Annotated in this window: 58 protein-coding genes, 1 other RNA gene and 1 pseudogene (1 of these 60 running past the window's edge); 57 read left to right on the top strand and 3 right to left on the bottom strand. The window is 37.3% G+C overall.

Going from position 1 to position 57,671, the window contains the following annotated elements:
- From FNL60_RS09095 to FNL60_RS08985, 20 genes are all read left to right on the top strand, one after another.
- Window positions 1-308, top strand: the final stretch of a protein-coding gene (locus tag FNL60_RS09095) for an L-ribulose-5-phosphate 4-epimerase (protein ID WP_002267005.1). It extends 403 nt beyond the left edge of the window; the window shows 308 of its 711 coding nt (coding positions 404-711); its start codon lies beyond the left edge, outside the window; its stop codon occupies window positions 306-308.
- A 386-nt stretch (window positions 309-694) separates the two neighbouring features.
- Window positions 695-970 carry a hypothetical protein gene (locus tag FNL60_RS09085; protein ID WP_025983783.1) on the top strand — a complete coding sequence of 92 codons (276 nt, stop codon included), beginning with the start codon at window positions 695-697 and terminating at the stop codon, window positions 968-970.
- Window positions 971-1,183: 213 nt separating this feature from the next.
- On the top strand, window positions 1,184-1,345 hold the full coding sequence (locus FNL60_RS09075; protein WP_162470319.1) for a hypothetical protein: 162 nt from the start codon (window positions 1,184-1,186) through the stop codon (window positions 1,343-1,345).
- A 484-nt stretch (window positions 1,346-1,829) separates the two neighbouring features.
- Entirely contained in the window at window positions 1,830-2,039 is a 210-nt protein-coding gene (locus tag FNL60_RS09070) for a hypothetical protein (protein WP_002263944.1), read from the top strand.
- Window positions 2,040-2,276: 237 nt separating this feature from the next.
- Window positions 2,277-2,555: a hypothetical protein gene (locus tag FNL60_RS09065; RefSeq protein ID WP_002264456.1), complete on the top strand. Its 279-nt coding sequence runs from the start codon at window positions 2,277-2,279 to the stop codon at window positions 2,553-2,555.
- A gap of 1,079 nt (window positions 2,556-3,634) precedes the next feature.
- A complete protein-coding gene (locus tag FNL60_RS09055) occupies window positions 3,635-3,853 on the top strand; it encodes a Blp family class II bacteriocin (RefSeq protein WP_002278706.1) in 219 nt (72 codons plus the stop codon).
- Between the two features lie 24 nt (window positions 3,854-3,877).
- Window positions 3,878-4,285: a hypothetical protein gene (locus tag FNL60_RS09050; RefSeq protein WP_002280431.1), complete on the top strand. Its 408-nt coding sequence runs from the start codon at window positions 3,878-3,880 to the stop codon at window positions 4,283-4,285.
- Between the two features lie 49 nt (window positions 4,286-4,334).
- Window positions 4,335-4,511, top strand: a complete 177-nt coding sequence (locus tag FNL60_RS09045) for a hypothetical protein (RefSeq protein WP_002309972.1) — start codon at window positions 4,335-4,337, stop codon at window positions 4,509-4,511.
- 428 nt (window positions 4,512-4,939) lie between these two features.
- Window positions 4,940-7,222 carry a peptide cleavage/export ABC transporter gene (locus FNL60_RS09040; protein ID WP_002263523.1) on the top strand — a complete coding sequence of 761 codons (2,283 nt, stop codon included), beginning with the start codon at window positions 4,940-4,942 and terminating at the stop codon, window positions 7,220-7,222.
- Between the two features lie 13 nt (window positions 7,223-7,235).
- Complete coding sequence (locus FNL60_RS09035) at window positions 7,236-8,138, top strand: HlyD family efflux transporter periplasmic adaptor subunit (RefSeq protein ID WP_002263524.1); 903 nt, start codon at window positions 7,236-7,238, stop codon at window positions 8,136-8,138.
- A 356-nt stretch (window positions 8,139-8,494) separates the two neighbouring features.
- A complete protein-coding gene (locus tag FNL60_RS09030) occupies window positions 8,495-10,162 on the top strand; it encodes a BglG family transcription antiterminator (protein ID WP_002280277.1) in 1,668 nt (555 codons plus the stop codon).
- 579 nt (window positions 10,163-10,741) lie between these two features.
- Window positions 10,742-11,833, top strand: a complete 1,092-nt coding sequence (ulaG, locus tag FNL60_RS09025; RefSeq protein WP_002263526.1) for an L-ascorbate 6-phosphate lactonase — start codon at window positions 10,742-10,744, stop codon at window positions 11,831-11,833.
- Window positions 11,834-12,206: 373 nt separating this feature from the next.
- The gene (gene tkt / locus FNL60_RS09020; protein ID WP_002280276.1) at window positions 12,207-14,183 is read left to right on the top strand and encodes a transketolase; all 1,977 of its coding nucleotides are present in this window, start codon (window positions 12,207-12,209) and stop codon (window positions 14,181-14,183) included.
- A 564-nt stretch (window positions 14,184-14,747) separates the two neighbouring features.
- Window positions 14,748-15,716 carry a helix-turn-helix domain-containing protein gene (locus FNL60_RS09015; protein ID WP_002269117.1) on the top strand — a complete coding sequence of 323 codons (969 nt, stop codon included), beginning with the start codon at window positions 14,748-14,750 and terminating at the stop codon, window positions 15,714-15,716.
- Window positions 15,717-15,962: 246 nt separating this feature from the next.
- Window positions 15,963-16,475, top strand: a complete 513-nt coding sequence (locus FNL60_RS09010) for an HXXEE domain-containing protein (protein WP_002278379.1) — start codon at window positions 15,963-15,965, stop codon at window positions 16,473-16,475.
- 74 nt (window positions 16,476-16,549) lie between these two features.
- Window positions 16,550-17,002 carry a LytTR family DNA-binding domain-containing protein gene (locus tag FNL60_RS09005; protein WP_002266702.1) on the top strand — a complete coding sequence of 151 codons (453 nt, stop codon included), beginning with the start codon at window positions 16,550-16,552 and terminating at the stop codon, window positions 17,000-17,002.
- Entirely contained in the window at window positions 17,002-17,385 is a 384-nt protein-coding gene (locus FNL60_RS09000) for a hypothetical protein (RefSeq protein WP_002263531.1), read from the top strand. The genes FNL60_RS09005 and FNL60_RS09000 overlap by 1 nt, the downstream gene beginning before the upstream one ends.
- Before the next feature lie 17 nt (window positions 17,386-17,402).
- Window positions 17,403-18,377 carry a ketopantoate reductase family protein gene (locus tag FNL60_RS08995; protein WP_002264770.1) on the top strand — a complete coding sequence of 325 codons (975 nt, stop codon included), beginning with the start codon at window positions 17,403-17,405 and terminating at the stop codon, window positions 18,375-18,377.
- A 158-nt stretch (window positions 18,378-18,535) separates the two neighbouring features.
- Window positions 18,536-21,172, top strand: a complete 2,637-nt coding sequence (gene polA, locus FNL60_RS08990; protein WP_002280423.1) for a DNA polymerase I — start codon at window positions 18,536-18,538, stop codon at window positions 21,170-21,172.
- Between the two features lie 92 nt (window positions 21,173-21,264).
- Window positions 21,265-21,693, top strand: a complete 429-nt coding sequence (locus FNL60_RS08985; RefSeq protein ID WP_002263534.1) for a CoA-binding protein — start codon at window positions 21,265-21,267, stop codon at window positions 21,691-21,693.
- 192 nt (window positions 21,694-21,885) lie between these two features.
- Here the strand turns inward: FNL60_RS08985 and FNL60_RS08980 are convergent, their stop codons facing one another.
- On the bottom strand, window positions 21,886-22,104 hold the full coding sequence (locus FNL60_RS08980) for a garvicin Q family class II bacteriocin (RefSeq protein ID WP_002267385.1): 219 nt from the start codon (window positions 22,102-22,104) through the stop codon (window positions 21,886-21,888).
- A gap of 410 nt (window positions 22,105-22,514) precedes the next feature.
- Between FNL60_RS08980 and tgt the strand changes: the two genes are divergently transcribed.
- The 20 genes and pseudogenes from tgt (at window position 22,515) to FNL60_RS08875 (ending at window position 39,668) form a co-directional block, all read left to right on the top strand.
- Complete coding sequence (gene tgt / locus FNL60_RS08975; RefSeq protein ID WP_002266496.1) at window positions 22,515-23,657, top strand: tRNA guanosine(34) transglycosylase Tgt; 1,143 nt, start codon at window positions 22,515-22,517, stop codon at window positions 23,655-23,657.
- Entirely contained in the window at window positions 23,657-24,220 is a 564-nt protein-coding gene (locus FNL60_RS08970; protein ID WP_002280036.1) for a nucleotidyltransferase family protein, read from the top strand. Before tgt ends, FNL60_RS08970 begins: the two co-directional genes overlap by 1 nt.
- 426 nt (window positions 24,221-24,646) lie before the next feature.
- Window positions 24,647-25,660, top strand: a complete 1,014-nt coding sequence (locus FNL60_RS08965; protein ID WP_002262915.1) for a YdcF family protein — start codon at window positions 24,647-24,649, stop codon at window positions 25,658-25,660.
- A 76-nt stretch (window positions 25,661-25,736) separates the two neighbouring features.
- On the top strand, window positions 25,737-26,513 hold the full coding sequence (locus FNL60_RS08960; RefSeq protein ID WP_002266499.1) for an MBL fold metallo-hydrolase: 777 nt from the start codon (window positions 25,737-25,739) through the stop codon (window positions 26,511-26,513).
- Window positions 26,513-26,983, top strand: a complete 471-nt coding sequence (tadA, locus tag FNL60_RS08955) for a tRNA adenosine(34) deaminase TadA (protein WP_002268227.1) — start codon at window positions 26,513-26,515, stop codon at window positions 26,981-26,983. The genes FNL60_RS08960 and tadA overlap by 1 nt, the downstream gene beginning before the upstream one ends.
- Window positions 26,980-27,543 carry a hypothetical protein gene (locus tag FNL60_RS08950; protein WP_002262912.1) on the top strand — a complete coding sequence of 188 codons (564 nt, stop codon included), beginning with the start codon at window positions 26,980-26,982 and terminating at the stop codon, window positions 27,541-27,543. The genes tadA and FNL60_RS08950 overlap by 4 nt, the downstream gene beginning before the upstream one ends.
- Window positions 27,544-27,570: 27 nt before the next feature.
- Window positions 27,571-27,668, top strand: an RNA gene (gene ffs / locus FNL60_RS08945) — signal recognition particle sRNA small type.
- Window positions 27,669-27,750: 82 nt separating this feature from the next.
- Window positions 27,751-27,902: pseudogene (locus tag FNL60_RS10520) on the top strand (SDR family oxidoreductase); the annotation flags it as partial.
- Between the two features lie 198 nt (window positions 27,903-28,100).
- The gene (locus FNL60_RS08930) at window positions 28,101-29,450 is read left to right on the top strand and encodes a glucose-6-phosphate isomerase (RefSeq protein ID WP_002266501.1); all 1,350 of its coding nucleotides are present in this window, start codon (window positions 28,101-28,103) and stop codon (window positions 29,448-29,450) included.
- A gap of 165 nt (window positions 29,451-29,615) precedes the next feature.
- Complete coding sequence (locus FNL60_RS08925) at window positions 29,616-30,416, top strand: SDR family oxidoreductase (RefSeq protein WP_002265311.1); 801 nt, start codon at window positions 29,616-29,618, stop codon at window positions 30,414-30,416.
- A 21-nt stretch (window positions 30,417-30,437) separates the two neighbouring features.
- Complete coding sequence (locus FNL60_RS08920; protein WP_002280035.1) at window positions 30,438-32,303, top strand: BglG family transcription antiterminator; 1,866 nt, start codon at window positions 30,438-30,440, stop codon at window positions 32,301-32,303.
- Window positions 32,303-32,791: a transcriptional regulator GutM gene (locus tag FNL60_RS08915; protein WP_002267379.1), complete on the top strand. Its 489-nt coding sequence runs from the start codon at window positions 32,303-32,305 to the stop codon at window positions 32,789-32,791. Before FNL60_RS08920 ends, FNL60_RS08915 begins: the two co-directional genes overlap by 1 nt.
- Window positions 32,792-32,870: 79 nt before the next feature.
- Window positions 32,871-33,413, top strand: a complete 543-nt coding sequence (gene srlA / locus FNL60_RS08910) for a PTS glucitol/sorbitol transporter subunit IIC (protein ID WP_002262907.1) — start codon at window positions 32,871-32,873, stop codon at window positions 33,411-33,413.
- Between the two features lie 90 nt (window positions 33,414-33,503).
- A complete protein-coding gene (srlE, locus tag FNL60_RS08905) occupies window positions 33,504-34,514 on the top strand; it encodes a PTS glucitol/sorbitol transporter subunit IIB (protein ID WP_002280034.1) in 1,011 nt (336 codons plus the stop codon).
- 41 nt (window positions 34,515-34,555) lie between these two features.
- Window positions 34,556-34,921 carry a PTS glucitol/sorbitol transporter subunit IIA gene (locus tag FNL60_RS08900; protein WP_002273476.1) on the top strand — a complete coding sequence of 122 codons (366 nt, stop codon included), beginning with the start codon at window positions 34,556-34,558 and terminating at the stop codon, window positions 34,919-34,921.
- Between the two features lie 208 nt (window positions 34,922-35,129).
- Complete coding sequence (locus FNL60_RS08895; protein WP_002273477.1) at window positions 35,130-35,333, top strand: beta/alpha barrel domain-containing protein; 204 nt, start codon at window positions 35,130-35,132, stop codon at window positions 35,331-35,333.
- A gap of 222 nt (window positions 35,334-35,555) precedes the next feature.
- Entirely contained in the window at window positions 35,556-36,254 is a 699-nt protein-coding gene (gene dapD, locus FNL60_RS08890) for a 2,3,4,5-tetrahydropyridine-2,6-dicarboxylate N-acetyltransferase (RefSeq protein WP_002265316.1), read from the top strand.
- 755 nt (window positions 36,255-37,009) lie between these two features.
- Window positions 37,010-38,140: an N-acetyldiaminopimelate deacetylase gene (locus FNL60_RS08885; RefSeq protein WP_002265015.1), complete on the top strand. Its 1,131-nt coding sequence runs from the start codon at window positions 37,010-37,012 to the stop codon at window positions 38,138-38,140.
- Between the two features lie 333 nt (window positions 38,141-38,473).
- Window positions 38,474-39,010, top strand: coding sequence for a 5-formyltetrahydrofolate cyclo-ligase (locus FNL60_RS08880; protein WP_002277594.1), 537 nt, complete (start codon window positions 38,474-38,476; stop codon window positions 39,008-39,010).
- Complete coding sequence (locus FNL60_RS08875) at window positions 38,997-39,668, top strand: rhomboid family intramembrane serine protease (RefSeq protein ID WP_002265013.1); 672 nt, start codon at window positions 38,997-38,999, stop codon at window positions 39,666-39,668. Before FNL60_RS08880 ends, FNL60_RS08875 begins: the two co-directional genes overlap by 14 nt.
- A 21-nt stretch (window positions 39,669-39,689) precedes the next feature.
- Here FNL60_RS08875 and galU read toward each other — a convergent pair whose 3' ends face one another.
- Together galU and FNL60_RS08865 are read right to left on the bottom strand one after the other, a co-directional pair.
- A complete protein-coding gene (gene galU, locus FNL60_RS08870; protein WP_002262524.1) occupies window positions 39,690-40,610 on the bottom strand; it encodes a UTP--glucose-1-phosphate uridylyltransferase GalU in 921 nt (306 codons plus the stop codon).
- A gap of 1 nt (window position 40,611) precedes the next feature.
- Window positions 40,612-41,631, bottom strand: coding sequence for an NAD(P)H-dependent glycerol-3-phosphate dehydrogenase (locus FNL60_RS08865; protein WP_002262523.1), 1,020 nt, complete (start codon window positions 41,629-41,631; stop codon window positions 40,612-40,614).
- Between the two features lie 323 nt (window positions 41,632-41,954).
- Here FNL60_RS08865 and FNL60_RS08860 point away from each other — a divergent pair, with 323 nt between their 5' ends.
- From FNL60_RS08860 to FNL60_RS08780, 17 genes are all read left to right on the top strand, one after another.
- Window positions 41,955-42,398 (top strand): dUTP diphosphatase, encoded by a 444-nt coding sequence (locus FNL60_RS08860; protein WP_002265011.1) that lies wholly within the window; start codon window positions 41,955-41,957, stop codon window positions 42,396-42,398.
- A 9-nt stretch (window positions 42,399-42,407) separates the two neighbouring features.
- Window positions 42,408-42,878, top strand: a complete 471-nt coding sequence (locus FNL60_RS08855; RefSeq protein ID WP_002268864.1) for a cysteine hydrolase family protein — start codon at window positions 42,408-42,410, stop codon at window positions 42,876-42,878.
- Window positions 42,836-44,236, top strand: a complete 1,401-nt coding sequence (gene radA / locus FNL60_RS08850; protein ID WP_018110178.1) for a DNA repair protein RadA — start codon at window positions 42,836-42,838, stop codon at window positions 44,234-44,236. The genes FNL60_RS08855 and radA overlap by 43 nt, the downstream gene beginning before the upstream one ends.
- 89 nt (window positions 44,237-44,325) lie before the next feature.
- A complete protein-coding gene (locus FNL60_RS08845; protein WP_002280285.1) occupies window positions 44,326-44,820 on the top strand; it encodes a beta-class carbonic anhydrase in 495 nt (164 codons plus the stop codon).
- A gap of 188 nt (window positions 44,821-45,008) precedes the next feature.
- On the top strand, window positions 45,009-45,722 hold the full coding sequence (locus FNL60_RS08840; protein WP_002262518.1) for a TIGR00266 family protein: 714 nt from the start codon (window positions 45,009-45,011) through the stop codon (window positions 45,720-45,722).
- A gap of 283 nt (window positions 45,723-46,005) precedes the next feature.
- A complete protein-coding gene (gene gltX / locus FNL60_RS08835) occupies window positions 46,006-47,463 on the top strand; it encodes a glutamate--tRNA ligase (RefSeq protein WP_002262517.1) in 1,458 nt (485 codons plus the stop codon).
- Between the two features lie 115 nt (window positions 47,464-47,578).
- Entirely contained in the window at window positions 47,579-48,103 is a 525-nt protein-coding gene (locus FNL60_RS08830) for a transcription repressor NadR (RefSeq protein WP_002262516.1), read from the top strand.
- A 66-nt stretch (window positions 48,104-48,169) separates the two neighbouring features.
- Window positions 48,170-48,718 carry a hypothetical protein gene (locus FNL60_RS08825; protein WP_002262515.1) on the top strand — a complete coding sequence of 183 codons (549 nt, stop codon included), beginning with the start codon at window positions 48,170-48,172 and terminating at the stop codon, window positions 48,716-48,718.
- A 148-nt stretch (window positions 48,719-48,866) separates the two neighbouring features.
- Window positions 48,867-50,102 carry a YybS family protein gene (locus FNL60_RS08820; protein WP_002280286.1) on the top strand — a complete coding sequence of 412 codons (1,236 nt, stop codon included), beginning with the start codon at window positions 48,867-48,869 and terminating at the stop codon, window positions 50,100-50,102.
- 196 nt (window positions 50,103-50,298) lie between these two features.
- On the top strand, window positions 50,299-51,489 hold the full coding sequence (locus FNL60_RS08815) for an argininosuccinate synthase (protein WP_002280287.1): 1,191 nt from the start codon (window positions 50,299-50,301) through the stop codon (window positions 51,487-51,489).
- 342 nt (window positions 51,490-51,831) lie between these two features.
- The gene (gene argH, locus FNL60_RS08810; RefSeq protein WP_002265787.1) at window positions 51,832-53,214 is read left to right on the top strand and encodes an argininosuccinate lyase; all 1,383 of its coding nucleotides are present in this window, start codon (window positions 51,832-51,834) and stop codon (window positions 53,212-53,214) included.
- 94 nt (window positions 53,215-53,308) lie between these two features.
- Window positions 53,309-53,668 carry a ribonuclease P protein component gene (gene rnpA, locus FNL60_RS08805; protein ID WP_002276449.1) on the top strand — a complete coding sequence of 120 codons (360 nt, stop codon included), beginning with the start codon at window positions 53,309-53,311 and terminating at the stop codon, window positions 53,666-53,668.
- Entirely contained in the window at window positions 53,652-54,467 is an 816-nt protein-coding gene (yidC1, locus tag FNL60_RS08800) for a membrane protein insertase YidC1 (protein ID WP_002267318.1), read from the top strand. The genes rnpA and yidC1 overlap by 17 nt, the downstream gene beginning before the upstream one ends.
- 12 nt (window positions 54,468-54,479) lie before the next feature.
- A complete protein-coding gene (jag, locus tag FNL60_RS08795) occupies window positions 54,480-55,448 on the top strand; it encodes an RNA-binding cell elongation regulator Jag/EloR (RefSeq protein ID WP_002280288.1) in 969 nt (322 codons plus the stop codon).
- A gap of 107 nt (window positions 55,449-55,555) precedes the next feature.
- The gene (locus tag FNL60_RS08790) at window positions 55,556-56,158 is read left to right on the top strand and encodes a DUF998 domain-containing protein (protein ID WP_002262508.1); all 603 of its coding nucleotides are present in this window, start codon (window positions 55,556-55,558) and stop codon (window positions 56,156-56,158) included.
- A 222-nt stretch (window positions 56,159-56,380) separates the two neighbouring features.
- A complete protein-coding gene (rpmH, locus tag FNL60_RS08785) occupies window positions 56,381-56,515 on the top strand; it encodes a 50S ribosomal protein L34 (RefSeq protein ID WP_002262507.1) in 135 nt (44 codons plus the stop codon).
- A gap of 302 nt (window positions 56,516-56,817) precedes the next feature.
- Window positions 56,818-57,594, top strand: coding sequence for a TatD family hydrolase (locus FNL60_RS08780; RefSeq protein ID WP_002280289.1), 777 nt, complete (start codon window positions 56,818-56,820; stop codon window positions 57,592-57,594).
- The last annotated feature ends 77 nt before the right edge of the window (window positions 57,595-57,671 follow it).

Here is a 57,671-nt window from a genome sequence, read left to right as displayed (position 1 = left end):
AAGAAATCAATGGTGAATATGAAAAAGAAACCGGAAAAGTTATCATTGAAGAATTTAAAAAACGCGGTCTTGACCCTTTAGATGTTTCTGGTGTCACTGTCCGCAATCACGGACCATTTGCTTGGGGAAAAGACGAAAAATCAGCTGTATACAATGCAGTTGTCTTGGAAGAAGCAGCTCGCATGGCGAGATACACAGAAAGTATCAATCCAGAAGTGGAAGAGGTACCGCAAGCACTCAAAGATAAACATTATCTCCGTAAGCATGGAAAGAATGCTTACTATGGGCAAAAAGACGATAGTCATTAAGAAAAAGATGAATGATTGTTTCAGATTGAAGACAAACTTTTCGAGGTTTGTCTTTTTTACTTTCAGAGAGATCAATGAACAAAACACCCTTTTCCTTTTTTGTGAATAAATCTGTGTCAGATTAATAAAGTGAAAAGAATTTTAGAAAGCATGGAGAAACACAATTATAAAAGATAAAGGCTTCATTTATAAAAAATATGTTCCTCTTATTAATGTTAGTCAAGATTTTACAAAAACGACGGTCACTATTAAGCAATTCTAATTTAACAGAAAAATTTCCTATACTTTTCAACCGGATGTCACAGATATTAAAATTTTGAAATATTATTGCACCTGTCATTTTAACGTGTTAAAATGACAGCAATATTAAGAAGAAGAGAAGTTTTATAAACACAGTAACTTTAGATTCAATGGCATTTGATCATTTTGAAACAGCAGGAGAAGATTACCTTACTGAAATCGAAGGAGAAGGACTAGGTCTTGGTATCTGTCTTGGGCTTGTTGGTTTTGCAGGTGGTTTTGCCCATGGAGTTGTCCAAGGAGCTGGAGTAGGAACTGCAATAGAGCCTGGATATGGTACAATAATTGGTGCCTTAGTTGATGGAGTTGGCCAAGATCTTATATATGGAGGAGCTGGTTTTGCAGCTGGTTATAGTCTATGATTAAACGCATATTTCAGAATAGTTTGCTTCCAGTTTTTGTAATAATGGGATTACTGGCTGTATACACATCGATAAGACCCCTTAAGTACATTCTTGTTGGTTTAATGGCCTTAGAAGGACTTTCTTTCATTATGATTGATGGCGCAAAACTATTAAAAAGGGTTAAACATTAAAAATGTTTGAAGGTGTGTAAGCAAATCTAAGCCTTTACGAGTGAGTAAAACATACGCAACTATATCTATTATGGTCGGCATAGGAGCAAGCATTGCATTGGCGCGAGTTTCTCCTCCTATGGCAGCAGAAGCAGCCCTTTGGCTAATTGGAGTTGGGACTATTGCGGGTGCTGGTGTTAATACTTGGGGACCTTGGATTTAAGCTTTATCAGGAGGACTACCATATGTTGTCACCGAAATTAGGAAGAGCTGTTCTCTTTAGTTATCCTATCTTATTGCTCATTTCCTTATTATTACCAATTAAAAATATTAAACTGATTGTATTCATGATATTTATGATAGAGAATATTTTAGTATTAATATTTTATTGGAAAAGTAAACATCTCTCATAAGTAATATGAGAGAGACTGTTAAAATGAATCAATAGCCTAATTCTTATAAGAATTAGGCTATTTGAGTAAAAATATGTGAATAGAAATCGAAAATAAATTGTCGGCTCCTTAGCAGGTTCAGAGGCAGTTCCTGTTGAGTTCCTGTTGCTTATCTTGCTGGTTTAGCTATAGGTGCAACCTTTGGTGGAGTATGTGGAGCCGTTGGTGGAGGATTCACCGGTGCTGTTACTGATTATGAGAAACTTCCATTTTAGTTACAGTCATTTTATTTCTCATAATTGAAAGGAAAATTTTATGTTTTCAAAGAAATCTATCATTGTTAGTTATACTTATATGCTGGCTATACCTATTTGTCTTATGCTGTATGCCATCTTTCCAAGTATAAGAGATTTTGTTTCCACTATATATCTAATAGGAACGATGTTAGTTATCATTTTTTGCTGGAAAGATTTTTTCAAACTGATGCAACTGCTAAGAGATTATTGGAAAAATAAAAAAGGATGATTTCATGTTCTTACATGAATCTTTTAGATAGTGTACCTTTTATATTAATGATTTCAATCATATTTCTCTTTAAATATAGGATAGACAATATTTTGAAATACTAATGAAATAATAATTATCAGAAAATCTATATTCACTTTTACTTTTTTTCTATTCAAAGTTAAAAATCAAAATATTATTGAACTTGTCATTTTAAAGTGTTAAAATGACAGCAATCTTAAGAAGATGAGAAGTTTTATGAATGCAGTAACTTTAGATTCAATGGCATTTGATCATTTTGAAACAGCAGGAGAAGATTACCTTGTAGATATTGATGGCTCAGGTTTTGTTGGATCAATTGCTGGTGGAGTTTTAGGAGCTGGAACAGGGTTCACAGCCGGTTTCAAGCCAGCTCAATTTTTGTGGAGAGTTCCAGTTGCAGGACCGTATCTAGCTCTTGGGACTCTCGACTTGACTACAGTAGCAGGTGTTTATATTGGTGCTAGAGAAGGATGGGGAGATGGAGGCTTCTGGTAATTAACAGCTTCTAGTTATCTATTTGAATCATTTCTATATATTGGAAATCAGTTGTATGACTTCAATTGGTACTATACTTATTAAAGTAGGTGTAGAGTTAACTTTAATAATTTCAATAGTATTTTCTTTTGGAATACGAATGTTAGTCTATTCTAGGTATAAGGTATGTTATTGAATTCATTAAAATATCAGCACAAATTTAGAAAAGGTAATATTAGCTTATGCACATAATTCAGTCAATTTTAGTGTTACTTGCTCTTTGTGTATTAGCACTTATTTCTTACCGTAGTAAAAACATTATTATTTCATTTATATGTGTCATCATTTTGCTTGCTTTATTTGCTTATTATCTTTTGCATTAGTGAAAGCAAAAGTATTTTCAAATTTAAATTTAGTCAAGTTAATAACTTGTGGTGCTAGTTTAGTAGCCTAGTTCTAAAAGATGAAACTATTATACAATTTATTAATTTTATTCTTAATCAATAAAAGTTCAAATTATTGGTTATATGATGGTTTTATGATACTGCCGCTTATATTACACTATAGTAAAAGTTCATTTGATAAGCTCCCTTGTTTTATTATTTTTCTGTTTGAATGTATTTGGCTCCTTGTCAACTGTAGTGGGTGGCATTTCTGGCTTTGGAGCTGGCCTCGGAGCAAGCATTGCATTGGCGCAAGTTTCTCCTCCTATGGCAGCAGAAGCAGCCCCCAGCCCCTTGGCTAATTGGAGTTGGGACTATTGCAGGTGCCGTAGGTGGCTTGGTACAGGGATAGCTGAAGGCTGGAAAAATGGATGGTAGTAATAAAATGTGGAATATCTTAAGTCGTCTTTTTATGATTAGCTGCATAATATGTCCGTTAATTGCTGCTTGCAGTAAAGGCACCATCATTAGGTTGATTTCTTTTGGAGCCTTTGTATTAGAGTGTATTGCCATAACATTTTATGGTTTATATTTGTTATTTTTTAATAAAAACTGATTGTAAATTAGGTGACACTCTAGTATAACTGATTAACTGTTTATGAAATTCTGGATGACTCTCATGATTGACAAGTTGATGTCCGATGGGAGCGATAGGTGATGGACACAATGGCATTCGAGAATTTTGATGAAATAGATATGAATCATCTTGCTAGTATTGAGGGAGGATTCGATGTGAAAGGGGTTGCTGCTTCTTATCTTGCTATGGGAACTGCAGCCCTTGGAGGATTAGCATGCACTACTCCTGTCGGTGCTGTCTTATATCTAGGTGCTGAAGTTTGTGCAGGTGCTGCAGTTATTTATTATGGCGCTAATTAATGTTAATGATTGGAATACACCAATATGATAATAAAAGATGAAAAAACACGAAGAATAATTTTTTTACTGTCTTGGCTTTTGTTAGCCACGGGCCTTGCTTTGGTTGAGTGGTCGCATTCAAAAATCATAGCAATATTACTATTTACTATAATTACAGTTATGGCTGTTTTCAGTTTTTTTAGTATGACAAAAGCTCAAGAGAAGAATAATGAAAGCGACCCCAAAGTAAATGATTCAGTTGACAGCAATATGATGGCGAATCGAACACGAAAGATAATTTATTTGCTGTCTTGGTTTCTATTTGCGATAGTCACTGCTGTCGTTATATGGTGTTATTCAAAAATTATAGCAACATTGGTATTTATTGCTATCACAGCTGTGAGCATCTTCAGCTTTTTTAGCATAATAAAAGTTGAAGGGAAAAAACAATAAAAATTTTAAATTATCTCCTCACTGAAACTATAGGAGCTGGTTATAGCCTATGATTAAACGCATATTTCAGAATAGTTTGCTTCCAGTTTTTGTAATAATGGGATTACTGGCTGTAGACACACCGATAAGGCCCCTTAAGTACATTCTTGTTGGGTTAATGGCCTTAGAAGGACTTTCTCTCATTGTGATTGATGGTGCAAAACTATTAAAAAAGGTTAAACATTAAAAATGTTAAAATCTCTTAAAGAGTTGAGATGATCAACTCACTTTACTTAAGTACTCCAATCTAGCTTGGGTCAGATCATTTTGGAATGCTAACAAATAATAGCTATCAGAAAAGTTGTAAGATTCTTTCTTTTTATTATCATCTGTATTAAAGTTCTGGAATATTATTGTATATGCTGTTTTAAAATGTTAAAATGATAATGTTTAGAGAATTAGAGAAGGAGACGTTTATGAATATGTTAACTTTGGATTCAATGACATTAGAAGGATTCTCTCATTATGATTGATGGTGCAAAATTATTAAAAAAGGTTAAACATTAAAAATGTTAAAATCTCTTAAAGAGTTGAGATGATCAACTCACTCTATTTAAAATAACTCAACCTAGTTTGAGTTATTTTTCTGAATATAAACTAAGAAAGATTATTTTTATGAAACAAGTTATTTATGTTGTTTTAATCGTCATAGCCGTTAACATTCTCTTAGAGATTATCAAAAGAGTAACAAAAAGGGGAGGGACAGTTTCGTCATCTAATCCTTTACCAGATGGGCAGTCTAAGTTGTTTTGGCGCAGACATTATAAGCTAGTACCTCAGATTGATACCAGAGACTGTGGGCCGGCAGTGCTGGCATCTGTTGCAAAGCATTACGGATCTAATTACTCTATCGCTTATCTGCGGGAACTCTCAAAGACTAACAAGCAGGGAACAACAGCTCTTGGCATTGTTGAAGCTGCTAAAAAGTTAGGCTTTGAAACACGCTCTATCAAGGCGGATATGACGCTTTTTGATTATAATGATTTGACCTATCCTTTTATCGTCCATGTGATTAAAGGAAAACGTCTGCAGCATTATTATGTCGTCTATGGCAGCCAGAATAATCAGCTGATTATTGGAGATCCTGATCCTTCAGTTAAGGTGACTAGGATGAGTAAGGAACGCTTTCAATCAGAGTGGACAGGCCTTGCAATTTTCCTAGCTCCTCAGCCTAACTATAAGCCTCATAAAGGTGAAAAAAATGGTTTGTCTAATTTCTTCCCGTTGATCTTTAAGCAGAAAGCTTTGATGACTTATATTATCATAGCTAGCTTGATTGTGACGCTCATTGATATTGTCGGATCATACTATCTCCAAGGAATATTGGACGAGTACATTCCTGATCAGCTGATTTCAACTTTAGGAATGATTACGATTGGTCTGATAATAACCTATATTATCCAGCAGGTCATGGCTTTTGCAAAAGAATACCTCTTGGCCGTACTCAGTTTGCGTTTAGTCATTGATGTTATCCTGTCTTATATCAAACATATTTTTACGCTTCCTATGTCTTTCTTTGCGACAAGGCGAACAGGAGAAATCACGTCTCGTTTTACAGATGCCAATCAGATTATTGATGCTGTAGCGTCAACCATCTTTTCAATCTTTTTAGATATGACTATGGTAATTTTGGTTGGTGGGGTTTTGTTGGCGCAAAACAATAACCTTTTCTTTCTAACCTTGCTCTCCATTCCGATTTATGCCATCATTATTTTTGCTTTCTTGAAACCCTTTGAGAAAATGAATCACGAAGTGATGGAAAGCAATGCTGTGGTAAGTTCTTCTATCATTGAAGATATCAATGGGATGGAAACCATTAAATCACTCACAAGTGAGTCCGCTCGTTATCAAAACATTGATAGTGAATTTGTTGATTATTTGGAGAAAAACTTTAAGCTACACAAGTATAGTGCCATTCAAACCGCATTAAAAAGCGGTGCTAAGCTTATCCTCAATGTTGTCATTCTCTGGTATGGCTCTCGTCTAGTTATGGATAATAAAATCTCAGTTGGTCAGCTTATCACCTTTAATGCTTTGCTGTCTTATTTCTCAAATCCAATTGAAAATATTATCAATCTGCAATCCAAACTGCAGTCAGCTCGCGTTGCCAATACACGCCTTAATGAGGTCTATCTTGTCGAATCTGAATTTGAAAAAGACGGCGATTTATCAGAAAATAGCTTTTTAGATGGTGATATTTCGTTTGAAAATCTTTCTTATAAATATGGATTTGGGCGAGATACCTTATCAGATATTAATTTATCAATCAAAAAAGGCTCCAAGGTCAGTCTAGTTGGAGCCAGTGGTTCTGGTAAAACAACTTTGGCTAAACTGATTGTCAATTTCTACGAGCCTAACAAGGGGATTGTTCGAATCAATGGCAATGATTTAAAAGTTATTGATAAGACAGCTTTGCGGCGGCATATTAGCTATTTGCCGCAACAGGCCTATGTTTTTAGTGGCTCTATTATGGATAATCTCGTTTTAGGAGCTAAAGAAGGAACGAGTCAGGAAGACATTATTCGTGCTTGTGAAATTGCTGAAATCCGCTCGGACATTGAACAAATGCCTCAGGGCTATCAGACAGAGTTATCAGATGGTGCCGGTATTTCTGGCGGTCAAAAACAGCGGATTGCTTTAGCTAGGGCCTTATTAACACAGGCACCGGTTTTGATTCTGGATGAAGCCACCAGCAGTCTTGATATTTTGACAGAAAAGAAAATTATCAGCAATCTCTTACAGATGACGGAGAAAACAATAATTTTTGTTGCCCACCGCTTAAGCATTTCACAGCGTACTGACGAAGTCATTGTCATGGATCAGGGAAAAATTGTTGAACAAGGCACTCATAAGGAACTTTTAGCTAAGCAAGGTTTCTATTATAACCTGTTTAATTGAGAAAGGGGATAACATGGATCCTAAATTTTTACAAAGTGCAGAATTTTATAGGAGACGCTATCATAATTTTGCGACACTATTAATTGTTCCTTTGGTCTGCTTGATTATCTTCTTGGTCATATTCCTTTGTTTTGCTAAAAAAGAAATTACAGTGATTTCTACTGGTGAAGTTGCACCAACAAAGGTTGTAGATGTTATCCAATCTTACAGTGACAGTTCAATCATTAAAAATAATTTAGATAATAATGCAGCTGTTGAGAAGGGAGACGTTTTAATTGAATATTCAGAAAATGCCAGTCCAAACCGTCAGACTGAACAAAAGAATATTATAAAAGAAAGACAAAAACGAGAAGAGAAGGAAAAGAAAAAACACCAAAAGAGCAAGAAAAAGAAGAAGTCTAAGAGCAAGAAAGCTTCCAAAGATAAGAAAAAGAAATCGAAAGACAAGGAAAGCAGCTCTGACGATGAAAATGAGACAAAAAAGGTTTCGATTTTTGCTTCAGAAGATGGTATTATTCATACCAATCCCAAATATGATGGTGCCAATATTATTCCGAAGCAAACCGAGATTGCTCAAATCTATCCTGATATTCAAAAAACAAGAAAAGTGTTAATCACCTATTATGCTTCTTCTGATGATGTTGTTTCTATGAAAAAGGGGCAAACCGCTCGTCTTTCCTTGGAAAAAAAGGGAAATGACAAGGTTGTTATTGAAGGAAAAATTAACAATGTCGCTTCATCAGCAACTACTACTAAAAAAGGAAATCTCTTTAAGGTTACTGCCAAAGTAAAGGTTTCTAAGAAAAATAGCAAACTCATCAAGTATGGTATGACAGGCAAGACAGTCACTGTCATTGATAAAAAGACTTATTTTGATTATTTCAAAGATAAATTACTGCATAAAATGGATAATTAGATATTCTATATATCAGCAGCAATCTTTGCTAGAATAGTTTGAAATCAGCTATAACGCTAAAGACTTTTGAACTTTTAAGTTTTTGTGAGCCCTAAGAGGTGACGAACAGCTAATCGCTAATGTCTGAGAAGACCAAACTGGTCTTCTTTTTTGCTAGCTACAGTTGTTAAGAGTTCCGTAACATAAAGCAGCTCATAGATTGCTCTCGAATGCAAGTTTCTTATGGTAAAAAATCGCTGTTCCTATTAAAAGAAATCGTATAAGAGGCCGATTTTTTATCTGGATGATAAAGTAAGTCTCGCTTTAAAAGTGTGCTATAATGAAAATAATGAAATCGATAACAAGGGAGGCAAAAAATGATTATCTTGGATAGAAATAGTTATGACCTTCTTTCTTATTTGATAAAGTTAGAAGAGCCTGAAACAGTGATGAGCATTTCTAAGGTTTTAAATCAGTCCAGACGTAAAGTTTATTACCATCTTGATAAAATAAATGAAGCGCTGCCATCTGAGATTCCGAAAATCATTAGCTATCCTCGCATAGGTATTTTGCTTTCATCACAACAAAAAGCAGCCTGCCGCACTTTGCTAGCAGATTTAGATGATTATTCTTATGTAATGAGTATACAAGAACGTATGCTGCTTAGCATAACTTATATTGCAATTGCTAAAGATCGTGTTACGATTGAAAAGTTGATGCAAATCAATGCAGTTTCCCGTAATACCATTCTCAATGACCTCAATGAACTGCGTCAACGTCTTTCTTTTGAACCATATAGTATTAAGCTTCAGGCAACCAAATCAAAAGGCTATTATTTGGACTGCCATCCTCTGTCTAAAATTCAATATTTAAATAAGCTTCTTCATACTATTTATACAGATAGTAACCCTAATTTTATAGCTATGATGCGTGATAAGCTGAGAGATTTTGCTGATTTGTCTAGTTATTTTTCTGATGATATTTCAAGTTTTATAAGAGGAGAATTGCAGGTTTCCCAAGCATTACTCGGTAAAAAAATCAACAGTCAAGATATCCGTTTTATGGTTGCTACTTTACCTTATCAGCTGTTAAGTTATCAGAACCTAGGTTTATCAGAACGTGAACAAAGAGATTTATTAAGTGAATTTTCTCCTATCAAAGAGCGCAAAGAATATGAAATTGCGAGGCATTTAAATGAGAATCTAAAAAGAGAATTTCATATTGAATTAGATGAGATCGAAACCTCTTTAATTGCTGTTTTGCTTTTGTCGTATCGAAAAGATCGCGATATGCATCTTGAAAGTCATGATTATGATGATATGCGGCGTGTTTTAAGCTATTTTATAGATGCTTTTGAGCTTGATTACCATGTTTGTTTTAAACATAAACAACTCTTACTTAATCAGTTATTAACGCATTGTAAAGCCCTTCTTTTTAGGAAGGCTTATGGCATCGTTTCAAATAATCCGCTAACAGACCAAATTAAAGATAAATATGCAGACTTATTTGCTATGACCAAGGTTTGTCTTTCTATTTTGGAAAATGCTTGGTCTATTAAAATGAATGACGATGATATTGCTTATATCACCATCCACATTGGCGGTGAGTTGGTACATTCTGAGACGAAACCGACACCACCTGCAGCCTTGACCCTAGTTTGTGATGAAGGCATTGGAGTGCAAAAACTCTTTATGCAGCAGTGCAAACAATATTTACCTCATAGCAAGATTGAAGCTGTCTTAACATCTGAACAATTTTATAGTGTTGCTGATATTATGGCTGTTGATTTGGTTATTTCAACTAATGACAGTCTCGATACGCAGCTGCCAACTCTTTTTGTCCATTCTATTTTAAGAGATGATGATGCCATTAAATTAATTCGTTTTGCTAAGCAGCGTGGACAAACGGGTCAGGATGATTTTGATAAAAAGTTAGAAACTTATATTCGTCATTATGTTAAGAATGATAGTGATTGTTATGTCCTCAAAACAAAAATTGAAGGCTTAATCAATGAGGAATTGCTTTATGATAATAATAAAAGATAGAAATATAGTATGATATCTGGAACGAAATACCCTCCCAGACTTATTTTTTTGTGAATTTTAAAATTGAGCCGCTATCGCTCTTTGTTCACAATACAAATAAAAAGGCTTAGAACTTGTATTGACAGTTTTCTTGGGTGGTAGAGACGTCAAAAAGCCAACGCTATGGTATTGGTTACGTTTTATACTAGAGGCTGGTACAAAAAAGTGTACTGGGAGTTTTTCCTAACTTCTATCCCTTGCTCTGCAAACGATAGCTCCAACAGTTTGAAAAACTATTGGAGCTTATCTTATTTCGTGAACGGTCAATTCATGTTAATACCTGAACAACTTTTTCCACTCTTTTTTCCTAAGTTAGCACTTATCTTATCAATAAAATAATTTCTGTGAATACAGTTTTTTTAAGTCTGAAATGTTTGGTAGGCAATGTTAATGTTTTTTTTATGAGGCCACACTGTTAAGATAGGAACAGTCCAAATGTGAACACAAGCTTGTGTTTTATTTGGTCTTTTGTAAAGGCTCTGGTAGCAGTATTATAAATATGTAGAAAAAATAACTATCCAATGTATAGGAGGAAACAAAATGACTAATGTTAAAGATATTACAAGAGAATCATGGATTTTAAGTACTTTCCCAGAATGGGGCACTTGGCTGAACGAAGAAATTGAAGAAGAAGTAGTCCCTGCCAATAATTTTGCTATGTGGTGGCTGGGTAACTGTGGTGTCTGGATTAAAACTCCTGGTGGAGCCAATGTGGTTATGGACTTGTGGTCAAATCGCGGTAAATCAACTAAGAAAGTAAAAGACATGGTTTGGGGCCACCAAATGGCTAACATGGCAGGTGTGCGTAAATTACAACCAAACCTTCGTGTGCAACCGATGGTCATTGATCCATTTGCCATCAACGAATTAGACTACTATCTTGTTTCCCACTTCCACAGTGATCATATTGATATTAATACAGCTGCAGCTATTGTTAATAATCCCAAATTAGACCATGTTAAGTTCGTCGGACCATATGAATGTGGCGAAATCTGGAAAAAATGGGGAGTGCCAGAAGACCGCATTATCGTGATTAAACCGGGTGATTCTTTTGAATTTAAAGATATTAAAGTAACTGCTGTTGAATCCTTTGACCGTACTTGTCTGGTAACCTTACCAGTTGAAGGTGCAAAAGAGAACAATGACGACCTTAAAGGACTTGCTGTTACAGATGAGGAAATGGCTCGCAAGGCAGTTAACTATATCTTTGAAACTCCTGGTGGAACCATCTATCATGGTGCTGATTCTCACTTCTCAAATTACTTTGCTAAACATGGCAAAGACTTTGATATTGATGTTGCTATCAATAACTATGGTGACAACCCAGTTGGTATTCAAGATAAAATGACTTCAATCGATCTCCTTCGTATGGCTGAGAATCTTCGTGCCAAAGTCATTATTCCTGTTCACTACGATATTTGGTCTAATTTCATGGCTTCAACAGATGAAATTCTTGTCCTTTGGAAGATGCGTAAAGAACGTTTGCAATATCAATTCCATCCTTTCATTTGGGAAGTTGGTGGTAAATACACTTACCCACAAGATAAGGATAGAATTGAATATCATCACCCACGCGGTTTTGATGACTGCTTTGAGCATGATTCTAATATCCAGTTCAAAGCCCTCCTATAATTGCTTTTTGCTTTTCATTCGTTGTCAATTTCACCTCGCTGAACTTCAGTTCTATCTCCGGTTCATTTCTTAAACTGAAAGGCAAAATCAATCATAGGTTATCATTCATCTCATCTGTTCCCTCTTCGTCAACTTCGGCTTGCCTAACTTTAATTATGCCTGCGTCTTGTTTCCTCAATTGAACAGTGAATCAATTATTGGTTGATTTATCGTTCAATGGTACATAAAATAATGTTAATTATGTCTTTAAACTTTATATCCGCATGTCGCACGATATGCGGGTATTTGAAAGAGTTTAAACTTATTTGGATATATGGAACAAGTAAGCGTTTTATGTTAAAATATCTATGACTACATTAAAAAGGAGAATATTATGTCAGATTTATCGGTTAATGCCATTCGCTTTTTAGGGGTAGATGCTATTGAAAAGTCTAAGTCGGGTCACCCGGGTGTTGTCATGGGCGCTGCCCCAATGGCTTACAGTCTATATACTAAGCATTTACGTGTTAACCCAAGTCAGCCAAATTGGATTAACCGTGACCGTTTTGTTTTGTCAGCTGGTCATGGCTCAATGCTTTTATATGCTCTCTTGCACTTGTCGGGATTTGAAGATATTTCTATTGATGAAATCAAAAATTTCCGTCAGTGGGGCTCTAAAACACCGGGGCACCCTGAGTATGGCCATACCGTAGGTGTTGATGTGACAACAGGCCCTCTTGGCCAAGGGATTTCAATGGCTGTTGGTTTGGCTCAAGCTGAACGTTTCTTAGCTGCTAAATACAATCGTGAAGGCTACCCTATTTTTGATCACTATACTTATGTTATTGCCGGTGATGGTGATTTTATGGAAGGTGTTTCTGGCGAAGCGTCATCCTATGCTGCCAAACAAAATTTGGATAAACTGATTGTTCTTTATGATTCTAATGATATTTGTTTGGATGGTGAAACCAATGATGCGTTCACTGAAAGTGTTCGTGCACGATATGATGCTTATGGATGGCATACAATCTTAGTTGAAGATGGCAATAATATTGAAGCTATTGGACTTGCTATTGAAGAAGCAAAGGCAGCTGGCAAACCTTCTCTTATTGAAATTAAAACTGTGATTGGCTACGGTGCTCCAACTAAAGGCGGTACCAATGCTGTTCATGGTGCACCACTTGGAGCTGAAGAAGCAACTGCTACTCGTAAGGCTCTCAATTGGGGTTATGCTCCTTTTGAAGTTCCTCAAGAGGTTTATGATGATTTCAAAGAAAATGTTGCGGATCGTGGTGAAGCTGCTTACGATGCTTGGTCAAATCTTGTTGGAGAATATCGACAAGCTTATCCTAAAGAGGCGCGTGAAGTGGATGCAATTATTGATGGAAAAGATCCTGTGGAAATCAAAGAAGCTGATTTTCCAGTCTACGAAAATGGTTTCTCTCAAGCAACGCGTAATTCTAGTCAAGATGCCATCAATGCTGCGGCAGACGTACTACCTAACTTTCTTGGAGGATCTGCTGATCTTGCGCATTCTAACATGACTTACATTAAAGCAGATGGGCTTCAAGATGCTGATCATCCGCTTAACCGTAACATCCAGTTTGGTGTTCGTGAATTTGCTATGGCTGCTGTTTTGAATGGTATGGCTCTTCATGGCGGACTGCGTGTTTATGGCGGTACCTTCTTTGTCTTTTCAGACTATCTCAAAGCAGCTGTTCGTTTGTCAGCTCTTCAAGGAGTACCAGTAACTTATGTCTTTACCCACGATTCGATTGCCGTTGGTGAAGATGGCCCTACTCATGAACCGATTGAACACTTGGCAGGTTTACGTGCCACTCCTAATTTGGTTGTTTTTCGCCCAGCTGATGCACGCGAAACACAGGCAGCATGGCATTATGCTTTGACAAGCCAAAACACACCAACAGCTCTTGTTTTGACACGTCAAAATCTTGATGTTGAAGCTGGTTCAAGCTTTACTTCAGTTGCTAAGGGAGCTTATGTTACTTATGAAACAGATTCTGACTTTAATACCATTCTTTTGGCATCAGGTTCTGAAGTTAACTTAGCAGTCAAAGCAGCTAAGGAATTGGAAGCACAAGGCGAAAAAGTACGTGTTGTTTCTGTTCCTTCTACAGAGCTCTTTGATGAGCAATCTGCTGCCTACAAAGAAGCTATTTTGCCAAATTCAGTACGCCGTCGTGTAGCCATTGAAATGGCAGCCAGCCAACCATGGTATAAATATGTTGGTCTTGATGGTGCGGTTATCGGTATTGATAAATTTGGAGCATCAGCTCCTGCTGCTCAAGTCATTGAAAATTATGGCTTTACAGTAGATAATGTGGTTAAAGTTGTTAAGGGACTGAAATAGTATTTTTCTAAATTCATCTGAGTAAGGAGTGACATTCTTCTCAAAATTAAAAAATGTAATGTTAAAAGCTTTTAAAAACAGGCTCTTAGAAATATTGATTTTGACCTGCATCTCAAAAGTTAGCCTAAAATCTAACTTTTGGGGTGTTTTTCTATGAAATTGAGTTGTGAAAAATAACAGGTAAGAGACTAGATTAGAATAGAATAGTTAGTTTAGCGTGAATAAACAGATACTGTGAGTATTTTCCACGGCCTTTTGTAAGCAGTAAAAAATAAAAAGGCTTAGTGAGAACCTAAATTGTAAGTTGAGTGTTATATCTTAGCTTTCTAATCCTGCATCTTAGTTAATGTGAGGCTTTTGGCATCAATTGTCATTGTAGTGTCATTGATTGTCCTATGCAAAAGCCGCTTTTTTGCTTTATAATAATCTGTGAAAAAAATTGTTGCAAGTTAGGGATGTCACCTAAATGAGCTGACTAGAAGTTGAAGCGTTTTCAATAAAAGTCAGAAAGTAAACGGATGTATTAATGACTTGGCTGTTCAAGTTGGACTTGGGGTAATGATTATGAAACTGATGATTACGAAACAATTTCAGTCTTTCCTACAAGAATTGGGAATAGATATCAGGCTGGTTTTACAAAAAGCACAGCTGCCTAATAAGCTGTGGCAAGAAGAGCTTACTTATAATGCTCAGGAGTACTATTGTTTTATAGCAACCTTAGATAAGCTGATTACGGATGAAGCTTTGTTAGCTTTGAGCAGAATTGAAAATATTAAGAAGTTTGTGCCGGCCTTTTTTGCTGCTTTGGCAAGTCCTGATGGTTTGACGGCTTTACAGCGTTTTTCGAAATATAAAAGCTTGATTGGTCCAGTAAAAGTACAGCTTGAAGACGGCGGAGATGAAATTTCTGTAAGTTATGCCTACTGTTCATCACAGCTTCCGCTTCCTCGCATGTTATTGCTGCAGGAACAGTTGCTTCTTTTAAGTCTCTTACGGACGGGAACAGGGACTTGCATTCTTCCTTACGAAATAAGTTCTCCTTATGATTATGGAAGACTTCTTGAGAAGGAAGCAGGAATCCTGCCGAAAAAAACAGATTATAATCGTTTAGTATTATCTAAAGCAGATCTTGAAAAACCTTTTATCACTGAAAATAATGTCATGTGGTATCATTTGAAGTTAAGTCTTAATCAGCAGTTGTCCCAACTCCATAGTGATGACAATTTCACTCAGGCCGTTCAGACAGAGTTGCTGTCTGCCATCCCTAGTGGACAATTTTCCCTTGCAATGATAGCTAACAGACTAGGGCTCAGTGCCCGTACCCTGCAACGTAAATTGGCTGCTGAGGATACAACTTTTAATGAGGAAGTTTTACATATGCAAAAATTGATGACTTTTTCCTATCTTGACTTATCTATGTCAGTTGATGAGATTGCTTATTTAGTAGGCTACTCAGAAAAGTCCAGCTTTCTGCGGGCCTTTAAAAAATGGACCGGCAAGACATTAAAGCAGTATAAGGAAACCGCTCTTTAATAAATTGATACGGCTACGACACTGTGAAAAAAGATAAAGACATTCTAATGCTAAAGCATTTTCGTCAGCTTTCCTATTTTGCGGTGTGTCGCTTATGCCTTTGTATCTTAAGTAAATTGAACACGAGCTGAAATCCTAGTAAAAAAGATAAACTTCCTTGTGTCTTGGCTGGCGACACGGCGTCAGTTTCCTATTTTTATACGGATTTCTAATGCTCTTTGGTATCTTGAATAAAGGAGAGAAATAATGACAGCAGCACTATTCGCTTTTATCGCTATAACGCTTTTTATGATACACGAGTTTGAAGAAATAATTTTAGTCTGCCCATGGATTGCTAAGAACAAGAGTGATCCCAAGTTTGCCAATGAGATATTTATCTCAGGCAGAAAGCATTACCCTTCAGCAGAAAATATTGCAGTGGCTGTCTTAGAAGAGTTTGTTTTAGCTAGTCTGATTCTGCTTGCAGGCATTCTTTTTAGAGTACCAGAGTTGGTATTAGCTATCACATTGGGACATACTTTCCATCTTTTTTCTCATATTTCTCAAGCCATTACCTATCGTACATGGGTACCCGGAAGTATCACTGCAGCATTAACTCTTCCTTTACTGGTTATGGCTATCATGGGATTTTGTTTTGCTCAGACACTTAGCTGGATGCTTTTATTGATGCTGACAGTCCTTATATTCCCTCTTCAGTTGGTTAATCTGCGCTTTCTTCATCAGCAGACTGACAAAGTCGAAAAATTCCTGCATTCGTAAATTAGATTGTATTTCAGTTATCTAATCCTGCAACTTGGTTGATGCAGGATTTTTTGTGGAAAAGCTGTGCTATAATGGGTACTATGAAATTACGAATTGAGCAAGATGACCAGTATAAGGAATTAGAAATTCATATCACATATGGTCAGAAAGATAAGTTGATTGAGCGCATTCTCGGTTTTCTGGAGACAGTAGACAGGCAGCTCAGCTGTTATCAGGAGGGCAGAAAGTATTTGGTCAATTTTTCAGATATTTACTATATCGAAAGTGTGGACAAAAAAACCTTTGTCTACTTGGCAGATGAGGTTTATCAGACGGATTTAAAACTTTACCAGTTGCTTCATGACCTACAACATGATGGCTTTGTTCAGATTAGCAAGTCTTGTTTGCTCAATATCAATGTTCTGGAGAATATACGCCCGCTTTTCAACAGCCGTATGGAAGCCACTTTATTGAATGGTGAAAAGGTCATTGTCAACCGCCGCTATTTGCCAGATGTTAAAGAAGCTTTGAAAGGAATTCGATAATGAGAAAAGCAGTCACAAATTTCTTTGCAACGACAGGAATTAGTTTAATTTTGTTATCTTTGTTTGCTCTTTATTTTCAAGCACACTGGCTCTTACTGGTTACCATTTTTCAAGTGTTTTTGGTTAATATTTTAATTCATTTGGCCTTGCTGACAAGGCAAAAATGGGAATTTCAACAAGAACTAGTCGGAAGCCTTCTTGACCTTGTCATTATTGAGGGAATTATCTACAGTCTTAGTTTCCCTTTCCATTGGAATGCCAGTCTCTGGGTGCTTTTGTCTATCGGTCTGATTATCTACCTGATATCCCGTCTCTTAGATCTTTTCTATCTAGGACAAGAAGCGCAGGAAATCAACTCACTTATCAAAAAACGCCGTCAGTAAAGAAAGGAAATGTTACAATGAAAATTTTAGTAATAGGTTTAGGAACGATTGGTAGCATCTATGGTTATGTTTTTCAAAAGGCGGGCCATGAGGTTGAGCATTACCTGAGAAAAGACAGTCCTAAAGCTGCTGTTAAACAACTCCAAGTAGACTTGCTGGATGGTCGAACTGAGAAAGACGGCATCCAGAGCTGTGATGTTTACCAAGTGAAGCACTGCTCGAGCAAAACCTATGACTTTATCTTTGTCAGTGTCCCATCAGGCGGCCTTACTTCTGTGATCGACAGTCTGGCAGCAGATGGTATTTCTGGAACGTTGATTCTGGCTTGTGGGATTTGGAAAGATCGTGCCTATGTTGACAAGTTAGTGAAAGGATATTCTTATATTCTAGGTTATCCTGTGGCTGGCGGTAATATTAGGGACAATAGGCTGACTTGCTGCCTTTTTGATCACTTTATGCTGGAAAGAAAGGAAAAGGCAGCTATTTCTAACTATGAGAAGTTAGCGAGGCTTTTTGATGACTGTCAGATTCAATTGGAACAGCCCTATGATATGCTGGAGTGGATTTGGCTGCATATGGGCATCAATGCAGGTGTTATTTCAGTCATGGGAAAATCTGGAGATGTTAAGGATACGGCTGCAGCAGCAGAACAGCTCATGGATTCTATACAGTACTTAAAAGAAGCTGTCAAAACTATTCGTGAAACTTCTCAAATTGTAGCTAGTCGAGGAGTTAATTTAAAGCATTATAAGAACGAGCTCTTAGCCTATAAATTACCAACTGTTATTTCTGCACCTCTTATGAAACGCATGTTTGCAAAAAAAGTACTGACCCGTAAAATTATGACCTTGCATGGCAATACTCAAGATTTGATGTTTGTCTGTAAATGTCTTTACGATAGTGGTAAGAAAAATCAAATAGCTGCTCCTAACTTTTATGCAAATTGTGAAGAAACTATGGGGAAAATCACTTCCTTAATGGAGAAAAAGTAGAAGATTTTGATGTTGGTGAAGGAAATCCAACGATTATTTGATAAAAATGAGGCTTGAGGCAATAGTGTCTCATTTTTTTGTGGCTTGTTTACTTCTTTTTAATCTTATTGTCAGTGTTTAAAGAGAGTAAAGACTAGGATTTATGTTACAATAGATCTATGACAAACAAGAAAAAATTATTATTGATTGACGGCTCTTCCGTTGCTTATCGTGCTTTCTTTGCACTTTATAATCAAATTGACCGCTTTAAAAATCCTGCTGGTTTACACACCAATGCCATTTATGGCTTTCATTTAATGTTGGATCATATGATGAAAAGGGTGGAACCGACGCATGTTTTAGTGGCTTTTGATGCTGGGAAAACAACCTTTCGAACAGAAATGTTTGCAGACTATAAGGCGGGCCGTGCTAAAACGCCGGAAGAATTTCGTGAGCAGTTACCTTATATTAGAGAGATGCTGACCGCTTTAGGTGTTTCCTATTATGATTTGGAAAATTATGAAGCTGATGACATTATTGGAACCCTTGATAAATTAGCCGAAAATGAGGATGAATATGATGTTACTATTGTCAGCGGTGATAAGGACCTCATTCAGCTGACTGATAGTAATACGACTGTTGAGATTTCCAAAAAAGGTGTTGCTGAATTTGAAGAATTTACACCAGACTATCTCATGGAAAAAATGGGACTGACGCCTAAGCAATTTATTGATCTCAAGGCTCTCATGGGGGACAAGTCTGATAATATTCCGGGGGTAACAAAAATTGGTGAGAAGACAGGTTTGAAACTGTTGCATGAACATGGCAGTCTAGAAGCTATCTATGAACATATTGATAGCTTTAAAACGACTAAGATGAAGGAAAATCTCATCAACGATAAAGAAAAGGCTTTTCTTTCTAAGACACTGGCAACCATTGATACGCAAGCACCGATCACCATCACTTTAGACGATATTGATTACTCTGGTCCTCAGCTTGATGCACTGGCTAAGTTTTATGACGAAATGGACTTCAGACAATTTCGATCACAACTTGACAGTTCACCTAAAGCCGAAAATTTTGAAGTGAATTATACAGAAGTGACTGAACTCAAGCCTGATATGTTTGCGCCTGATCAATTCTTTTATTTTGAAATTTTGAATGATAATTATCATACCCAAGAGATGATCGGCCTGGCTTGGGGAGATGACCAAGCGATTTATGCGACAACTGATACCAGTTTGCTGACGCATGATTTGTTTAAAGAAGCCTTGTCAAAACCTATTAAAACTTATGATTTTAAGCGCGGTAAGGTCTTGCTGAGTCATTTGGGCATTGATCTGCCGACAGCTAGTTTCGATAGTCGTTTGGCCAAATATTTGCTGTCAACTGTTGAAAATAATAACATTTCGACCATTGCAAGACTTTACACAGATTTACCTTTGGAAACAGACGATGATGTGTATGGTAAAGGAGCTAAACGTGCTATCCCAGAAAAAAATGTTCTGCTCAGCCATTTAGCTAAAAAAATCAGTGTCTTGCTTGCTAGCGAAGAGCCGATGCGTCAGAAACTGTCTGCCAATGACCAACTGGACTTGCTTTTTGAGATGGAATTACCGCTGGCAAATGTGTTGGCTAAAATGGAAATTGCAGGTATTTCGGTTAGAAAAGAAACGCTGCAGGACATGGAACGGGCTAATGAGATTGAATTGCAGGCTCTGACTCAGGAGATTTATGATTTAGCTGGTGAGGCGTTCAATATTAATTCTCCAAAACAATTGGGAGTTATCCTCTTTGAAAAATTGGGTCTACCCTTGTCAGCCACTAAAAAGACGAAAACAGGTTATTCAACAGCTGTTGATGTCTTGGAACGTCTGGCTCATCGTTCACCAATCGTTGCTAAAATTTTAGAATATCGTCAAATTGCGAAATTGCAATCCACCTATATCATTGGCTTGCAAGATTCGATTTCCTTTGATGGCAAGATTCATACCCGTTATTTGCAAGATTTAACGCAAACTGGCCGCTTATCCAGCGTTGATCCTAATTTACAAAATATTCCTGTGCGTTTGGAACAGGGACGTCTCATTCGCAAGGCTTTTGTTCCTGAATGGAAAGAGAGTGTCCTGCTCAGTTCAGATTATTCACAAATTGAATTGCGGGTGCTGGCTCATATTTCAGGCGATGAACATTTAATTGCTGCTTTTAAGGAAGGGGCAGACATTCACACCTCTACAGCCATGCGTGTCTTTGGTATTGAAAGACCAGAAGACGTCACTCCTAATGACCGCCGCAATGCTAAGGCTGTTAACTTTGGTGTGGTTTATGGCATTTCTGATTTTGGTCTGGCTAATAATTTGGGTATTAGCCGCAAAGCCGCTAAGAATTACATTGAAACCTATTTTGAACGTTATCCGGGAATTAAAAATTATATGGATAGAGTGGTGCGAGAAGCGCGTGATAAGGGTTATGTTGAAACGCTCTTTCATCGTCGCCGTGAATTACCGGATATCAATTCACGCAATTTCAATATTCGGTCTTTTGCGGAGCGAACAGCTATTAACTCGCCTATTCAGGGTAGCGCCGCTGATATTCTCAAAGTGGCCATGATTCATCTCGATCAAGCCTTGAAAAAAGGAGATTATCAATCGCGGATGCTCCTGCAGGTGCATGATGAAATTGTCCTTGAGGTACCAAATGCTGAACTTGAAGCGATCCAAAAGTTGGTCAAGGAAACCATGGAATCTGCTATTGAACTTTCTGTACCACTTGTGGCAGATGAAAATGCAGGGCAGACTTGGTATGAGGCAAAGTAAACAGGTTTATTTATTACTTTAATAGCAATTGTTAGTTTCACTTACCGATTTAAAAGAGGAAATTCAAGCGAAAAAGTTAAGGAGGTCATTTTATGGCTTATCAATTTCAAAATCCTAGTCAACATGTCATCTTTGATTATGTAAAAAGGGCCAAGACGATTGCAATAGTTGGCTTATCTGCAAGAAAAGAGACAGCAGCTTATGATGTTGCTCAGGTATTGCAAAGTGCTGGTTATAAAATTATTCCTGTTAATCCTAGGGCTGTTGGTGATGAGATTTTGGGTGAAACGGTTTATGCTCGCCTGCAGGATATTCCCGAACATATTGATATTGTGGATGTTTTTCGCCGCAGTGACTTTTTAGCAGATGTTGCTAGGGATTTCATTGAAACAGATGCAGATGTTTTTTGGGCACAATTGGGACTGCAAAGCCAAGAAGCGGAAAAAATATTACGGTTTGCCGGTTGTGACCAGATTGTCATGAATAAATGTCTTAAAATTGAATATCTCAAGTTAAACTAAGAGGGCAATTTATCAAAAAACATTTAGCGTTTGTGCTGGTCATGGTGTTTTAGCACTTAAAAGGATTGTCGTTTATTTCAAACAGATTGGCTAGTTCATACTTATGCGATAATATCAAAAAAACACCTCATCTATTATAATAGATGAGGTGTTTGCCGTTTATATAACAATATGAACGATTATCTTAATGACTTAAGCGTAAGCGGCAAAACTTGCTGCACCTGAAGCCCAGCTATTTACTACAACGTCTGTTAAAGCTTGTGCTGGAGTTTTTGTTACCTTATAAGCCCAGTGACCTTGGGAATCGCGGTAAGCATAGCCATTAGCTCCATCGTAAAGACCGCCCCCAGTTACATGTGAAAGTGTTTCAGCATCCATAGTTTCAAATTGTTCCATCATTCTTGTATTCATGTGAATACCTCCCTTTTTTATTGTTAGTATATCTACTAACATCGTCATTATAACTGTTTTTAGTAGAGATGTGAACCTGAAACCGTTTCAAAAATCGGAACTTAACTGTTGTGTTAATCGAGTGCAAAAGACTTAATTGGATATTAATTTTCAATTGAAATTTAAAATGAAAAATCCTGCAGCACTTAGTATGAGGAATTGATAATATGTCTCATATTAAATTAGTGTAAAAGCAGCCAATAGCTATAGTGTAGGTGTTTCGTTGTACCTTTCTTACACTCTCAAAAAAAACTGATAAAAGTTCTGAATGCAGGTTCTAAGAAGTACGCTTAATGACATCTGCTAGCTTTTTTGATAAAATTTATAAGGTTAAACTGTCCAAAATACAGTCTTGAAAGCAAGGAGTAAAAATGACACATTCACCGATTCAATATCGTCTTATTAAGAAAGAAAAACACACTGGAGCACGTTTGGGAGAGATTATCACACCGCATGGAGTTTTTCCCACCCCTATGTTTATGCCAGTTGGAACACAGGCTACTGTCAAAACACAATCCCCAGAAGAATTAAAAGAAATGAAAGCAGGAATCATTTTGGCTAATACCTATCATCTTTGGTTACGGCCGGGAGATGACTTGGTTGCAAGAGCGGGAGGTCTACACAAATTCATGAATTGGGATCAGCCGATTTTAACCGATTCTGGTGGTTTTCAGGTTTATTCATTGGCTGAAAAACGCAATATTACTGAAGAAGGAGTCACTTTTAAAAATCATCTGAATGGAGCTAGAATGTTTTTGACCCCAGAAAAGGCCATTTCTATTCAAAATAATTTAGGTTCAGACATCATGATGTCCTTTGATGAATGCCCGCAGTTTTATCAGCCTTATGACTATGTCAAAGCTTCAATTGAACGAACCAGTCGTTGGGCAGAGCGAGGCCTCAAAGCTCACCGTCGGCCTCAGGATCAGGGACTTTTTGGCATTGTTCAGGGGGCAGGCTTTGAAGATTTGCGGCGTCAGTCAACAGCTGATCTGGTTTCAATGGATTTTCCGGGCTATTCCATCGGCGGTCTTGCTGTTGGGGAATCGCATGAAGAAATGAATGCCGTTCTTGACTTTACAACACCTTTATTACCAGAAAATAAACCTCGCTATCTCATGGGAGTTGGTGCACCGGACAGTCTAATTGATGGGGTTATTCGTGGCGTTGATATGTTTGATTGTGTCTTGCCGACTCGGATTGCTCGAAATGGAACCTGTATGACCTCAAGGGGACGCTTGGTTGTCAAAAATGCTCAGTATGCAGAAGACTTTACGCCGCTGGATCATGATTGTGATTGTTACACTTGTCAAAATTATACACGCGCTTATATTCGCCATCTGATTAAAGCAGATGAGACCTTTGGACTTCGCTTGACCAGTTATCATAACCTTTATTTCTTACTAAATCTTATGGAGAAAATTCGTCAAGCCATTATGGATGATAATATTTTAGAATTTCGTGAGGACTTTATTGAAAAGTACGGCTATGGACGCTCAGAGAGGAATTTTTAATGGATGAAGAGCAGTTAAAGACATTACTGCTGGCAAATGAACCGATTTCTCGTATTTTAACCATTATTCGAGATCTTAAACTTTCGGATGCTTGGTTGTGTGCGGGCACACTTCACAATTTTATTTGGAATTATTTAAGTGGGAAACCAGCCTTTGATAAGGAGACGGATATCGATGTTGTCTTTTTTGATCAGACGATTTCTTATGAAAAGACTTTGAGGATTGAGAAGGAGTTACAGGCAGCTTATCCTGCTTATAAATGGGAGCTCAAAAATCAAATTTATATGCATGTTCACAGTCCAAACACAGAGCCTTATCATAATTCTTGCGATGCTATTGCAAAATATCCAGAAAAGTGCACTGCCCTCGCTGCTAGAATAAATGACAAAGGGAAATTGGAGCTCTTCCTTCCCTATGGTTTAGAGGATATTGTTCAATTTAAAGTTGCCCCCACACCACATTTTTTAGCAGATGAGGAGAGAATGCGGGTTTACCAGCAACGTCTTCTGAAAAAGCATTGGCAAAATAAATGGCCACAATTACAGTTTTTAAAGGGAGATTAAAACTTTTTATAAGGGTGAATGCCTCTGTTTACCAGAGTTATTATCACTTAAAGATAAACCTGCTTTTTCTATACATATATATTTTGAAGTTCTGCAAATGCCAATTTAAATGGCATTGATTTGCGAGCGAAGTGAGCCTTAATCGAGACTTTGTCTACACTCTGAAATCATCTAGCTCTACTAGATGATTTTAGATTATATAATCTAAAAAAATATTTTGAGGACTTACAAAGGTGTAAGGTTCTATCTTGATTTTTGAGATAAAATAAAGATGGAAGAATTCCTCAGAAGTTACAAAAGACTAAGATTATTAGAAGAGCTTTGCTATTTTTGAATTTTTTAAGTATTTTGTTCAAAAAATGAAGAGAATTTCAAATGTGACAATCAAGATTAAAAATTTAAGTGTAATAAAAATAAGGAGATGTTATGTTAGGATTGCTTGCAGTTGTATTGTTTATTTTGTTAGTAGTTTCTATTTATCATGAGGCACGAAGTTTACTCAATCCCATTCTTCTTATCGTCTTCTTGATGGTAAGCTATTTGGCTATCATTGAATTTCTCTATAGTCATGGTTATTATACGGCTTATGGCGTTTTCCTGCTTCTTTTAATTTCGACTCCTCTTATAATATTTTTGGGTGGTCTCTTTTTAGTCTATAACGGGATTATTCTGTTACATAAAGAAGGTTTCTCGAAGATTAACCTTTTATCGCTTTGTTTAGGGCTAATGATTACTAGCTTCTTTTTATTCATGGTAATCCGAATTCACCATTCGACTCATTTGTTATTCAATCGTTTTATTGCTTCTTTGTATGCCTTGTTAAGCGCTTCTTTTCTTATTTTCAGTGTTGCCTTTATAGCTTTTATGCTGTATTCGATTCTTTATCTGATTATTCCTAAAAACAAGCATTATGATTATATTATTATTCATGGTGCAGGTCTTTTGCATGGCAATCAAGTGACTCCCTTATTAAAGCGCAGGATTGATAAGGCTTTAGAAGCCTTTAGACAATCGAAAAACTCGCAAGTCAAATTGATTGCCAGTGGCGGTTTAGGTTCTGGGGAAACCATTTCTGAAGCAGCGGCAATTGCCAATTATATTCGAAAACAGGCAAGTGATATTCCAAATGATAGGCTTCTCTTGGAAGAACAATCGCATTCGACCTATGAAAATCTTCTCTTTTCCAAGCAGTTAGCAGAAAAAGAAATGAAAAAACCGCGTTTTCTTTTTGTAACTAATGCTTATCATGTCTTTCGAACCAGTGTTTATGCACGCCGATTGCATATGGCTGGAGATGGCTTGGGTTGTTCAACAGCCGCCTATTATATTCCCAGTGCTTTTATTCGTGAATTTATTGCTATTGTTGTTTATTTGAAGTGGTTATTCATTATTGTTTATGCCTGGTTCATTATCGCTTTGATTTATTCTTTTTTTAGATAACATAAGCTGGTTTTTATTATCCAAAGAGCAGCTCATTTTGTTATAATAAAAATAACTAAAAAAAGAAGGTGTTTTTATGAAACTAACCACACTTGGTTGCTGGGGAGCCTATCCCTATAAAGATGAAGGAACAACCTCCTATCTCTTGACAGGAGAAGACGGTTTTCAGCTCTTAATTGATTGCGGTAGCCGTGCACTCAATGAACTCGAAAAAGAAATTAGCCCGCTAGATTTAGATGCAGTCATTATTTCTCACTATCATCCAGACCATGTCGCTGACTTGGGCGTTTTGCGTCATTATTTTCAGCTTTATCCTAAACATCTTTGGACGCCCAAAGTTTTACCGATTTACGGTCATGACCAAGATACTTATGAGTTTTCAAAGTTGACACTTGATGGTGTTTCTGAAGGCAGAGCTTATAATGTCAATGGTCTTGAGCAAATTGGATCTTTTGACATTACTTTTATTAAGACAGTACATCCTGTTGTTTGCTACGCCATACGTATTGTGGAGCGTACAACTGGTCAAATTTTTGTTTTCACAGGTGATACGGGTTATTTTGAGGATTTAGATAAATTTGCCGCAGGCGCGGACCTCTTTTTAGCAGATGTTTACCTTTACGAAGGCAATGAAAACCACATCGCTCATTTGACGACCAAAGAAGCTGGACAAATCGCTAGTGCGGCTAAGGTAAAACGTCTAGTCTTGACCCATATGCCACCAGTACCGCCAGCAGGCATTGATCCAGACAACCATCTAGAAATCCTAAGAAGCCAGACTGAGGCATACTCCAATGGCATCCCTGTGGAATTGGCTACACCTCACAAATCATGGCAAATCGGTAACTGCTGATGGCAGGTTTGACTCAGGCAGAAAAAGAGTTTTTTATGGGAGAAGCTCTCAAAGAAGCTCAGCTATCACTTCAAAAAGAAGAGATTCCTATTGGCTGTGTTATCGTTAAGGACGATCAAATCATTGGGCGTGGTCATAATGCGCGTGAAGAGGAAAATCTTGCCATCATGCATGCCGAAATTATGGCTATCAATCAAGCAAATAGAACACAAGAAAGTTGGCGTCTGCTGGATTGTACGCTTTTTGTCACCATTGAGCCTTGCATTATGTGCAGCGGAGCCATTGGTTTAGCACGTATTCCGCAGGTCATTTACGGTGCCAAAAATGCTAAATTTGGTGGGGCTGGTTCCTTATATGATATCCTAACTGATGAGCGGCTCAATCATCGTGTAGAAGTAGAGAGGGGAATTCTGGAAAAAGAATGTGCTCAAATGATGCAGAGTTTTTTTAGATACAGGAGAACAAAATGAATACAATCACCAAGCCACAGGAATGGCTATTATCAGCTTTTTTGTTTGCTTTAACATTACTCTTTGTTGGTCTGCTAGTTTTGAATTTAGATTTTCAAGCTTGGGCTTTTGAACGTCATCAAAACCAATTAAGCTGGTATATTCGTCCTATTTTAATCCTTCCCATCTTGTTTTTTGCCTATCATAGACGAATCATAGGGGTATCGGTTAGCATCTTGGCTCTTTTTACAAGCATGATTTGGTTTCCCGTGCCACAATCAACCCCACCTTTAGTCAAGGAGTTTTTAACCTATGAGAAGGAATTTTTACAAGCAGGCTTGACAGCTAAGAATGTGCTCTTTGCCTTTTTGGTTATTAGTTTTTTTATCGTCATTGTTAGGGCAACTTGGCTACATAGTTGGAAGTTAGTTGGTTTAATTTTGATTATCACAGCCCTTTCAAAAATTATTTGGTCTTATATGGACAGTGGACAGGCGGGCTTGACTATTGTCGTCCCAGCCCTAGTTGGTTTGATGATTTGCCTCTTAGCTCTTGCTTTTTGGCAAAAGAAAAAGTCTTAAGTTGGCAGTTTTTTTACTTTATGCTATAATAGATATCGGAGCAACAGCTTTGCGTGAAGCGGGTCAGGGGAGGAATCCAGCAGCCCTAAGCGATGTAAGCTGTGTGCTCTATTTTTTGTGTAATAGTAAGGTAAATAGATAACAATAATAATTTCATAAATTTGTGATAAAATGCAATATGAAATTAGATTATATTTGTATAGATGATTTGGAAAACGTTTACTAACTAAAATTCCTTATCGAAGATTTATTGATTTAGAAGATGTTAGTTATTCCATCCGATTTTTATTAAGTGATCAGAGTAAATCAATTAGAGGACAAAATCTTGTTTTAGATTATATGGCTATACCATTGTATAGAAATAACAGATTATATCAATCAATATGAAAGTTAGTGAATGAGAAATGCAAGAAGTATATGCAAACGATTGTTCTCTTGTCGCTGTGGGAGTTAAAAAAATAAGAAAATAAAAATGAAAGCGCTTTATATATAAAAATTGCTTGATTAAATTTAGTGAAAGAGATATCATAGAAAAGAAGAAATTTTGGAGGATTCAAATGACACACATTAAATTCGATTATTCAAAAGTATTGGGGAAGTTCCTTGCTTCACATGAATTGGATTATATTCAAATGCAAGTAACAGCAGCGGATGAGGCTTTGCGTAAAGGAACTGGACCGGGTGCTGAAATGACGGGCTGGCTGAATTTACCTCAGAACTATGATAAAGAAGAATTTGCTCGTATTAAAAAGGCTGCTGAAAAAATCAAATCTGATAGTGATGTTTTGGTTGTTATCGGTATTGGCGGTTCTTATCTGGGGGCACGTGCAGCGATTGATTTTTTGAACAGTTCTTTTGTCAATCTTGAAAATAAGGAAGAACGTAAAGCACCGCAAATTCTTTATGCCGGAAATTCGATTTCTTCAAATTACCTTGCGGATCTTGTTGATTATGTGGCTGATAAGGATTTTTCGGTTAATGTTATTTCTAAATCAGGAACAACTACTGAACCTGCCATAGCTTTTCGCGTTTTCAAAGATCTTCTAGTTAAAAAGTATGGTCAAGAAGAAGCTAATCAACGTATTTATGCGACAACTGATCGTGTTAAAGGAGCCGTTAAAGTAGAAGCGGATGCCAATGGTTGGGAAACTTTTGTCGTTCCAGATAGTGTTGGTGGACGTTTTACGGTTTTAACAGCTGTTGGTTTATTGCCAATTGCAGCTTCAGGAGCAGATTTGGATCAGTTGATGGCTGGGGCAGAAGCAGCTCGTCAAGACTATTCGTCTGCTGAATTATCAGAAAATGAAGCTTATCAATATGCGGCTATTCGTAATATTCTTTACCGTAAAGGTTATGTGACAGAAGTTCTGGCTAACTATGAACCATCCCTTCAATACTTTAGTGAATGGTGGAAACAATTAGCCGGTGAATCAGAAGGTAAAGACCAAAAAGGCATTTACCCAACATCAGCTAACTTTTCAACAGATTTGCATTCTCTTGGACAATTTATCCAAGAAGGCAATCGCAATTTATTTGAAACGGTTATCCGTGTTGAAAAAGCACGTAAGAATATCCTTGTTCCAGAAGCAGCAGAAGATCTTGACGGTCTTGCCTATCTTCAAGGCAAAGATGTTGATTTTGTTAATAAGAAGGCTACCGATGGCGTACTGTTAGCTCATACAGATGGGGGTGTCCCAAATACCTTCTTGACTATTCCTGAGCAGGATGAATTTACATTAGGTTATGTGATTTACTTCTTCGAATTGGCTATTGGACTTTCTGGTTACCTAAATGGTGTTAACCCATTTGACCAACCGGGTGTTGAAGCCTACAAGAAAAATATGTTTGCTCTTCTTGGCAAACCAGGATTCGAAGAACTTGGTGCTGAGTTAAACGCACGTCTTTAGTTTAATGATAAAAATATAATAAAAGCCAAGGCTGTTGTCTTGGCTTTTATTTTGCCAATTAGTATGTTAAATTTTTTAATAGCCCAAAAAAGAGTGTCTTAATTATTTGTTGTGAGCGCTTTATAATAGTTATAACAAATAAAAGAAAGACAAGGAGTGTAAGAAATGACTGATTGGTTAAATATTGCTGGCAAAACAGTAATTGTAACAGGAGCTTCTTCAGGCATCGGAAAAGCTATTGTGGATGAATTACTGAGCTTGAAGGTAAAAGTCGCTAATTTTGATCTCACGGATAATGGAGAAAAGCATGAAAATCTCTTGTTCCAGAAAGTGGATGTGACATCCCGTGAGCAAGTAGAAGCTTCTGTCGCAGCTGTTGTTGAACATTTTGGAACAGTTGATGCTGTTGTCAATAATGCAGGCATCAATATTCCACGTCTCTTAGTTGATCCTAAGGATCCTCATGGGCAATACGAGCTTGATGATGCAACTTTTGAAAAGATTACCATGATTAATCAGAAAGGCCTCTATTTGGTTAGTCAAGCGGTAGGGCGCCTTTTAGTGGCAAAGAAAAAAGGAGTTATTATCAATATGGCTTCGGAAGCTGGTTTAGAAGGTTCTGAAGGACAAAGTGCTTATGCGGGAACCAAGGCTGCTGTTTATAGTTATACACGATCATGGGCAAAGGAACTTGGCAAATACGGTGTTCGAGTTGTTGGTATTGCTCCGGGAATCATGGAAGCAACAGGTCTGCGGACGCTTGCTTATGAAGAGGCACTTGGCTATACTAGAGGAAAGACAGTTGAGGAAATTCGTGCAGGTTACGCATCAACAACGACAACACCACTGGGACGCAGTGGGAAATTAAGTGAAGTTGCAGATTTGGTAGCTTATTACATTTCGGACCGTTCAAGTTATATCACAGGTATCACAACCAATGTTGCCGGAGGTAAAACGCGCGGTTAAATCAATATAGAGGGTAAAAAAGTGGCATTAGTTAATCGCTGGTATCATATTTTAGAAATATTAGTTGCTCAGCATAGTGTTTCTCTAGAAACTATGCGTAAAGAACTTAATGTCAGTATGAAAACGTTGCTGACAAGTATAGAGCAATTTAATGCTATTTTGGATGATGATATTCAAATCAGACAAGAAGATAATCTTTTGCTGTTAGACGTCTATGATTATGCTAGATTGGAAACAATTTTAGCGGGAAGTTTGCGCAAAGAGAGTGATTTTAATTCTTCAAATAAGCGAGCTTCTTATCTCATTAAACGTTTGATTCAAGCCACATCTCCCTTACTTATTGATGATTTGGCTGAGGAAATCGGTGTTAGTCGAACGACCATTAATAAGGATTTGAAGCATGTTAAGGATTTAGCAGTAGAATATCAATTGTGCATATTCGGCAAACCTAATCGTGGTTTGGAAATTATTGGTACGGAATTAAATCTACGGCTCTTTTATATTCATCATGTCTATTCTTATTTTGATTCAGCTACCTTAAAGAAAGAGACGCATGATTTTTTAGAAGAACTATATACTGCCTTTAAAATTCCTAGAAAAACGCAGGAGTTACTGACTAAAGCCATTTCGATAACAGTTGCTCGCATTCAACGGAAAAAACTTTTGCTTACTCCTATTGACTATTATGTTAACGGACTAGCTCAGTCAGCTATTATGGAGCAATTGCTTTATCATATTGAAGTGACTTATCAGATATCGCTCAGTCAGTATGAACAAGATTTCTTGAGTTTTCCTCTCAATACACAATATATTGACGCATTGACCTATCAATTGACTGATGTGCAGAGTTTGCAGAAGCTTTATCAAAGCTTTGTAAAGAAGGTCAAGGATACACTCTTGGTTAACTTTGATGAGCAACGTTTATTTACTGAAATTCAAACACATTTAAAATTTCTTATCAATCGACTTATCTTTCATGTTCAGGCTAATGATATTTTCCATAGAGAAATTCAAAATAAGTATCCTTTGGCCTTTGAAATGGCAAAAGTCGCTGGTGATGATTTGAAAAATCATTTTGGCTGTCAGCTGGAATTGTCTGAAATGAGCTATTTAGCCCTTTATTTCGAAATGATTTTACATGAAAATGGAGCTATTTTTCAAAACAAAAAACGCCGAGTTGCCGTTGTTTGTACAACGGGACGCGGAACAGCACATATGATAAAGCGTCAATTAAAACGCGTACTTGGCCATGATATCGAAATCACTCAATATTCAGAAGAAAACTTTAATCCTGACACTAATGATAATTACTTTGCTGTCTTTACAACCATTCCTTTGAAATTAGGACAGATTAACTCGCCAGTTATTCAAATTAGAAATCTTTTTGATGATCAGTGGCTGCGTGAGGAATGGCAACGCGTTAATCATTATCATAGAAAAAATCTCAAAACAATCATTTTGACCTTTTCGAGATTGGTCAAAGCTGCTAGCTATCAAGATTATTTAGTGTATATGACACAGTCACTAGAAGCATTAGGGCTAGTGGATGATCATTTTGAAAAACGTATTTTAGATAGAGAAAAAGAACAATCTACTATATTTGGCAATGGTATTGCTTTTCCACATACTATCAATCAAACATTAGAAAAGATCGTTTTAATGGTAGGGGTTCTTGAGGAGTCCTACCATACAGATCATGAAAGTGTTGATCTTATCTTTTTAGTAGCTATTCCCAATAAAATTGCAACACAAACAGAGGCAGAACTTTTAGAATTGTATGATGATATTTTTCGAATTGCTAGCGATAAAGAGCTCAAAGAAGCTTTAGAAAGAGTGGAAAACAAAGCAGACTTTATTACATTTACCAGAGAAAAAGGAGTATTCTGATGAATTTTATGATTATTTTTGGTCTCTTTGCTTTAGCAGCCTATGCAGTTCAAATCATATTAGGCTTAAAGCAAATAAAACATTTTAATAGCATTTATAGGCAATTAAGGCGTCTAGGACGTGTAGCTATTGGACGTCGGTCTGGTAAGATCAGAGCTGGGACCATCGTTATGTTTGCTATTGATAAAGATGGTAAGGTTTTGGCTGCTAAAAAGATGCAGGGTATTACCATGGCTGCTCGTTTTAAAGATATGTCAGATTATATTGGACAGGACCTCCATTATTTTGACAGCTATAATCCCCTCATTCGTAAGGAAAATAAGTTACTGCGCATTGCTATTGAAGATGCGAGAGCTGTTTTTCTAAAAACAGAGGCAGGTATTTATAAAGAGTCTGCCAAACAGACGCCATTACTTGATATTAGGTTACAGACTAAATTCTTATTATCACGTTTTAAGTTAAAAAAACGTCATGAAACTAAAATTTGAATAAAGAAATGTGTTAGAGTGAAGAATTAACCTTAGACTAAATTTTCTTTGCTTCTTAATACAGATAAAGGAGGTTATTATGTCTTATATTACAAAATTTGCTGAAGGGTTCATGAAACTGTTCCAAGCTGGGGGCGACAATTTTGTAGGTTGGATGACCAGTATTGTTCCAGTAGTTCTGATGCTCTTAGTTGCAATGAATGCACTGATTGCTCTGCTTGGAGAAGAAAAAGTTAATAAATTAGCCCGAATATCTGCTAAAAATCCGCTTAGTCGCTATATGATTCTGCCTTTTATCTCTGCCTTTATGCTTGGGAATCCAATGGCGATTAGTATGGGGCGCTTTATGCCGGAGTATTACAAGCCAAGCTATATCGCTTCTCAAATGCAGTTTTGTCATACTTCAAACGGTGTCTTTCCACACATCAATCCTGGTGAGTTGTTTGTATGGATGGGGATTGCATCAGGGATAAAAACACTTGGTTTAAGTCAGATGGATCTAGCTATTCGTTATCTGCTAGTAGGGCTTTTAATGAATTTTGTTTCTGGCTGGGTGACTGATTTCACAACCGCTTGGGTATGCAAACAACAAGGAATTACATTGAGCAAAACCCTTGATTAAGAATAATTTGCAAACAGTAATAAGCGTGATATAAACATAAAAGTATCGTTGCTTATTTCATTTTGCAGGCTAGATTAAAGGAGAAAAATCATGGCTTACAGAAACATTAAAATTGTAAAAGGAAATGGTGGGTTTGGCGGCCCTTTGATTATTGCACCAACTGATGAAAAGCATAAATTTATCTATATCACAGGTGGTGGTGAAAAACCTGAAATTGTTGATAAAATTGTTGAATTAACAGGAATGGAAGCTGTTAATGGTTTTAAAACCTCTATTCCGGATGAAGAAATCGCTCTGGCTATTGTTGACTGTGGTGGCACCCTACGTTGTGGTATTTATCCTAAAAAAGGGATACCTACGATTAATATTGTTGCAACTGGTAAGAGCGGACCTTTAGCCCAATACATTACTGAAGATATTTATGTTTCGGCTGTTGGTATGGAGCAGATTACCTCAATTGAGGAATCAGCAGGCAGTATTGAAACGAAAGAAGCGAAAGCTGAGACTGTTCAATCTCAAATAGGCACCGGCACCTATGATACCAGTAAAAAAATCACTGAGCAACGTGCACAACAGAGTGTTATTGCTCGTATTGGTATGGGGGCTGGTAAAGTGGTTGCTGTTTTTAATCAAGCAGCGCGTGATGCTATTCAAACATTATTAAATACTATTCTTCCTTTTATGGCTTTTGTATCACTTCTGATTGGTTTTATTCAAGGATCAGGTGTGGGTAAATGGTTAGCTAAACTCATGGTGCCGCTGGCTGGTAATATTTGGGGACTTATCCTAATCGGATTCATTTGTTCACTACCATTCTTATCACCTCTTCTTGGACCTGGTGCTGTTATTTCACAAATTATTGGCACCTTGATTGGGGTTGAAATTGGTAAGGGAACTATCCCGCCGCAAATGGCTCTCCCGGCTCTTTTTGCTATTAATACGCAAAATGGTTGTGATTTTATCCCTGTGGCGCTTGGCTTGTCTGAGTCAACTGCTGAAACAGTAGAAGTCGGTGTTCCATCTGTTCTTTACTCGCGTTTCCTAAATGGTGTACCACGTGTCATTGTAGCATGGATTGCAAGTATTGGACTTTATCAATAAAATGTGTAAACTTAATTGTTTATTAGAAAAAGGGGAATAAAATGACTAAAATTTTTGAAGCAAAAGTGCTGGCTGTTGGACCAGAAGCTCTCAGCATGATTAAAGATGCCAATATGCTTATTCTCTTTGGAGAAGAGGCTCCTCAAGATCTGGCAGATTATTGTTATAAAATTGATAATAAAAATCTAAGTGGGCATATTAAAAAGGACGGGCATCTTGTTATTAATGGCAATGACTGTCAAATTACAGCTGTTGGCAGTGTTGTTGAAAAGAATTTAACAGGACTTGGCCATATCACTATCTCATTGGATGGTTCAAAGGAAAGTTCATTACCGGGGACACTTCATATACAAGCAGAATTCCCTGTTCAGCTTGAAGCAGGTTCCCTTATTCAAATTTTTGATTAGGAAGTAGTTACGATGCAATTAACGTTATACACTACTAATTTGTAGAACATTCGTTTTTATAAGAATATTTTTCTTTTAACTGGTGTAACAACTATATTAAAATTCCTATTATACTCGTGGATCTGCAGGTTATTAAGCAACTCAAAACGCAGGAATTCATGAAACAGCAACGGCTATCTATACTAAAATGCTGGTTTTTATTTAGTTATTGTCAGGCGGTATAGATTATGTCTCTCTTTATTATAATCGTATGGGAAATCTCAATATAGCTACCACCATCGCACTTATCGCAGGAAACATTGCACAAGCAAGAGCCGTGGCAAAAGTTCTTGGAGCCAGTTATAAAAAGGTTGAGCAGATAAATCGTACCTTAGAAGTTGGCGTATCAGCTGTCGCTGTTAGTCTCAATTAACTGCTTATTTTACTTTGAAAACGATGGGTAAAAGATCTACTATTGGAAAAAGCGACTTAATACAATTTTTAAAAGATTATCGTGATGAATTGAAAGAAATGTCTCAAGGATGACAATGATAGCTTTTGACCTCGAACAGAGGTCTTTTTCTTTTCCTCTAGCCAAACCACAATTTTTTGCTATAATAATAATTAACGACTTTTGAATTGGAGAATAAAAGATATGACTGCACAAAAAATGTCTGCGCAAGAAATCATTGCTTTCATCGGCAATGCTGAAAAGAAGACTAATGTCAAGGTGACTTTTGAAGGAGCCTTGGCTGCTGCTCTTCCTGAAAATGTTGTCAAGCTTGGCAATGTTCTTTTCGGTGATTGGAAGGACATTGAGCCGCTTCTGGCTAATTTAACAGAAAATAAAGACTATGTGGTAGAGCAGGATGGCCGCAATTCTGCAGTACCTTTGCTAGATAAACGCAACATCAATGCTCGTATTGAGCCGGGTGCCATCATTCGTGATCAAGTGACCATTGAAGATAATGCTGTGGTCATGATGGGGGCTATTATCAATATCGGTTCTGAAATTGGTGAAGGAACCATGATTGATATGGGAGCTATTCTTGGGGGTCGCGCAACTGTTGGTAAGAACAGTCACATCGGTGCAGGTGCAGTACTTGCTGGTGTCATTGAGCCCGCTTCTGCAGATCCCGTTCGTATTGGAGACAATGTTCTGGTTGGTGCCAATGCGGTTATTATTGAAGGGGTGCAAGTAGGGAGTGGTTCGGTCGTTGCAGCAGGTGCTATTGTAACTCAAGATGTCCCTGACAATGTCGTGGTAGCTGGTGTGCCTGCGCGTGTTATCAAAGAAATTGATGAAAAAACGCAGCAAAAGACTGCTTTAGAAGATGCTCTTCGTAACCTCTAAGTGTTAAGATAATCTTTGACAGCTTTGTCGCTGCTCTGCCAAGGACTAATTTTTTCATAGTTGGATGGCTTAGGAAATTCGGTCAACTAAGACTAGTGCGTCTATTTACTCTGAGACTTTGTTGTTTTTGGATTGCCTAAGATCAGTTATGCCTGTACCTTGGTTCTTAGTTTCAAAGCAAAGATTCTGACTTAATACTGTTTTAGCAACTATGCTGCGATTGTAGCGATCATAAACAATATATCACACCACAGCGTGACACATCAAAAAAAATATCTAAAAGCTTGAGTAAGACTCAAGCTTCAGACTGAAGATAAACCTATTTTTCAATGTAAAAAATTTTTAAGCTCTGCAAATTTTAATTTTTCTTATTTGCGAGCGAAGCGAGCTCTAAACGAGATTTTCCGTCGTGATAAGAGTGCCTGAAACTTTAATGTTTCAGGCACTCGGAAGATTTGAGACCTTAGGCTCAAATCTTAACTGACCACGGGCTGCGGATTGTGGCAAAAAGATGAGTCCTCCTAGAATCTTAATGATTCCGCGTCGTACTCCCTATTTTGCCTTTATCCGCTTAACGCCCTTTGTATCTTGGTTTTAGGTATGGAATTCCGAAGGCTGAAATAGTCATAAAGCTATTTCAGGTTGGGACATAAAGAAACGAAAGTTTCCTCATCGCTACCGTCCGTATCACCTAAGGAAAGTCTCAAAAGAAGACTTTTTCTACATTCTCAAGCTTTTACAAAGGGAAAACTCAAATGACTTTAGATTTAATCAAAATTCGTCGTGATTTGCATCAAATTCCAGAGATTGGTCTGGAAGAATTTAAAACGCAAGCTTATCTCTTGGAACGTATTGCTGAAATCACCAATGGTAAAGACTTTGTTGAGCAGAGGACCTGGCGTACAGGGATTTTAGTCTTTTTAAAAGGTTCTCGTCCTCAAAAAACAATCGGTTGGCGTACCGATATTGATGCGCTTCCTGTCGTTGAAGAAACAGGGCTTGCTTTTGCCAGTCAGCATGAAGGGCGTATGCATGCTTGCGGCCATGATATGCATATGACCATTGCTCTTGGCTTACTTGATACAATGGTGCAAGTACAGCCTAAAAATAACTTACTCTTTCTTTTTCAGCCAGCAGAAGAAAATGAAGCAGGTGGTATGCTCATGTATGAAGATGGCGCCTTTGGTAATTGGCAGCCTGATGAATTCTATGGTTTGCATGTCCGCCCAGATTTTAAAGTTGGTGATATTGCAACTAATACATCTACCTTATTTGCTGGGACTTGTGAAGTTTTCATCACTTTCAAAGGTAAGGGCGGTCATGCTGCCTTTCCTCATAATGCTAATGATGCCCTTGTAGCTGCTTCTTACTTTATTACACAAGTTCAAACCATTGTCAGTCGTAATGTTGATCCCATTGAGGGTGGAGTTGTGACCTTTGGTTCTATGCATGCTGGGACAACCAATAATGTTATTGCTGAAACAGCTACCTTACATGGAACCATCCGAACCCTGACTCAGGACATGAGTCTTTTGATTCAAAAGCGGGTGCAGGAAATGGCTCGAGGAATTGCAACTTCTTTTGATTTAGAAGTAGATGTTACACTCAAACAAGGTGGCTATTTGCCAGTTGAAAATGATTCTCAATTGGCTAAACAATTGATGACTTATTTTGAAAATGCGTCTGCTGTCAATTTGATAGACTGTTTACCAGCTATGACTGGTGAAGATTTTGGCTATCTGCTCAATAAAATCCCCGGTGTTATGTTCTGGCTGGGAATTGACACACCTTATGCACTTCATCATCCTAAGATGAGTCCCAGAGAAGAAGCTTTGTCATTTGCAGTTGATAATATTAGTGGCTTCTTGAAGACCAGAACGAATTAAAAAACCTTGTAGATTTAAGTCTGCAAGGTTTTTTAAGAAAAAGGGAAGGGCATCCAATTTCATTGAATGCCCAGGAGATTTATGAAAAAGGGGAAATAAAATAGGAAAGTTTATCTCCCCAACCACTTGGGGAAGTGGTTGTTTTAGGATGATTAAAGTATATATGAGAAACCTTAAAGAAACCTTAAATTAAAATATTTATTTTATTAGAATAAGAACCCTTTTGTTACAAGCTTTTTTAATGTTTTATGGCCTTTTGGCTACTTATTTCCTTAAAAATTCTTTTTGTGTTTAAGCGTAGGAAAAAAATCTTAATCGTGTTATGATAGTAACATGATGAAAAAGGACTATCGTACTCAAGTCATTGAAGATTTGAAAAAACAAGATAAAGCCAAAAAAGTGCTCAGAGATGAGCAACTTTTGGAAGAACTTATTCAATTAGAGGCTTATCAAAAAGCACATGTTATTGCAACTTATTTAGCTTTTCCTTTTGAATTTGACACATCTTTGCTGATTGAGCAAGCTCAAAGAGATAATAAAAGCATAGTTGTTCCTAAAACCTATCCTCAAGGGAAAATGATTTTTGTTGTTTATGATGAAGCAGATTTACAAATTACTAAATTTGGCCTTAAGGAACCAAGAAGTGAGGAGGCTCTTGAAAAATCAGCTATTGATCTCATCCATGTTCCGGGGCTTGCTTTTAACAATGAAGGCTACCGTATAGGTTTTGGTGCGGGATATTATGATCAATACTTGGCAGATTTTCAGGGTGATACAGTCAGCACAATTTATTCTTTTCAACAGTTCACTTTTGAGCCTAGTTTTTTTGACATTCCAGTAAAGGAGGTGTTGGTCAGTGGAGACCTTTAAAAAATATCCTGCAACTTCTTTTTTAGTCCTGCTAACGACTCTCGTTTTTTTGACGATGCAAGTTGTTTATTTAGGACAAGCAAATACCACCTTAGCTGTTTTTAATTTTGGTGGGATGTATGGTGACTTGGTTGTTCACAATCCTAATCAGCTTTGGCGTTTGATCACTCCGATTTTTGTTCATATCGGTTGGGAACATTTCCTATTTAATAGTTTAGCACTTTATTTTGTCGGTCAATTGGCAGAAAATATTTGGGGCTCGTGGCGATTTCTGCTCCTGTACCTTTTGTCAGGAATTATGGGAAATATTTTTACGCTTTATTTGACTCCAAATGTAGTTGCAGCAGGTGCTTCAACTTCTTTGTTTGGGCTTTTTGCGGCGATTGTTGTCCTAGGTTATTTTGGACACAACCCATATTTAAAACAGTTGGGACGCAGCTATCAAGCTTTAATTGTGGTTAATCTTATTTTTAATCTTTTTATGCCTGATATTAGTATTGCAGGACATCTAGGAGGGATTATTGGTGGGATTTGCTCTGCTTTTATATTGCCTAGTTTTGCTGAAGGAAAACTTTTCTCTCTTAGGCAACGCTTGCCCATTTTAATTTTGTATTTAGGCCTTGCTTCTGGAATCCTTTATCTAGCCTTTAATAAATAATTGTCATAATAAAAACTCGGTTTAATCCGAGTTCTTTTGAGTCGATTTTTGGTCTAATTTTTTACCAAGTTCAATAATATAAGCTTTTAAATCTTCTTTAACTTGTGGATGTTTAAGTGCATAATCAATTGAAGTCTTCATGAAACCAAATTTATCACCAACATCATAACGTTTTCCCTTAAATTCACGTGCAAAAACACGTTGTGTTTTATTAAGAGTATCAATGGCATCTGTTAATTGAACTTCGTTGCCAGCACCGGGTTCTTGTGTTTCAAGAATTGTAAAAATTTCCGGCGTTAATAAGTAACGACCAATGATAGCTAGATTGCTAGGCGCTTCCTTAGGAGCAGGTTTTTCAACAAAAGTATCGACACTGTAAAGGCCACTAACTCCTTCTCCTTGAGGAGCAATTACACCATAGGCAGAAACATCTTCATGGGGAACCTCCATGACTGCAATCGTTGAGGCATGCGTTTCTTCATAATCGTTCATGAGTTGACGTGTCAAAGGGATAGCCTTGTCATCTGTAATATCCATCAAATCATCACCGAGCATAACAACGAAAGGTTCATTACCTACAAAGGCTTTAGCCTGAAGAACAGCATCACCTAACCCGCGCGGATGGCTTTGACGGATAAAATGGAGATTGATTGCAGTAGTATCATTAACGAGTTTAAGTAAATCTGTTTTTCCTTTTTGTTCAAGATTGTACTCAAGTTCAAAATTTGAATCAAAATGATCTTCAATAGAACGTTTTGATTTACCTGTAACCACTAGGATGTCTTCAATGCCTGATTTTAAAGCTTCTTCAACGATAAACTGAATGGTTGGTTTATCAACAATTGGTAGCATTTCTTTGGCAAGAGCCTTGGTAGCAGGAAGGAAACGTGTTCCTAAACCTGCCGCAGGGATGACAGCTTTTCTGACTTTTTTACTTGGCATATTATTTACTCCATTCATTTTCCGCTCTAAACTCATTTGACATCATAGAAGTGATAGCTTCTTTAATATTTTTGCCTTCATAAATTGACTGATAAATAGCACAGGTAATTGGCATATAGACGTTGAGTTCTCGAGAAAGTTCGTAGGCGACCTTTGTTGTGGAAATTCCTTCAATAACCATTCCCATATTTCTTTCAATGTCTTCCAATTTTTCTCCGCGTCCTAGAGCATCTCCGGCTCGCCAATTACGTGAATAGATAGAAGTTCCAGTAACAATCAAATCTCCAACACCAGACAGACCGCTGTAAGTGAGCGGATCAGCTCCCAGTTTGACGCCTAAACGTGTAATTTCGGCTAGACCGCGTGTGATAACAGCTGCTTTAGCATTATCACCATACCCCATTCCATGGAGTGCTCCTGCCCCAACAGCAATGATATTTTTCAGGGCACCAGCAGTTTCCACACCAATAACATCGGGATTGGTGTAAAGACGAAAATAGTTGTTGCTAAAGAGCTTTTGAACGTATTTGGCGGCTTCTAAATCTTTAGATGCCGCTGTAATCAGGGTAATATCGCGCACGATGGTTTCCTCAGCATGGCTGGGTCCGGAAACAACAACTATGTCGCTTCGAAGATGATTTGGAATTTCTTCTTCAAGGATGACAGATAAGCGTTCGTGAGTGCCCGGTTCCAATCCTTTAGAAGCGTGCATGACAACGGCTTTGTGATCAAGAATTTGTGAAACTTGCTTGGCCACTAAGCGTGTTACTTTTGTTGGAACAACAAAAAGGACAGCATCAATATCCTTAAGAGCATCCTCTAAATCGTGATAAGCTTTGATTTTTTCATCTAGGACCACATCCTTAAAATAACGCTTGTTAGTATGATGTTCATTAATTTCATCAAGCTGTTCAGGAATATTTCCCCAGATACGGACTTCATGACCATTGTCGTTAAGAACTTGGGATAAGGCGGTTCCCCAAGAACCAGGACCTAGTACGGCAATTTTTTGTCTGATCATTTGTTTCTCCTGTTAGTTCATAAAAAGTTAAGTTTATTATATCATAAAGGTAATTCATTTGTCTGAAATTAGCTAATGGAGCTGCTTTATTTTGAAAGAACAAACTACTCTGTTTTGTCAGTAAAAAATCTGATTGGAAATGCTAATTTCTTTAACTATAAAGACGAAAAGCAAAAATGAACTTTTGCTTTTGCTTTGCGAATAATTTATAATAGAAAGGAATTGAATGGTTTTAACTTAATTGGTCACGTTGCTGATACAACAAGATAATGACTGTTCCAGAAAGATTTTTTAGATAAATTAAATGATAAAGGAAGTAAGTGATGAAAACACGTGGTTTTGAATTAATTACTGACTATACTGATGAAAATCTTTTGCCAAAGCGGGAAACAGCTCATGCAGCTGGTTATGATCTGAAAGTGGCAGAGCGGACGGAAATTCCTGCGGGAGCAATTGTTCTGGTCCCAACAGGTGTCAAAGCTTATATGCAGGTTGGTGAAGTTCTCTATCTTTTTGATCGTTCGTCCAATCCTCGTAAAAAAGGCTTGGTATTGATTAATTCAGTTGGGGTTATTGATGGCGATTATTACAATAACCCTAATAATGAAGGTCATATTTTTGCTCAGATGAAAAATATGACAGACCAAACAGTTGTGCTTGAAGCTGGAGAACGTGTGGTTCAAGGTGTTTTTATGCCTTTTCTGTTAATAGATGGTGATAAAGCGACTGGCACACGTACAGGCGGTTTTGGATCAACTGGAGGATAGGGGAAGAAAATGGCAGATTATTTATTAGTTATAGATATGCAGTCAGACTATGTTGCTGCTGGAAAAGCTTATGATAGTGAAGCGCTGACTGCGGCTGTTAATGACAAAATTGCTAGCTATTCAAGAGACCATGTGATTTATATAGTTAATCGTTTTTTCTGGGAATTAACAAGGAAACCGAAGAATTTTGCAATTGGCCTTTCCTTGGTGTCTGATAGAGTCTTTGAAAAGCGTCAAGCATCTTGCTTTACGAACCAAAACTTAACAAGATTTTTGGAGGAAAGCGGTGCAGAGAGTTTAGAATTTATTGGTGTTGATGGCAATGGCTGCGTCAATGCTTCAATTCTGGCAGCAGCACATAAGGGCTATCAAGTCTCAGTTGATTTATCCTATCTTGGCGTTATCAATAAGGAAAAATTTCAAAAGACACTGCAACAATGGCAGATTGCTGGAATAGTAACGAAAGGAGAATTGCCATAGCTAAGAAAAAAACAACTTTTGTCTGTCAAGAGTGCGGCTATAATTCGCCCAAGTATCTGGGACGTTGTCCTAATTGCTCGTCTTGGTCTTCTTTTGTTGAAGAGATTGAAGTTGCTGAGGTTAAAAATGCTCGCGTTTCACTGACAGGTGAGAAGACACGGCCAGTCAAGTTAAATCAGGTCACCTCCAGCCAAGCCACTAGAGTCAAGACCAATATGGAAGAATTCAACCGTGTTTTGGGCGGTGGTGTTGTACCAGGCAGTCTGGTTCTTATCGGCGGCGATCCCGGCATCGGGAAATCGACCCTACTTTTGCAAGTTTCAACACAATTAGCCAATAAAGGAACTGTTTTTTATGTTTCTGGTGAAGAATCAGCGGAGCAGATCAAGTTGCGTAGCGAGCGTCTCGGTGATATTGACAATGAGTTTTATCTCTATGCTGAAACTAATATGCAAAGTATTCGTGCTGAGATTGAAAAAATCCAGCCTGATTTTTTAATTATTGATTCTATTCAAACAGTGATGAGTCCTGAAATTTCCAGTGTTCAAGGTTCTGTTTCTCAGGTGCGTGAAGTGACAGCAGAATTAATGCAATTAGCTAAAACCAATAACATTGCGACTTTTATTGTTGGACATGTGACTAAAGAAGGAACCTTAGCTGGACCGCGAATGTTAGAACACATGGTGGACACTGTGCTCTACTTTGAAGGCGAGCGGCAGCATACTTTTCGTATCTTACGAGCCGTTAAAAATCGCTTTGGTTCTACTAATGAGATTGGTATTTTTGAAATGAGGTCGGGTGGTTTGGTTGAGGTTTTGAATCCCAGCCAAGTTTTTTTAGAAGAGCGTCTAGATGGAGCAACAGGCTCAGCTATTGTTGTTACCATGGAAGGAACACGACCTATTTTAGCGGAAGTACAAGCCCTAGTAACACCAACTGTTTTTGGTAATGCTAAACGGACAACAACAGGACTGGACTTTAATCGTGTTAGTTTGATTATGGCGGTTTTGGAGAAGCGCTGCGGACTTTTATTGCAAAATCAAGATGCCTATCTCAAATCAGCTGGTGGTGTGCGCTTAGATGAGCCTGCTATTGATTTAGCGGTTGCGGTAGCCATTGCTTCCAGTTATAAGGAAAAGCCAACCAACCCTCAAGAATGTTATATTGGTGAAATTGGTTTGACAGGTGAAATTCGTCGTGTTAATCGTATCGAACAACGTCTCAATGAAGCTAGTAAGCTCGGTTTTACCAAGATTTTTGTACCCAAAAATTCCCTGTCAGGTTTAACGATTCCACAAGGTATTCAGGTAATTGGTGTGACAACTGTTAGTGAAGTCTTAAAAAAGGTATTTAATTGATTTTAAGTTCTTGACTATGACAAAGTCTTTTAAAAATGGTATGATACAGCTCTAAGCGATTAACTTAAATTTAGGACCGAGGAATGGTAATGTCTTATTTTGATAATTTTATAAAGGCAAATCAAGCATATGTTGATTTGCATGGAACTGCTCACTTGCCACTTAAGCCAAAAACGCGTGTTGCTATTGTTACTTGTATGGACTCTCGTTTACACGTAGCACCTGCTTTGGGGTTGGCTTTAGGAGATGCCCATATTTTACGCAATGCAGGCGGCCGTGTAACGGATGACGTTATTCGTTCTCTGGTTATTTCTGAGCAACAGTTAGGAACAAGTGAAATTGTGGTTTTGCATCATACGGATTGTGGTGCACAGACTTTTACAAATGCTGAGTTTACTGAGCAGTTAAAGCGGGATTTAGCTGTTGATGCTGGAGATCAGGACTTTCTTCCGTTTACAGATATTGAAGAGAGTGTGCGAGAGGATATTGCTCTTTTGAAAAATTCTCCTCTGATTCCTGAAGTTATTATTATTTCTGGAGCTATTTATGATGTTGATACAGGACGAGTAAGAGAAGTCAATTAACTTCCTAATTAATTTTTAAGTCAATTTATAATAAATTGGCTATTTCATGGATAAAATTTCATAACTATTATTAACTTAGACTTCATCATAAATTTGTTTTAAACTTTTTATTGACAGAAATAGGGGGAAATTTTATAATGTGTTTGTACTAAAATAATAATACACACATGTACGTAGGAGGTTTTCATATGCCAGATAATCGCATGAACTATAGTATTGATAGCAATATGCAGTTTCCCTTGGTAGAAATTACTTTGGAAACAGGAGAATTTGCTTATATTCAACGCGGTAGCATGGTCTATCACACACCCAGTGTCACTCTCAATACCAAAGTCAATGGACGTGGTTCAGGACTTGGCAAGCTAGTAGGAGCAATTGGTCGTTCTGTAACGTCTGGAGAAAGTTTTTTCATTACTCAGGCAGTATCAAATGCTAGCGATGGTAAATTGGCCTTGGCCCCTTCTATGCCGGGTCAAGTTATTGCTTTAGAATTGGGAGAAAAACAATATCGCCTCAATGATGGTGCTTTTCTTGCCTTAGATGGTTCTGCTCAATATCAAATGAAAGCTCAGAGTGTTGGACGTGCCCTCTTTGGCGGTCAAGGCGGTCTTTTTGTTATGACAACAGAAGGTCAAGGTACCTTGCTTGCTAATAGTTTTGGTTCTATCAAAAAAATAGAATTACAGAATCAGGAAATTACAATTGACAATGCTCATGTTGTAGCTTGGAGTAGGGATTTGAACTATGACATTCATTTGGAAAATGGTTTTATGCAATCGATCGGAACCGGTGAAGGCGTTGTCAATACTTTCCGAGGAACAGGTGAAATTTATGTACAAAGTCTTAATCTGCAGCAGTTTGCTGGTGTCCTACAGGGTTTCATTACCAATACTAATCGTTAATTGAGGTCTTATAGCTCATATGACCATTATGAAGAGTCTATAAAAGCAGAAATATAAGAAAGAATTAGCAAAAATCACAAGATTAACTTGAAAAATGCATGTAACTAGAAATTAGGGATATGCATTTTTTCATGCGTACATCCTGAAGTGAAAGGAATTTTTTTCGCCCAACTGTCAAGGATATGCTATAATAAAAACGATTGAATTTTATGGAAAACAGGTTAGAAGGGTCTTTTTTAGGCATTTTCTAGGATTTGTTATATTGAAATGACAGGAGAATAAAATGACAAACAAAATTCGTGTGCGTTATGCACCAAGTCCAACAGGATTGTTACACATTGGAAATGCACGTACTGCGCTCTTTAATTATCTCTATGCGCGTCATCATGGTGGCGATTTTATCATTCGTATTGAAGATACGGACCGTAAGCGCCATGTTGAGGATGGGGAACGCTCCCAGCTTGAAAATCTGCGTTGGTTGGGCATGGATTGGGATGAAAGTCCTGAAACGCATGAAAATTATCGTCAATCAGAACGTTTAGCACTTTATAAAAAATACATTGACCAACTCTTGGCTGAAGGAAAAGCTTATAAATCTTATGTAACGGAAGAAGAATTAGCTGCAGAACGTGAACGTCAAGAAGCAGCTGGTGAAACACCTCGCTATATCAATGAATTTCTCGGTATGTCAGCAGATGAAAAGGCTGCCTACATCGCAAAACGGCAAGCAGCTGGTATTGTGCCAACGGTTCGTTTAAAAGTCAATGAAGCTGGTATTTATAAATGGCATGATATGGTTAAAGGTGATATTGAATTTGAAGGTGGCAATATTGGTGGTGACTGGGTTATCCAGAAGAAAGACGGTTACCCAACCTATAATTTTGCCGTTGTAGTGGACGATCATGACATGCAAATTTCTCATGTTATTCGTGGTGATGACCATATTGCCAATACGCCAAAACAACTCATGGTTTACGAAGCACTTGGCTGGGAAGCGCCAGCATTTGCTCACATGACTCTTATCATCAACTCGGAAACGGGAAAGAAACTATCCAAACGTGATACCAATACCCTACAATTTATCGAAGATTATCGTCAGAAAGGCTATCTGCCAGAAGCTGTTTTCAATTTCATCGCTCTTCTTGGTTGGAATCCTGGTGGGGAAAACGAAATTTTTTCACGTCAAGAATTGATTGAACTCTTTGATGAAAATCGTCTTAGCAAGTCACCAGCCGCCTTTGATCAGAAGAAATTGGACTGGATGAATAATGAATACATCAAAAATGCCGATTTTGATACGATTTTTGCTTTGGCAAAACCTTATTTAGAATCAGCTGGTCGTTTGACAGATAAGGCTAAAAAATTGGTTGAGCTCTATCAGCCACAGATGAAATCTATTGATGAAATTGTGCCTTTAACGGATCTTTTCTTTGAAGAGTTTCCAGAATTGTCAGAAGAGGAAAAAGAATTCATGGCTGGTGAAACAGTTCCAATTGTTCTCCAAGCCTTCAAGGCAAAATTGGAAGCCATGTCAGATGAAGATTTCAAATCGGAAAATATTTTTCCGCAAATTAAAGCCGTTCAAAAAGAAACGGGCATCAAGGGGAAAAATCTTTTCATGCCAATTCGTATTGCCGTTTCAGGTGAAATGCATGGGCCAGAATTACCAGATACAATCTTCTTACTAGGTAAGGAAAAATCCATTCAGCATCTTGAAGATATGCTTGAAAAATTGAAATAAAAAGTGGGGAAGATAAAGGCTATAACTGTAAGCTTTTATCTAAACTTTTTCAACCTTCATTTGGATAAGTCAAAGTCATTTTGATTTAGGTAACTAATAAGTGAGGTGTACAGATATGAAAGCAAAGGAACGTCGTCAGGCTATTTTAGAAAGGTTAGAAAAGACACAAGTTCCAATTTCAGCTGGGTATTTGGCCAAGGAATTGGGAGTTAGTCGTCAGATTATTGTGGGGGATATTGCTTTGTTACGAGCTGAAAATCATGATATTATGGCCACTCATCGAGGTTATCTTTTAGCTGAGCGTCTGCAAGTACCAAAGTCCTTCTACCATGGCAAACTTGTCTGTAAGCATGGGCCTAAGGAAGTCCGCTTGGAATTGGAGACCATTGTCAAAAACGGTGGTAAAATCTTAGATGTTGAAGTGGAGCACCCGATTTATGGCATGATTACTGCTCCTTTAAATATTGAGAATCAAGATGAAATTGATTATTTCATGGATAAGCTCTCTTGTTATAAAGGCAGCTTATTAAGCAGTTTGACAGATGGGATTCATTTACACACGCTTTCTTGTCGTGATAAAGAAACCTTTGAGAAAATCACTGAAGCGCTTGAGCAGGAGCATATCGTCTTTAATAATTAAACTAGTGTCTTGACAGATGTAAACAACAGGTATAAACTAGATTTATCACTGATAAGGAGATTTCTTATGTCTAGTTCTGGTTCATCTGTCATACGTAAACGTATCCAAAATCTGACATTATCAGCTGTTTTAACAGCTTTTAGCATTTTAATTCCGATGATTATGCCTGTTAAGGTGATTATTGGTCCGGCTTCCTTTACTTTAGCTAGTCATGTTCCTATTTTTATCGCTATGTTTCTTTCACCTGAAGTTGCTGTTATTGTTGCTTTGGGGACAAGTCTAGGCTTCTTTATAGCTGGTTTTCCTTTTGTTATTGTCATGCGTGCTTTGACCCATCTTATTTTTGCAGCTATTGGTGCTTATCTCATTCAAAAATACCCCAGTTTCTTAAAGAATTTTAAAAACTCTTTTCCTCTTGCCTTTGGACTCAATATTATTCATGGTCTGGGAGAATTTCTCGTTGTTTTACTATTGACAACTACTAATCAGCAATCGACTTCCTATTGGTTTACGTTGATTGTTTTAATTGGACTAGGTTCCCTGATTCATGGAATGATAGATTTCTATTTAGCCTATTATTGTTGGAAATTTTTGAAGAAAACAGGAAGAATTTAAAGTCTATTTATATAGAGAGTCAAGCAGATACTTAGGATTGTTGCTTTGAGACTCTCTTTTCTTTTGCTTTAAGATAAGAGAAGACATTGAAAAAAACGTTTGATTATAGTACTATAATTACAATAAAGTAAAAAATGAAGGAGATGTTATGACAGAAGATATCAAGAACGAAAATGTTCCAGAGGAAAATACCCCTAAAAATCCAACTGAGAGCAATTCAGTGTCAGGGGAGCAAACTGAGCAAGCAATAGATGTCAATCCAACAGCTGCGCCAGTTCTAGAGCAGGCTGTTGAAGGAGGAACTGCCAACCAAGAAATTCCTCAGCAAGCGCCAGTGCCTCCAACGGAATCAGTTGCTCCTCAAGGACAGCAAACAGCTTTTGAACAACAAGTTGCTTCGCCATTTACCAATCCAGTTAGTCCAACTGCACCAACTGTAACAGCTCGCAAGGAACTCATTGTTCTTCCGATTATTTCTTTCGTTGTTTCAGTTATTACACTTATTTTAGCTTGGTTTGCCCCACTGCCAATTATCTATGTAATTATTGCCTTTCTTGGGCTTATCTATGCAATTGTGGGCTTAATTGTTAACATTCAACGTAAGAAAGTCTTATCAATTATTGCTCTAGTTTTGGCTTCTCTTATTTTCTTAGTCAGTGGGCTTGCTGTTTTTGTTCGTCAGGCCCAAAATAATCCGAATCCTACGGAACAAACAGAATCAAAGAAATCTGACGAAAAGGATGATACCGATGTTGACGATGATGATTCAAAAGACAGTACAGATGTTAAGGATTATATTGCAGATAGTTCGGATTTTAAATTTAAATGGACAAAGTCTAAATTTACTGACTTAAAATTTTCTAGCTATTCTAATAAAAATGGGGATAGCTTAAAATCAGTTGTTAAAAAGTTTGGTAAGGGATCTAATGCTACTATTTCTGGTGAAAGTTTAAATTTGGAATACAGGAAAAGCGGTGACGACGATGAACGAGAAAGTGTGCACCTAATTTTTAGAAAGCAATATAATGGTAAATTTATTCTTTCGGATGGTTATGCTTATTTTACTTCTAAAGATATAAAGACTGTTTCTGAAAAATCTTATAAGTCTGACTGGACACAAGCAGATGTTGATGCTTTAACAGTTGGTGATTCTAGTACTGGAAAGGGTGGAGATAATTTAAATGAAGTTCTTAAAAAGCATGGAAATCCGACTGAAGCTAGAGAATCAATTTCAAATTATGGTGATGGCTTTAAAACAAGCTTGAAAATTTTTTACAATTCTAATGCTTCTAATGACAGTTCTAAGTTAGGTTATGTCTCTTTAGAATTTGCACAGCAATCTAATGATGATTATCTATTAACTTATAAATACCCTACGAAATAATTAATTAATTTTTAAGTAATAATAAAAAAGCTATTTTTACTAACAAGTAAGAATAGCTTTTTTGATTTAAGAAACTCTTATTAGAAAATATATAAAAACAAATAAATTCAAAAATATACTTGACTTTTGAATAATTATGCAATATAATAAGTCTATCCTTTGAATAATTATTAAAAATAGAAAAGAGTTATTTACTATGTCAAAAGAGAAAGTTATTTTAGCCTATTCAGGCGGACTTGATACGTCAGTTGCCATTACGTGGTTAAAAAAAGATTATGATGTTGTTGCTGTTTGTATGGATGTCGGTGAAGGTAAAGATCTTGAGTTTATTCATGATAAAGCGCTGAAAGTTGGAGCAATTGAATCTTATGTCTTGGATATTAAAGATGAATTTGCTGAAGAATATGTCCTTCCTGCTCTGCAGGCTCATGCTTATTATGAACAAAAATATCCATTAGTATCAGCCCTTAGTCGTCCAGTGATTTCTAAGAAATTGGTTGAAATTGCTCATCAGACAGGAGCAACTACTATTGCTCATGGCTGTACTGGTAAGGGAAATGATCAAGTTCGGTTTGAAGTAGCTATTGCAGCACTTGATCCAAAATTAAAAGTCATTGCACCTGTTCGGGAATGGAAATGGTCACGGGAAGAAGAGATTAATTATGCTAAAGAAAATGGCGTACCGGTTCCGGCTGATCTTGATAATCCTTACTCTGTTGATCAAAATCTTTGGGGCCGTGCAAATGAATGCGGTGTCCTTGAAAATCCTTGGAACCAAGCTCCAGAAGAGGCGTTTGGTATCACCAATTCGGTTGAAGAAGCTCCAAATAAAGCAGAATACGTTGATATTACATTTAAAGAAGGCAAGCCTGTTGCTCTTGATGGACAGGAAATGAAGTTGGCTGATCTTATTCAAAAGCTTAATGTTCTTGCTGGTAAGCATGGTGTTGGTCGAATTGATCATGTTGAAAATCGTTTGGTTGGTATTAAATCACGTGAAATTTACGAATGTCCCGGGGCAGTTACTCTTTTAACAGCTCATAAGGAAATTGAGGATATAACCTTAGTGCGTGAGGTGTCGCACTTCAAGCCGATTCTTGAAAATGAATTGTCAAATCTTATCTACAATGCTCTTTGGTTCAATCCAGCAACGCAAGCTATTCTTGCTTATATTACGGAAACACAAAAAGCAGTTAATGGAACAGCTAAAGTGAAATTGTACAAGGGATCTGCAAGGGTTGTTGCTAGAAAGTCACCTCATTCACTTTATGATGAAAATTTAGCAACCTATACATCAGCTGATAGTTTTGATCAAGATGCAGCCGTTGGTTTCATTAAACTTTGGGGATTACCAACGCAGGTTAACTCACAGGTAAACAACAAATAAGGTTAAACAAGAGAGAATTATTTGCTTGAAAAGATTCAAGCTTGTTAATAGAGATGGCAGGCAATTAACTTTTGCAATGTCGGAGGCCATGGGTATTCTACATTAAAAATTCAAAAGAAAAGCTTATCAGATAATCACAGTCAGAGAGCTGGATCTGATACTCTTTTCTAATAAAAACTCCTGACACGGTATTCCTGTGAGGATACTTCAGGCTCAGAAAAAATTTCTGAGAGACTTGCTCTTTCTGAGAGGAGCTTAAATAAGTCTGAGACGAGGGTCCCAGACTTATTGTTATATTAAGGAAATTGGATTTAAACTTTTATCATTAGAAAAGAGAAAGTTATGACAACAAAAAATCACAAATTATGGGGCGGCAGATTTGAAGCTGGTTTAGCACAGTGGGTTGAGGAATTTGGAGCTTCCATTTCCTTTGATCAAAAATTGGCAGAATTTGATCTCAAGGGTTCTATTGCTCATGTTACCATGTTAGGGGAAAAAGGAATTATTTCTCAAGAAGATGCCGCAACAATCAAAGCAGGTTTAGAAGACTTGTTAGAAGAATATAAAGCTGGACAATTGAAATTTGATGTTTCCAATGAAGATATTCATATGAATATGGAAAGTCTTCTGACTGCTAAAATTGGTCCTGTGGCAGGCAAGCTTCACACGGCTCGTTCGAGAAATGATCAGGTAGCGACAGATATGCATCTTTACTTGAAAGCTAAGTTGGATGAGGTGATTGAAAAGTTAGCTAACTTGCGTACTGTCTTAGTTGACTTGGCAGATAAGCATGTTCATACTATTATGCCAGGCTATACCCATTTACAGCATGCTCAGCCTATTTCTTTTGGCCATCACCTTATGGCTTATTACAACATGTTTACCCGAGACAGTGAACGTTTTATTTTTAATGTTAAGCATACAGACTTGTCTCCGCTGGGAGCAGCTGCTTTGGCAGGTACGACCTTTCCAATTGACCGTGAGATGACGGCACAGCTTATGGGGTTTGCCGAACCTTACAGCAATTCACTAGATGCAGTATCTGATCGTGATTTTATCTTAGAATTTTTATCGAATGCTTCTATTCTTATGATGCATATGAGCCGTATATGTGAAGAAGTCATTAGTTGGTGCTCTCATGAGTATCAATTTGTAACGCTTTCAGATACGTTTTCAACCGGCTCATCCATCATGCCGCAAAAGAAAAATCCTGACATGGCAGAGCTCATTCGTGGAAAGTCAGGACGTGTTTATGCTAATCTTTTTGGACTTTTGACTGTTATGAAAGCTCTGCCTTTGGCTTATAACAAAGATCTTCAAGAAGATAAGGAAGGTATGTTTGATACTGCTGAAACGATTACAGTTGCTCTTGACATTTTGGCTGGTATGCTATCTAGTATGATTGTTAATGACAAACATATGGCTGAATCAACTCAAAAAGATTTTTCTAATGCGACAGAATTGGCTGATTATTTAGCCAGCAAAGGCATGCCCTTTCGTCAGGCCCATGAGATTGTTGGGAAATTAATCCTTGAATGCAGTAAGAATGGTCATTATTTGCAAGATGTTCCTCTTGAACGTTATCAAACCATTTCTGACTTAATTGAGGAAGATGTCTATGAAACACTTAAATCACATACGGCCGTTGAGCGACGTCATTCTCTTGGCGGAACTGGTTTTGAACAGGTTAAATGGCAGATTGCAGAGGCTAAAAAAGCACTTTAATTTTAGCAAAATTGATAAGTCAAAAATAATGAGATTTTTGGCTTTTTCTCATTTTATGATATAATAGTGATAATTTAGATATTGGAGTCATGTTTTGAAAAAAGCCTATCGCGTTAAAAGTGATAAAGATTTTCAGGCAATTTTTACTGAAGGACGAAGTGTTGCCAATCGGAAATTTGTTGTCTATAGTTTAGAAAAAGATCAAAGTCACTATCGTGTTGGACTTTCAGTTGGAAAAAGATTAGGAAATGCTGTCGTTAGAAATGCGATTAAACGAAAATTGCGCCATGTCCTTATGGAACTTGGTCCTTATTTAGGCACTCAAGATTTTGTTGTTATTGCTAGAAAAGGTGTTGAGGAACTTGATTATAGCACGATGAAAAAAAATCTGGTTCATGTTTTAAAACTGGCTAAACTGTATCAGAAAGGATCTATTCGTGAAAAAGAAATATAGAATTATTGGATTAGCTGTTGCAGCACTTTTGTTTTTATCGGCTTGTGGACGTAGTCAAGTTACCAGTCATTCAAGCGATGCTTGGGAGAAGTTTGTTTATTTCTTTGCGGAGACCATCCGCTTTTTATCCATCAATGGCAGGATTGGTATCGGAATTATTCTCTTTACCTTTCTTATCAGAACCATTCTTTTACCACTGTTTAACTTGCAATTGAAATCTGGACAAAAAATGCAGGAGCTTCAGCCTGAGCTGAAAGCTTTACAGACTAAATATCCGGGTAAAGACAGGGAAAGCCGTATGCGTATGGCTGAGGAAAGTCAGGAACTTTACAAAAAATATGGTGTCAATCCCTATGCCAGCCTTTTTCCTCTTCTTATTCAGATGCCCGTTCTTTGGGCTCTCTATCAAGCCCTTACTCGAGTTGAATTTTTAAAAACAGGGTCTTTTCTTTGGATGGATATTGGCGATAAAGATCCTTACTTTATTTTACCTGTCTTGGCAGCTATTTTTACTTTCTTATCTTCTTGGCTGACTAATAAGGCCGCCAAAGAACGAAATGGTATGATGATAACGATGAACATTATCTTACCAATCTTTATCTTGCTTATTGGCTTTAATTTAGCTAGTGGGGTTGCTCTCTACTGGGTAGTCTCAAATGCTTATCAGGTCTTCCAGATTTTGTTGTTAAATAATCCCTTTAAAATTATTGCAGAACGCCAGCGTCTTGAAGATGAAGCACGTGAATTGGAAGCTAAGAAAAGACGTGCTAAAAAGAAAGCACATAAAAAGAGAAAATAAGGAGAACAAATCATGGTATTATTCACAGGAAAAACTGTTGAAGAAGCTATTGAAAGTGGTTTGAAACAAATGGGTATTTCTCGTATGAAGGCTCATATTAGAGTGATCTCGCGGGAGAAAAAGGGCTTTCTGGGTTTTGGCAGAAAACTAGCTCGAGTCGAAATTGAAGGAATTAATGAAAAGACAGCCCATAAGGCTGATCAAAAGGCAGTACGTGGTGTACCGGATAGTATTAATAAGCAAAATGCTCCTGTTTCAAGCAGTGCTGAAGATACGGTGGCTTTAAATCATCTGTCAAAAACTATTAAAGAATTAGAAAAAGAAGATGGTCAACCATTAGATAAAGAGACCAAAGAACAAGTCTTAGAGCATAAGATTTCTGCACAAGAAATGTTAGAGCAAAATGCTTTAACAACTAAAACATCGGCAGCCACTGCTTCTAGTGAAGCCTTCAATCAAAAAGGAAAGCAAACTTTTGAGGACTTTGTTGCTGATGCATTTGATGAAGTTGATAATGGTGCAGATATTGCTGTGGCGAGTGAAGAAGTTTCTCAATACATCCAAAAAATTATTTATGAAATGGATCTAGAAACAAGCATTGAGACAAGTCATAATCGTCGTCAAATCAATCTTCAAATTGAAACGCCAGAGGCAGGACGTGTTATCGGTTATCATGGCAAGGTTTTAAAATCATTGCAATTGTTAGCACAAAACTTTTTACATGATCATTATTCAAAACATTTTTCCGTCACTTTAAATGTTCATGATTATATAGAACATCGGACAAAAACACTTATTGATTTTGCACATAAAATTGCTAAACGTGTCTTAGATTCCGGTAAGGCTTATCAGATGGATCCCATGAGTAATAGTGAGAGGAAGGTTATTCATAAAACAATTACTGGCATTGAAGGAGTTGAAAGTTATTCTGAAGGCAATGATCCCAATCGTTATGTTGTTATTGCGTCGAAAGGAAATTAACGCTTAAATATGAAAAAGAATTGGGATAGGCTGCTCTCAAATTCTTTCTTTATAAAAAATCCTTTTTAATTACAGTTGCCTGCTATACTTAATTGAAGGAAGTTCTTATGTTGCTCACTATTTTTAGTATTTTAGCCATCTTATGCCTTGTTCTGTACTTTTATTGTATGGTAATTTTGCACCTAAAAAATAAAGGCGTTTATCACCCCATGACTCATGCAGTCAGTGATTATGGTATCGGACAGAATAAATCTTATTTTCAACTGGCAGGTTTAGCTAATACCTTTAGAAATCTTTTTTTAATTCTATCACTGATTTTCTGGAAGTATTCTTTTTCTTTTAAAAAGGAAGCTGTCTTATTGCTCATCTTGGCTATCATTGGTTATGCAGGGGTAGCGCTATTTCCGACAGATATTGAAGGTAGCAAACGAACAGTCAAAGGGATTATTCATTTACTTTTTGCTATTTTACAATTTACGGCCTTGGCAATATTTATTTTTAATGTTACAGAAGTTCTTAAACCTTTGAATGCCACTTTATTTTTGATAGCATCTTATATCAAAATAGTTGTGGAAGTAGGACTGTATGGTTTGGTCATTGCTTTATTCTTACCCTTTGTTAAAAAATATTTTGGCCTTTTTGAACGTCTTTTCCTCTATTCAAGTAACCTTTATATCTTGTTGCTTTGTGTTATGATGATTAGATATTGAATAGTTCAATTTTACAGATTTGTTTGATGTTATTCAATAAGAAAACTGTTCTGGCAAATAATCATTGGATTTTCCGTCTTATTAAAAACTTATGACACATACCAAGGAAAAATAAACCTTGACACTGCCCTTTCTTTATTATAAAATGATCTAGTATGTTTAGTAACTGATCACATAATAGCCGGCTAAACGAATACGAAAATCTATGAGGAGGTATTCAAAGTGAAACGTACTTTTCAACCAAGTAAAATCCGTCGTCAACGTAAACATGGATTTCGTCACCGTATGTCAACGAAAAATGGTCGTCGCGTCTTAGCTGCGCGTCGTCGTAAGGGACGTAAAGTCTTGTCAGCCTAATGGAAAGAACTTTTTTTCTGTGTTAATGATAGGAGAATTATTTACCTAAATGCTATGGTGCGTCTCATGATCTATTTTCATTGGAATAAGTTTTCAAAGTTTGACAAATAAAGCAGAACCAGCAGGAACTCGAGCCTGTTGGCTTTTTATATGTCTCTCTGTTAAAAGGTGTAAGGCTAATGCATAAGAGGGGACAGACAGCTATTATTTTTCATTTTCAAAGGGGGGCTGTACTAAAATCAGCTCCATTATCTCACTCAGTAAACCATAATATTTTATTTAGCATATGTTATAATGATAGTATGCTACAAATATTTGATACTCACACCCACCTTAACGTGGAAGATTTTACTGGAAAAGAACAAGAAGAAATTGACTTTGCGCATGAACTCGGCATAACCAAGATGAACATTGTTGGTTTTGACCAATCAACCATTAAGCGTGCTCTTGAATTGGCTGAGCTCTACCCAGAACTCTATGCAACTATCGGCTGGCACCCGACTGAAGCTGGTTCCTACATTCAGGAAGTGGAGGACATGATTGTCAGCCATCTGCATGACCCTAAAGTTATCGCTCTCGGCGAAATTGGGCTAGATTACCACTGGATGGAAGATCCTAAAGAAGTACAGATCGAGGTTTTCAAGCGCCAGATTCAGTTATCCAAAGACCATGACCTGCCCTTTGTTGTTCACACCCGTGATGCTTTAGATGATACTTATGAGATTATCAAAGAGGCGGGAGTTGGTCCGCGCGGTGGCATCATGCATTCTTACTCAGGCTCTTTGGAAATGGCAGAGCGTTTCATAGATTTGGGCATGATGATTTCATTTTCTGGCGTGGTCACCTTTAAGAAGGCTTTGGATGTCCAAGAGGCTGCGCAGTATTTACCATTGGATACAATCTTGGTCGAAACCGACGCACCCTATCTCGCTCCTGTACCCAAACGTGGCCGTAAAAATCATACTGCCTATACTCGCTATGTTGTAGACAAAATCGCAGAGCTTCGCGGTCTCATGATCGAAGAAGTTGCCCAAGTCACCTACGACAATGCTATGAGACTATTCAGATTGAAAGACTAGAGAGAGGGAGCCCTTAAAGAACAAGGGCACTGTGATGAAAATCACTTAGCAGAGCACTAGCGGCCGAAGGTCGCTCA

This window comes from Streptococcus mutans (assembly GCF_006739205.1).
In the GTDB taxonomy this organism is placed as follows: Bacteria; Bacillota; Bacilli; order Lactobacillales; family Streptococcaceae; genus Streptococcus; species Streptococcus mutans.
The sequence above is the reverse complement of the archived record's forward strand: the minus strand, read 5'-3'. Positions and strand labels throughout refer to the sequence as shown.

Bases quoted from the DNA above. Each gene is read 5' to 3' on its own strand.
- FNL60_RS09070 (WP_002263944.1), top strand. From the start codon at position 1,830: ATGTTTTCAAAGAAATCTATCATTGTTAGTTATACTTATATGCTGGCT.
- FNL60_RS09065 (WP_002264456.1), top strand. From the start codon at position 2,277: ATGAATGCAGTAACTTTAGATTCAATGGCATTTGATCATTTTGAAACA.
- FNL60_RS09055 (WP_002278706.1), top strand. From the start codon at position 3,635: ATGGACACAATGGCATTCGAGAATTTTGATGAAATAGATATGAATCAT.
- FNL60_RS09050 (WP_002280431.1), top strand. From the start codon at position 3,878: ATGATAATAAAAGATGAAAAAACACGAAGAATAATTTTTTTACTGTCT.
- FNL60_RS09045 (WP_002309972.1), top strand. From the start codon at position 4,335: ATGATTAAACGCATATTTCAGAATAGTTTGCTTCCAGTTTTTGTAATA.
- FNL60_RS09040 (WP_002263523.1), top strand. From the start codon at position 4,940: ATGAAACAAGTTATTTATGTTGTTTTAATCGTCATAGCCGTTAACATT.
- FNL60_RS09035 (WP_002263524.1), top strand. From the start codon at position 7,236: ATGGATCCTAAATTTTTACAAAGTGCAGAATTTTATAGGAGACGCTAT.
- FNL60_RS09030 (WP_002280277.1), top strand. From the start codon at position 8,495: ATGATTATCTTGGATAGAAATAGTTATGACCTTCTTTCTTATTTGATA.
- ulaG (WP_002263526.1), top strand. From the start codon at position 10,742: ATGACTAATGTTAAAGATATTACAAGAGAATCATGGATTTTAAGTACT.
- tkt (WP_002280276.1), top strand. From the start codon at position 12,207: ATGTCAGATTTATCGGTTAATGCCATTCGCTTTTTAGGGGTAGATGCT.
- FNL60_RS09015 (WP_002269117.1), top strand. From the start codon at position 14,748: ATGAAACTGATGATTACGAAACAATTTCAGTCTTTCCTACAAGAATTG.
- FNL60_RS09010 (WP_002278379.1), top strand. From the start codon at position 15,963: ATGACAGCAGCACTATTCGCTTTTATCGCTATAACGCTTTTTATGATA.
- FNL60_RS09005 (WP_002266702.1), top strand. From the start codon at position 16,550: ATGGGTACTATGAAATTACGAATTGAGCAAGATGACCAGTATAAGGAA.
- FNL60_RS09000 (WP_002263531.1), top strand. From the start codon at position 17,002: ATGAGAAAAGCAGTCACAAATTTCTTTGCAACGACAGGAATTAGTTTA.
- FNL60_RS08995 (WP_002264770.1), top strand. From the start codon at position 17,403: ATGAAAATTTTAGTAATAGGTTTAGGAACGATTGGTAGCATCTATGGT.
- polA (WP_002280423.1), top strand. From the start codon at position 18,536: ATGACAAACAAGAAAAAATTATTATTGATTGACGGCTCTTCCGTTGCT.
- FNL60_RS08985 (WP_002263534.1), top strand. From the start codon at position 21,265: ATGGCTTATCAATTTCAAAATCCTAGTCAACATGTCATCTTTGATTAT.
- FNL60_RS08980 (WP_002267385.1), bottom strand. From the start codon at position 22,104: ATGAATACAAGAATGATGGAACAATTTGAAACTATGGATGCTGAAACA.
- tgt (WP_002266496.1), top strand. From the start codon at position 22,515: ATGACACATTCACCGATTCAATATCGTCTTATTAAGAAAGAAAAACAC.
- FNL60_RS08970 (WP_002280036.1), top strand. From the start codon at position 23,657: ATGGATGAAGAGCAGTTAAAGACATTACTGCTGGCAAATGAACCGATT.
- FNL60_RS08965 (WP_002262915.1), top strand. From the start codon at position 24,647: ATGTTAGGATTGCTTGCAGTTGTATTGTTTATTTTGTTAGTAGTTTCT.
- FNL60_RS08960 (WP_002266499.1), top strand. From the start codon at position 25,737: ATGAAACTAACCACACTTGGTTGCTGGGGAGCCTATCCCTATAAAGAT.
- tadA (WP_002268227.1), top strand. From the start codon at position 26,513: ATGGCAGGTTTGACTCAGGCAGAAAAAGAGTTTTTTATGGGAGAAGCT.
- FNL60_RS08950 (WP_002262912.1), top strand. From the start codon at position 26,980: ATGAATACAATCACCAAGCCACAGGAATGGCTATTATCAGCTTTTTTG.
- FNL60_RS08930 (WP_002266501.1), top strand. From the start codon at position 28,101: ATGACACACATTAAATTCGATTATTCAAAAGTATTGGGGAAGTTCCTT.
- FNL60_RS08925 (WP_002265311.1), top strand. From the start codon at position 29,616: ATGACTGATTGGTTAAATATTGCTGGCAAAACAGTAATTGTAACAGGA.
- FNL60_RS08915 (WP_002267379.1), top strand. From the start codon at position 32,303: ATGAATTTTATGATTATTTTTGGTCTCTTTGCTTTAGCAGCCTATGCA.
- srlA (WP_002262907.1), top strand. From the start codon at position 32,871: ATGTCTTATATTACAAAATTTGCTGAAGGGTTCATGAAACTGTTCCAA.
- srlE (WP_002280034.1), top strand. From the start codon at position 33,504: ATGGCTTACAGAAACATTAAAATTGTAAAAGGAAATGGTGGGTTTGGC.
- FNL60_RS08900 (WP_002273476.1), top strand. From the start codon at position 34,556: ATGACTAAAATTTTTGAAGCAAAAGTGCTGGCTGTTGGACCAGAAGCT.
- dapD (WP_002265316.1), top strand. From the start codon at position 35,556: ATGACTGCACAAAAAATGTCTGCGCAAGAAATCATTGCTTTCATCGGC.
- FNL60_RS08885 (WP_002265015.1), top strand. From the start codon at position 37,010: ATGACTTTAGATTTAATCAAAATTCGTCGTGATTTGCATCAAATTCCA.
- FNL60_RS08880 (WP_002277594.1), top strand. From the start codon at position 38,474: ATGATGAAAAAGGACTATCGTACTCAAGTCATTGAAGATTTGAAAAAA.
- galU (WP_002262524.1), bottom strand. From the start codon at position 40,610: ATGCCAAGTAAAAAAGTCAGAAAAGCTGTCATCCCTGCGGCAGGTTTA.
- FNL60_RS08865 (WP_002262523.1), bottom strand. From the start codon at position 41,631: ATGATCAGACAAAAAATTGCCGTACTAGGTCCTGGTTCTTGGGGAACC.
- FNL60_RS08860 (WP_002265011.1), top strand. From the start codon at position 41,955: ATGAAAACACGTGGTTTTGAATTAATTACTGACTATACTGATGAAAAT.
- FNL60_RS08855 (WP_002268864.1), top strand. From the start codon at position 42,408: ATGGCAGATTATTTATTAGTTATAGATATGCAGTCAGACTATGTTGCT.
- radA (WP_018110178.1), top strand. From the start codon at position 42,836: ATGGCAGATTGCTGGAATAGTAACGAAAGGAGAATTGCCATAGCTAAG.
- FNL60_RS08845 (WP_002280285.1), top strand. From the start codon at position 44,326: ATGTCTTATTTTGATAATTTTATAAAGGCAAATCAAGCATATGTTGAT.
- FNL60_RS08840 (WP_002262518.1), top strand. From the start codon at position 45,009: ATGCCAGATAATCGCATGAACTATAGTATTGATAGCAATATGCAGTTT.
- gltX (WP_002262517.1), top strand. From the start codon at position 46,006: ATGACAAACAAAATTCGTGTGCGTTATGCACCAAGTCCAACAGGATTG.
- FNL60_RS08830 (WP_002262516.1), top strand. From the start codon at position 47,579: ATGAAAGCAAAGGAACGTCGTCAGGCTATTTTAGAAAGGTTAGAAAAG.
- FNL60_RS08825 (WP_002262515.1), top strand. From the start codon at position 48,170: ATGTCTAGTTCTGGTTCATCTGTCATACGTAAACGTATCCAAAATCTG.
- FNL60_RS08820 (WP_002280286.1), top strand. From the start codon at position 48,867: ATGACAGAAGATATCAAGAACGAAAATGTTCCAGAGGAAAATACCCCT.
- FNL60_RS08815 (WP_002280287.1), top strand. From the start codon at position 50,299: ATGTCAAAAGAGAAAGTTATTTTAGCCTATTCAGGCGGACTTGATACG.
- argH (WP_002265787.1), top strand. From the start codon at position 51,832: ATGACAACAAAAAATCACAAATTATGGGGCGGCAGATTTGAAGCTGGT.
- jag (WP_002280288.1), top strand. From the start codon at position 54,480: ATGGTATTATTCACAGGAAAAACTGTTGAAGAAGCTATTGAAAGTGGT.
- FNL60_RS08790 (WP_002262508.1), top strand. From the start codon at position 55,556: ATGTTGCTCACTATTTTTAGTATTTTAGCCATCTTATGCCTTGTTCTG.
- FNL60_RS08780 (WP_002280289.1), top strand. From the start codon at position 56,818: ATGCTACAAATATTTGATACTCACACCCACCTTAACGTGGAAGATTTT.